This window comes from Caulobacter vibrioides OR37, assembly GCF_000372645.1.
In the GTDB taxonomy this organism is placed as follows: Bacteria; Pseudomonadota; Alphaproteobacteria; order Caulobacterales; family Caulobacteraceae; genus Caulobacter; species Caulobacter vibrioides_E.
Map to the genome: position 1 here is coordinate 1 of NZ_APMP01000004.1, position 56,152 is coordinate 56,152.

The 56,152-nt window shown below is 68.3% G+C and carries 54 protein-coding genes and 1 pseudogene (1 of these 55 cut by a window edge); 20 read left to right on the forward strand and 35 right to left on the reverse strand.

The annotated features are described in order from the left end of the window. Positions 1-323: DUF736 domain-containing protein (locus OR37_RS05085; protein ID WP_004616617.1), on the reverse strand; the 323-nt coding region annotated here is incomplete at its 3' end. 464 nt (positions 324-787) lie between these two features. Between OR37_RS05085 and OR37_RS22395 the strand changes: the two are divergent. Together OR37_RS22395 and OR37_RS05090 are read left to right on the forward strand one after the other, a co-directional pair. Further along, positions 788-946 (forward strand): annotated as a pseudogene (locus tag OR37_RS22395) (DUF736 family protein); the annotation flags it as partial. Between the two features lie 125 nt (positions 947-1,071). Beyond that, positions 1,072-1,491 (forward strand): thermonuclease family protein, encoded by a 420-nt coding sequence (locus tag OR37_RS05090; RefSeq protein ID WP_004616619.1) that lies wholly within the window; start codon positions 1,072-1,074, stop codon positions 1,489-1,491. On the opposite strand, the gene OR37_RS05095 is transcribed toward OR37_RS05090, so the two are convergent. Both OR37_RS05095 and OR37_RS05100 read right to left on the reverse strand, forming a co-directional pair. After that, the gene (locus OR37_RS05095) at positions 1,488-1,847 is read right to left on the reverse strand and encodes a hypothetical protein (protein WP_004616620.1); all 360 of its coding nucleotides are present in this window, start codon (positions 1,845-1,847) and stop codon (positions 1,488-1,490) included. The two genes, OR37_RS05090 and OR37_RS05095, sit on opposite strands and share 4 nt — an antisense overlap. 217 nt (positions 1,848-2,064) lie before the next feature. Beyond that, positions 2,065-4,311 carry a ParB/RepB/Spo0J family partition protein gene (locus tag OR37_RS05100; RefSeq protein WP_004616621.1) on the reverse strand — a complete coding sequence of 749 codons (2,247 nt, stop codon included), beginning with the start codon at positions 4,309-4,311 and terminating at the stop codon, positions 2,065-2,067. Positions 4,312-4,737: 426 nt separating this feature from the next. Here OR37_RS05100 and OR37_RS05105 point away from each other — a divergent pair, with 426 nt between their 5' ends. Beyond that, complete coding sequence (locus OR37_RS05105) at positions 4,738-8,478, forward strand: hypothetical protein (protein ID WP_004616622.1); 3,741 nt, start codon at positions 4,738-4,740, stop codon at positions 8,476-8,478. A 24-nt stretch (positions 8,479-8,502) separates the two neighbouring features. Here OR37_RS05105 and OR37_RS20650 read toward each other — a convergent pair whose 3' ends face one another. The 3 genes from OR37_RS20650 to OR37_RS05120 all read right to left on the reverse strand — a co-directional run bounded on the left by OR37_RS20650 (position 8,503) and on the right by OR37_RS05120 (position 11,155). After that, on the reverse strand, positions 8,503-9,771 hold the full coding sequence (locus OR37_RS20650; RefSeq protein WP_131368812.1) for a HEPN/Toprim-associated domain-containing protein: 1,269 nt from the start codon (positions 9,769-9,771) through the stop codon (positions 8,503-8,505). An 83-nt stretch (positions 9,772-9,854) separates the two neighbouring features. Beyond that, positions 9,855-10,286 carry a helix-turn-helix domain-containing protein gene (locus tag OR37_RS05115; RefSeq protein ID WP_004616626.1) on the reverse strand — a complete coding sequence of 144 codons (432 nt, stop codon included), beginning with the start codon at positions 10,284-10,286 and terminating at the stop codon, positions 9,855-9,857. 194 nt (positions 10,287-10,480) lie between these two features. Continuing rightward, entirely contained in the window at positions 10,481-11,155 is a 675-nt protein-coding gene (locus OR37_RS05120; protein WP_004616628.1) for a GntR family transcriptional regulator, read from the reverse strand. Between the two features lie 144 nt (positions 11,156-11,299). On the opposite strand from OR37_RS05120, the gene ribD reads away from it, so the two are divergent. From ribD to ribH, 4 genes are read left to right on the forward strand one after another with little or no spacing between them, the layout of a single operon-like run. Further along, complete coding sequence (gene ribD / locus OR37_RS05125) at positions 11,300-12,298, forward strand: bifunctional diaminohydroxyphosphoribosylaminopyrimidine deaminase/5-amino-6-(5-phosphoribosylamino)uracil reductase RibD (protein WP_004616629.1); 999 nt, start codon at positions 11,300-11,302, stop codon at positions 12,296-12,298. Further along, positions 12,298-12,924 (forward strand): riboflavin synthase, encoded by a 627-nt coding sequence (locus OR37_RS05130; RefSeq protein ID WP_004616630.1) that lies wholly within the window; start codon positions 12,298-12,300, stop codon positions 12,922-12,924. Before ribD ends, OR37_RS05130 begins: the two co-directional genes overlap by 1 nt. Beyond that, positions 12,891-14,069: a bifunctional 3,4-dihydroxy-2-butanone-4-phosphate synthase/GTP cyclohydrolase II gene (locus OR37_RS05135; RefSeq protein WP_004616631.1), complete on the forward strand. Its 1,179-nt coding sequence runs from the start codon at positions 12,891-12,893 to the stop codon at positions 14,067-14,069. The genes OR37_RS05130 and OR37_RS05135 overlap by 34 nt, the downstream gene beginning before the upstream one ends. Positions 14,070-14,079: 10 nt before the next feature. After that, a complete protein-coding gene (ribH, locus tag OR37_RS05140) occupies positions 14,080-14,535 on the forward strand; it encodes a 6,7-dimethyl-8-ribityllumazine synthase (RefSeq protein ID WP_004616632.1) in 456 nt (151 codons plus the stop codon). Positions 14,536-14,762: 227 nt separating this feature from the next. Here ribH and OR37_RS05145 read toward each other — a convergent pair whose 3' ends face one another. Further along, positions 14,763-15,095, reverse strand: coding sequence for a DUF3768 domain-containing protein (locus OR37_RS05145; RefSeq protein WP_004616635.1), 333 nt, complete (start codon positions 15,093-15,095; stop codon positions 14,763-14,765). 889 nt (positions 15,096-15,984) lie between these two features. Here OR37_RS05145 and OR37_RS05150 point away from each other — a divergent pair. Continuing rightward, positions 15,985-17,094: a HEPN domain-containing protein gene (locus OR37_RS05150; RefSeq protein ID WP_004616639.1), complete on the forward strand. Its 1,110-nt coding sequence runs from the start codon at positions 15,985-15,987 to the stop codon at positions 17,092-17,094. A gap of 116 nt (positions 17,095-17,210) precedes the next feature. Then, on the forward strand, positions 17,211-17,603 hold the full coding sequence (locus OR37_RS05155; protein ID WP_035016989.1) for a hypothetical protein: 393 nt from the start codon (positions 17,211-17,213) through the stop codon (positions 17,601-17,603). Here OR37_RS05155 and OR37_RS20655 read toward each other — a convergent pair. The 24 genes from OR37_RS20655 to OR37_RS05265 all read right to left on the reverse strand — a co-directional run bounded on the left by OR37_RS20655 (position 17,600) and on the right by OR37_RS05265 (position 41,673). Beyond that, positions 17,600-19,387, reverse strand: a complete 1,788-nt coding sequence (locus OR37_RS20655; protein ID WP_004616641.1) for an acyltransferase family protein — start codon at positions 19,385-19,387, stop codon at positions 17,600-17,602. The two genes, OR37_RS05155 and OR37_RS20655, sit on opposite strands and share 4 nt — an antisense overlap. A 26-nt stretch (positions 19,388-19,413) precedes the next feature. Further along, positions 19,414-19,605 (reverse strand): hypothetical protein, encoded by a 192-nt coding sequence (locus tag OR37_RS05165; RefSeq protein ID WP_004616642.1) that lies wholly within the window; start codon positions 19,603-19,605, stop codon positions 19,414-19,416. A gap of 54 nt (positions 19,606-19,659) precedes the next feature. After that, a complete protein-coding gene (locus OR37_RS05170; RefSeq protein ID WP_004616644.1) occupies positions 19,660-20,013 on the reverse strand; it encodes a DUF190 domain-containing protein in 354 nt (117 codons plus the stop codon). Between the two features lie 71 nt (positions 20,014-20,084). Then, positions 20,085-20,975: a cation diffusion facilitator family transporter gene (locus OR37_RS05175; protein WP_004616646.1), complete on the reverse strand. Its 891-nt coding sequence runs from the start codon at positions 20,973-20,975 to the stop codon at positions 20,085-20,087. Between the two features lie 102 nt (positions 20,976-21,077). Then, positions 21,078-21,494, reverse strand: a complete 417-nt coding sequence (gene flgC / locus OR37_RS05180) for a flagellar basal body rod protein FlgC (RefSeq protein ID WP_004616649.1) — start codon at positions 21,492-21,494, stop codon at positions 21,078-21,080. A 70-nt stretch (positions 21,495-21,564) separates the two neighbouring features. Next, complete coding sequence (locus OR37_RS05185) at positions 21,565-24,780, reverse strand: efflux RND transporter permease subunit (RefSeq protein WP_004616651.1); 3,216 nt, start codon at positions 24,778-24,780, stop codon at positions 21,565-21,567. Further along, positions 24,777-25,196, reverse strand: a complete 420-nt coding sequence (locus OR37_RS05190) for a hypothetical protein (RefSeq protein WP_004616653.1) — start codon at positions 25,194-25,196, stop codon at positions 24,777-24,779. Before OR37_RS05190 ends, OR37_RS05185 begins: the two co-directional genes overlap by 4 nt. Continuing rightward, positions 25,186-26,364, reverse strand: a complete 1,179-nt coding sequence (locus OR37_RS05195) for an efflux RND transporter periplasmic adaptor subunit (protein WP_004616656.1) — start codon at positions 26,362-26,364, stop codon at positions 25,186-25,188. Before OR37_RS05195 ends, OR37_RS05190 begins: the two co-directional genes overlap by 11 nt. Before the next feature lie 11 nt (positions 26,365-26,375). Then, positions 26,376-27,608, reverse strand: coding sequence for a TolC family protein (locus OR37_RS05200; RefSeq protein WP_004616658.1), 1,233 nt, complete (start codon positions 27,606-27,608; stop codon positions 26,376-26,378). A 59-nt stretch (positions 27,609-27,667) separates the two neighbouring features. Continuing rightward, the gene (locus OR37_RS05205; RefSeq protein WP_004616661.1) at positions 27,668-28,036 is read right to left on the reverse strand and encodes a hypothetical protein; all 369 of its coding nucleotides are present in this window, start codon (positions 28,034-28,036) and stop codon (positions 27,668-27,670) included. Positions 28,037-28,120: 84 nt separating this feature from the next. After that, positions 28,121-28,585 carry an SRPBCC family protein gene (locus OR37_RS20660; protein ID WP_004616663.1) on the reverse strand — a complete coding sequence of 155 codons (465 nt, stop codon included), beginning with the start codon at positions 28,583-28,585 and terminating at the stop codon, positions 28,121-28,123. Then, entirely contained in the window at positions 28,582-29,034 is a 453-nt protein-coding gene (locus tag OR37_RS05215) for a hypothetical protein (protein ID WP_004616665.1), read from the reverse strand. Before OR37_RS05215 ends, OR37_RS20660 begins: the two co-directional genes overlap by 4 nt. Next, positions 29,031-29,174: a hypothetical protein gene (locus OR37_RS21775; RefSeq protein WP_004616667.1), complete on the reverse strand. Its 144-nt coding sequence runs from the start codon at positions 29,172-29,174 to the stop codon at positions 29,031-29,033. Before OR37_RS21775 ends, OR37_RS05215 begins: the two co-directional genes overlap by 4 nt. Continuing rightward, entirely contained in the window at positions 29,171-31,189 is a 2,019-nt protein-coding gene (locus OR37_RS05220; protein ID WP_004616669.1) for a heavy metal translocating P-type ATPase, read from the reverse strand. The genes OR37_RS21775 and OR37_RS05220 overlap by 4 nt, the downstream gene beginning before the upstream one ends. 11 nt (positions 31,190-31,200) lie before the next feature. Continuing rightward, the gene (locus OR37_RS05225) at positions 31,201-31,551 is read right to left on the reverse strand and encodes a DUF190 domain-containing protein (protein WP_004616671.1); all 351 of its coding nucleotides are present in this window, start codon (positions 31,549-31,551) and stop codon (positions 31,201-31,203) included. Between the two features lie 108 nt (positions 31,552-31,659). Continuing rightward, complete coding sequence (locus OR37_RS05230; protein WP_004616673.1) at positions 31,660-34,905, reverse strand: efflux RND transporter permease subunit; 3,246 nt, start codon at positions 34,903-34,905, stop codon at positions 31,660-31,662. A 31-nt stretch (positions 34,906-34,936) separates the two neighbouring features. After that, positions 34,937-36,100, reverse strand: a complete 1,164-nt coding sequence (locus OR37_RS05235) for an efflux RND transporter periplasmic adaptor subunit (protein ID WP_004616675.1) — start codon at positions 36,098-36,100, stop codon at positions 34,937-34,939. Further along, positions 36,100-37,362 (reverse strand): TolC family protein, encoded by a 1,263-nt coding sequence (locus OR37_RS05240; protein ID WP_004616677.1) that lies wholly within the window; start codon positions 37,360-37,362, stop codon positions 36,100-36,102. The genes OR37_RS05235 and OR37_RS05240 overlap by 1 nt, the downstream gene beginning before the upstream one ends. 61 nt (positions 37,363-37,423) lie before the next feature. After that, positions 37,424-37,762, reverse strand: a complete 339-nt coding sequence (locus OR37_RS05245; RefSeq protein ID WP_004616678.1) for a hypothetical protein — start codon at positions 37,760-37,762, stop codon at positions 37,424-37,426. A 301-nt stretch (positions 37,763-38,063) separates the two neighbouring features. Then, on the reverse strand, positions 38,064-39,083 hold the full coding sequence (locus OR37_RS05250; protein WP_004616680.1) for a hypothetical protein: 1,020 nt from the start codon (positions 39,081-39,083) through the stop codon (positions 38,064-38,066). A 425-nt stretch (positions 39,084-39,508) separates the two neighbouring features. Then, positions 39,509-39,784: a helix-turn-helix transcriptional regulator gene (locus OR37_RS22075; protein ID WP_081612877.1), complete on the reverse strand. Its 276-nt coding sequence runs from the start codon at positions 39,782-39,784 to the stop codon at positions 39,509-39,511. Between the two features lie 203 nt (positions 39,785-39,987). Further along, the gene (locus tag OR37_RS05255) at positions 39,988-40,623 is read right to left on the reverse strand and encodes a hypothetical protein (protein WP_004616682.1); all 636 of its coding nucleotides are present in this window, start codon (positions 40,621-40,623) and stop codon (positions 39,988-39,990) included. Further along, positions 40,623-41,306 (reverse strand): HupE/UreJ family protein, encoded by a 684-nt coding sequence (locus OR37_RS05260; RefSeq protein WP_004616684.1) that lies wholly within the window; start codon positions 41,304-41,306, stop codon positions 40,623-40,625. The genes OR37_RS05255 and OR37_RS05260 overlap by 1 nt, the downstream gene beginning before the upstream one ends. A 55-nt stretch (positions 41,307-41,361) precedes the next feature. Next, a complete protein-coding gene (locus OR37_RS05265) occupies positions 41,362-41,673 on the reverse strand; it encodes a DUF5666 domain-containing protein (RefSeq protein ID WP_004616686.1) in 312 nt (103 codons plus the stop codon). A gap of 261 nt (positions 41,674-41,934) precedes the next feature. Between OR37_RS05265 and OR37_RS05270 the strand changes: the two genes are divergently transcribed. From OR37_RS05270 to OR37_RS05305, 8 genes are all read left to right on the forward strand, one after another. Next, positions 41,935-42,120 (forward strand): DUF1289 domain-containing protein, encoded by a 186-nt coding sequence (locus OR37_RS05270; RefSeq protein ID WP_004616688.1) that lies wholly within the window; start codon positions 41,935-41,937, stop codon positions 42,118-42,120. A gap of 106 nt (positions 42,121-42,226) precedes the next feature. Next, the gene (locus OR37_RS05275) at positions 42,227-42,835 is read left to right on the forward strand and encodes a hypothetical protein (RefSeq protein ID WP_004616690.1); all 609 of its coding nucleotides are present in this window, start codon (positions 42,227-42,229) and stop codon (positions 42,833-42,835) included. Positions 42,836-43,015: 180 nt separating this feature from the next. Then, entirely contained in the window at positions 43,016-43,315 is a 300-nt protein-coding gene (locus OR37_RS05280) for a CnrY/NccY family anti-sigma factor (protein ID WP_004616692.1), read from the forward strand. Then, positions 43,312-43,758, forward strand: coding sequence for a periplasmic heavy metal sensor (locus tag OR37_RS05285; protein WP_004616694.1), 447 nt, complete (start codon positions 43,312-43,314; stop codon positions 43,756-43,758). Before OR37_RS05280 ends, OR37_RS05285 begins: the two co-directional genes overlap by 4 nt. After that, positions 43,755-44,315, forward strand: a complete 561-nt coding sequence (locus OR37_RS05290) for an RNA polymerase sigma factor (protein ID WP_004616696.1) — start codon at positions 43,755-43,757, stop codon at positions 44,313-44,315. Before OR37_RS05285 ends, OR37_RS05290 begins: the two co-directional genes overlap by 4 nt. 201 nt (positions 44,316-44,516) lie before the next feature. Then, complete coding sequence (locus OR37_RS05295) at positions 44,517-45,674, forward strand: TolC family protein (RefSeq protein ID WP_255409022.1); 1,158 nt, start codon at positions 44,517-44,519, stop codon at positions 45,672-45,674. A gap of 3 nt (positions 45,675-45,677) precedes the next feature. Beyond that, positions 45,678-46,829, forward strand: a complete 1,152-nt coding sequence (locus tag OR37_RS05300) for an efflux RND transporter periplasmic adaptor subunit (RefSeq protein WP_004616699.1) — start codon at positions 45,678-45,680, stop codon at positions 46,827-46,829. Next, on the forward strand, positions 46,826-50,038 hold the full coding sequence (locus tag OR37_RS05305; protein ID WP_004616700.1) for a CusA/CzcA family heavy metal efflux RND transporter: 3,213 nt from the start codon (positions 46,826-46,828) through the stop codon (positions 50,036-50,038). The genes OR37_RS05300 and OR37_RS05305 overlap by 4 nt, the downstream gene beginning before the upstream one ends. 122 nt (positions 50,039-50,160) lie before the next feature. On the opposite strand, the gene OR37_RS05310 is transcribed toward OR37_RS05305, so the two are convergent. From OR37_RS05310 to OR37_RS20940, 3 genes are read right to left on the reverse strand one after another with little or no spacing between them, the layout of a single operon-like run. After that, entirely contained in the window at positions 50,161-51,141 is a 981-nt protein-coding gene (locus OR37_RS05310) for a YncE family protein (RefSeq protein ID WP_200864120.1), read from the reverse strand. Positions 51,142-51,155: 14 nt separating this feature from the next. Then, positions 51,156-51,854 (reverse strand): superoxide dismutase, encoded by a 699-nt coding sequence (locus tag OR37_RS05315; protein ID WP_004616703.1) that lies wholly within the window; start codon positions 51,852-51,854, stop codon positions 51,156-51,158. A gap of 13 nt (positions 51,855-51,867) precedes the next feature. After that, entirely contained in the window at positions 51,868-52,440 is a 573-nt protein-coding gene (locus OR37_RS20940; RefSeq protein WP_004616705.1) for an arsenate-mycothiol transferase ArsC, read from the reverse strand. A 146-nt stretch (positions 52,441-52,586) separates the two neighbouring features. Here OR37_RS20940 and OR37_RS05325 point away from each other — a divergent pair, with 146 nt between their 5' ends. Genes OR37_RS05325 through chrA form a run of 3 tightly spaced genes read left to right on the forward strand, consistent with a single transcriptional unit; the run spans position 52,587 to position 55,889 of the window. Further along, positions 52,587-53,261, forward strand: coding sequence for a response regulator (locus OR37_RS05325; protein WP_004616706.1), 675 nt, complete (start codon positions 52,587-52,589; stop codon positions 53,259-53,261). After that, positions 53,258-54,505 carry a sensor histidine kinase gene (locus OR37_RS05330; RefSeq protein WP_004616708.1) on the forward strand — a complete coding sequence of 416 codons (1,248 nt, stop codon included), beginning with the start codon at positions 53,258-53,260 and terminating at the stop codon, positions 54,503-54,505. Before OR37_RS05325 ends, OR37_RS05330 begins: the two co-directional genes overlap by 4 nt. Continuing rightward, positions 54,495-55,889, forward strand: coding sequence for a chromate efflux transporter (chrA, locus tag OR37_RS05335; RefSeq protein ID WP_004616709.1), 1,395 nt, complete (start codon positions 54,495-54,497; stop codon positions 55,887-55,889). Before OR37_RS05330 ends, chrA begins: the two co-directional genes overlap by 11 nt. A 2-nt stretch (positions 55,890-55,891) precedes the next feature. On the opposite strand, the gene OR37_RS05340 is transcribed toward chrA, so the two are convergent. Beyond that, positions 55,892-56,152, reverse strand: partial view of an MFS transporter gene (locus OR37_RS05340; protein ID WP_004616711.1) — the 3' end only. The gene runs 1,050 nt beyond the window's last position; the window shows 261 of its 1,311 coding nt (coding positions 1,051-1,311); its start codon lies beyond the right edge, outside the window — the gene reads right to left on this strand; the stop codon is at positions 55,892-55,894.

Here is a 56,152-nt window from a genome sequence, read left to right on the forward strand (position 1 = left end):
GTACAGTCTTCCCTGGAGCCGTTGCTGCGCGACCAGATCATCGTCTCGACCTTGTCCATCTCGATCAGGATGGCGTCGATCGGGCGGCCGAACGAGGGATCGTCCAGGCGGACCGAGCGATAGACCTTGCCTTCCTTGCTGGTCTTGAGCCAGGCCGCGCCCAGATTGGCCTTGCCGCAGGTGATGCGGTAGTCCGGGTGATTGTCGCTGGCCTTGTCGGCGACCGGGCGGATTTGGACCTTCTTGAGCTTGAGGGCCAGGGTGTCGATGTCGCCCGTGAACGAGCCGTCAGCATTGGCGGTGAAGATGCCGATGGTGGACATGGTGGTCTCTCCGATCTTGTCCGGGCCGCGCCGATCGCGGCCTCGATGGCGATCGCTGGACCGGGGTCGAAGTCCGCCCCGCAGGGCGCGCCCTGCCCGTTCATGGCAGGTTTGTGGGCGCGCTCCCGGAGCCTCGGCGGAGGACCAAAGGCGTCGAAGTTTCTTGCCTCGCGAGGAATGGGGCGCGCGGCCCCAGGGGAAGAAAAGCCAGAGCCAAGGTTGCGGGGACGGACCGATCCCCGGTCAGATCAGGCCAGAAGAGAACGCGCTCGACGCGCCCGGCGAAGATCTTTTGGAGAGACCTTCATGTCCGCCGACGGCGTGTTCACCGTCCGATCTGAAGGCTTGGTGACGGGCGGCTTCGACACCCTAGGCCTCAACAAGAAGGTCCCGATCCGCCCGGTCGTCGACTAGGCGAGCGACAGCCCCCCGGACTTCCACACACGTGCGGCGGGGCCGACCCGGGCGCGGCCTGGCTCAAGCCCAGCGAGGAAGGCCCGGTCTACCGCTCGGTCGATCCGGACAATCCTTCGTTCGGCCGCGTGGTCGACGTGACCCTAGTCGAGATGGACAAGGTCGAGACGATGATCTGGTCGCCGAGCAATGGCTCCAGGGAAGACTAAGGCGGCCGGCCCTGCCCCGCGGATTCGGCGGGGCGGGCGCGGCGGGCCATTAACTTGACGACGAGGTTACCGGACGGCCTGGCAGGCGCCTGGAGCGAACGGGCGACGCAGGTTAGACGGCCAGCATGACCATGCTCGCCATCTTGTCCGCCGGGATCATCGCCTGCACCGCGCCCAATGTGCATGACGGCGACACCCTGCGCTGTGGCAAGACCTCCATCCGACTGTTCGGTGTCGACGCCCCGGAGGTCCGGCGCGGCAAGACGCCGGCGGAACCGCTGGCCTACGACGCGCGGGACCTCCTCGTCAGCCTCACGCGCGAACGCGTGGGGTGTCGCGTGGTCGACCAGGACCGCTATGGCCGACAGGTGGCGCGCTGCTGGTCGAGCGCCTCGCCCGATCTCAACGCCGCCATGATCCGGTCGGGCCTGGCCACAGAGTGGCGCGCCTACAGCAAGGGCGCCTATACGGAGGCCCAGGCCGAAGCCAAGGCGGCCGGGCGCGGCGCCTGGGCGCCGGGCGCCGCGCCACGCAAGGCGCGCTAGACCTTGGCGTCCGCGATGCTCTTGAGGTCTTCGAACGACTCCGCGATCTCGCCGAGGGCCAGGGCCTCGGCCCGCGTCCAGACCCGCGTCTCGCGCTCCTTGCTGACCTTGATCTGGATGCCGCGATAACGGATCCCGCGTGCTGGCGAGGTGCAGCAGGTCGGCAGCGCCATCCCAACCCAGTCGTCTCGCTGGAAGGAGATCAGTCCGGGCCGATCCCCATCGTCGCCCGTCTTGTCGAACTCGGCCTGCATGGCCGCCAGGAGCGCGTCGATCTCGGCTTGGGTGATCATCGGGCCGGGATAGGACGATTCCAACCAGGGGGCGCCGAGCGATCCGGCCCGCGCCAACGACATCCACAGCTTTGTCTTTTCAGTCTCCTGGCCAGCGTGGCTGCGGCGTCATCGTCGCTGACAGGATGCTCCCCGCGAACCGGGCCGTCGCAGAGATGGACCCTCGCCCCCCTCCTCCGCCCCTGATCCATTGTCCCGTTGGAACCAGAGCGGCCGATCCCGAAGGATCGGCCGCCCCCGTCCATACAGGATGATGGGCGGCCTTTCGGCCGCCCATCCCCTACTCCGCCGCCGTCAGCAGGGCCTCCACCCTGGCCTCGTCGTCGTCGGGCAGGACCACCGCGTCCGACAACACCGCGTCAAGATCGCAGAGCGGCGGCTCGCCCTCGCCATGCGGCTCAGACCCGGTCGAAGGCGCGGCGGTGTCCTCCTCGCCGGTCATGGTCGCCTCGGCTTGCGAAGGCGGCTCGACCTCTCCGCCGGGTTCGGCGCCGACCTCGGCAGGCTGTGCGCTGGTCGTGCGCAGCAGGACCGGCAGCCAGCCTGCTTCGACCAGCAGCGGTTCGGCCGTCTCGACCATGGCGGGCTTCTTCATGCCGGAGAGGCGCTCGGCCGCCTCGCCCGACACGCCGTCCGCGACGGCGGCGGTGATCTGGGCCTTGGTCACCCGGTCGAGATAGCGGACGGCGGTCGGCTTCCAGTACGCGCGCATGTCGAGATCGAGCGCCGTGGCCAGGGTTTCGACATGGCCCAGGACGGTCCGGTCCTTGCGCTCCCACGACCGCACGCCATCCACCGTCAGGCTCACGCAGTGGGCCAGAAGGCCCGCGCGACTGTCGCCGTCGAGGCCGACGATGAACGTCCAGATGTCCTCGGGCGCGCGCGGGACCTGCCGCGCCCAAAGCTGGTGGCGCTCGGCGATGGCCAGTCCCGCCGGGCTGTCCTCGATCCCCTCGCCGAAGTCGTTGAGGTTGCGCGAGCCCCACCGAATGTCGAGGCAGGTCGCCGGGGCGCCCAGGGCGAACACCCGGCTGACCAGCGCGTGGACCATCGCCAGCTGCGCCAGATCGGGGCTCTGGGCCAAGGCGTCGCGCAGGGCGGCGGTGCGATGGGCGGTCAGTTCGGCGATCACCCGTTCGGGCAGGGGCGCGGCCGGGTCCCCGGCGGGCTCCTCGGCCTCGGCCTCGACCTCGCCGTCGCCTTCCTGGTCCTGGTCCTGGTCGTCGTCCAGGAAGCGATCCTGCTCGGGGGTAAGATGGGCGGCCTCTTCGTCCGCGTCCTCCTCGGCCGTCTCTTCCTCAGGCGCGGGCTCGTCTTCGGGGCGCACGAAGCCTCGGTCGATCCGCGCCTCGCCGGACGGCGTCAGCACCACCATCACCCCGGCCCGCGCCTTCTCTTCGGGCGTATGGCCGTAGACGTCGGTGAAGCTTTCCAGGGCGTCGGCGATCGCCTCGAAGCGGGCGACGACTTCCGGCGGCAGGGGTTCGACATCGGCCCATTCGTCGGTCAGCGCCGCTTCTTCGGCCTGCAGTGCGGCCATGGTCGCGCTGTCCTTGCCGACGATGGTCAGCAGGTGCTCCCAGATGCGCCCGAACCCGTGGCCGTGCGGGACTTCCAGATGAGCGCTGGCCCACTTCCAGCCCTCGCGGTCGCGGATGTCCTGCGCCAGGGCCGCGAGCTTTTCAGCGACCAGCCGATCGAGGAGAACGACGTCCTCGATCCATCCGGCGTTGTTCTCGGTGAAGAGGTCGCGCAGCACCGGCCCGCCCGCCGCGACATAGGCGTCCAGCCCCAGGAACACCACGCGCCGGTCGTCGGCCGAAACCTTCATTTCGGTCATGCTGCGACGGATCGCGTAGGGCTGAAGGCCGTGCGGCGACATTTGCTTGTAGACCTGAAGCTGACGCTCGGTGTCCGGGTTCACCGCGAAGGCCGTCACCTGCTCCAGCGTCAGGACTTCCTCGCGGTAGAGGTCCAGCAGTTCGGGCGCGACCGCGCCCAGGCGAAGGCGCTGACGCACGATGTCGGGCTTGATGCCGTAGCGCGCGGCGATCTCCTCGGCGCTGTAACCCTTGCGGTCGGCCTGATCCTTGAATGCTTCGTACTGGTCGGCCGGGTGCAGCATCTCGCGGCTGAAGTTCTCATCCAGCGACACCTCGGCCGGGTCGTTGGTCGTATCGACCACGCACCGCACCGGCGCGCCCTTGGCCACGGCCTTGCGCTGGGCCAGCAGGCGCAGGGCCTGACGGCGGCTCTCCCCGGCGCTGACGAGATAGTAGCCGGTTTCGCGGCCGTCCTTGATCTCGGGCTCGACCACCAGGGGCTGGAGAACGCCCTTGTAGGAGATCGAGGCGGCGCGGGACTCGATGGCGGTCGGGGTGTGACTGACCTTGCGGACGTTCTTGGGCGAGGCCTTCAGGCGATTGAGCGGGATATCCCGCACCTCGCCGAACTGGACGACGAGACCGCCGATCTTGGGCGCCGGGGTCGGCTCTTGCGGGGCCGCTGGGCTGTGAGGGGTAGTCATGATCTGCCTCCTTGGGACAGGGGTGCAGGCGCAAAGCGCGCCTGAAACCCTGCCCACCGGCGAGGTCGGGGGTGAAGCGGAGGGGCGCCTTCGCGGGGACCCGGCTGCAGGTCGTCGCTGCCAGCGAGGCGATCCTTGCCATCGCGACCGAAGCTGGGCGGAAGGCGATCCGAAGCGCGCTGGGGGCGGAGCCCTAAGCCCACGGGCGCGGAGCGCCCGAAAAAACCCTTCCGGTGGGTCCGGCCGGGCTCGGTCAAGGCGACGGTGCGGCTCGCGCAGGTGCACGATCATCCGTCGTCGCCCTAACACGCGCCTGTTCGACCGCGCTCTATCGCCAGCGTCAGTCTACCTTCATCGCTTACGCTGCCCTCGACCGACGAGCGACAGGCCTGCTATTGCCACGCTCAGATTGTGGAGAAGCGTCCGATGAAATGGATCACCGCGCGGCATCTGGAAACCTGGGCCGGGACCACGCAGGGACCGTCCAGCCTACCTGGCCTCGTCGGGGCGCTGATCCGCGCTACGGTGTCCGATATCAGCCACTACCGGTTCCCCGAAGGCGACAAGGGCCGGGTCCGTGGTTTCGACGGCGTGGTCGAGACAGCGGTGACCAGCCCGTTCGTGCCCGACGGGCGTTCGATCTGGGAATTCGGCGCCGAGAAGGCGATCTCAACCAAGGCCCGCAAGGATTTCGAGACACGCTCCAAGGAGATCGACGAGGACAAGCGCAAGACGATGACCTTCGTCTTCGTTACTCCGCAGACCTGGGACACCCCGACCGTAAAGCTGCACGATTTCGTCGACGCGCTGAAGGCCGAGTACGTGTGGAAGGACGTGCGGCTCATCGACGGCGTCCAGCTGGAAACCTGGCTCGAAGAGCGCCCGGCCGTGGCGTCGAAATGGGCGCGCCAGGTCATCGGCAACTACCCCAAGGACGGGGCGCTGAGCACGGACGAATACTGGGAGTTCTATTCACGCCGGTTCGATCCCCCGCTGACCGAGGACGTGATCCTCGCCGGGCGTGAGCGCGCGGCCGAAACCCTGATCCAGGCGCTTCTGGGTGATCCTAGCCGCTACCCCCTGATCGCCGATTCCCCGAGCGAAGTGATCGCCTTCGCTGTCGCAGCCATCCGTCGCGCCCCCGACGACAAGCGCCAGCACCTGGAAGCGCGCACCTTGGTGCCGCGCACCGATGACGCCGCCCGCCAGCTCCTCGCCTACAAGGATCTCGTCTTCCTCCCGACGGAGGCGGCCATGCCCATGAGCGGCGCCCTGGCCAGCGCCGGTCCGACGGTGATCGCGCTGGGCCAGGACCAGCCCGGTCGTCGTGAAGCGGTCCTGCCCAGACCCACGGTCCAGGAGATGGCCACGGCCCTTAAGACAATGGGTTTCGAAGGCCAGCAAGGTCGAGACCTGGCACGCACGATCAGCCGCAGCGTGACGATCCTGGCGCGGCGCAAACCGGCGGAGAACATCGAGCCCCCGCGCTGGGCCCAGAAGGGGCGCGAGTTGTTGCCGGCCATGCTGGCCGGCAGCTGGAACACCGACCAGGAGTCGGACCGGGATCGGCTCGGCGACCTCAATGAGCCGGGAAGCTACATCGACCTGATGCGGACGCTGCAGCCGCTTCTGGCCGAACAGGACCCGTTCATTGAGCGCGAGCATCCAATCTGGCTGACGCGCGCGCCCGTCGATGCGTTCGTCCAGCTTGGAAAGTGGCTCACCCAGGACGATCTCGAACGGTTCGAGAAGGTCGCCACCGCGGTCTTCTCAGAGGTGGCCGCGCCGTCCGACGATGCCTTTGCGCCGGTCGAGGACAGCTACAGCCACAGTCGGTTTCTCCGTAAGGGGATGGCCCAGACTCTCCTGCAAATCGCCCTGCTCCACGAGGAAGCCCACCTCGACGTCCCGCACAAGACACCGCAGGCCTATGTCGACGATCTGATCTCCAACCTCCCCGGCCTGAAGGCTGACGCCAGCCTGATGGCCAGCTTGCGCGACGAGCTGATCGTCCTGGCGGAGGCCGCACCCGACCCTTTCCTGGAAGCCCTCGAGCATTTGCTCGAGGGGGAACAGCCTAAGGCCCTGGCCCTGTTTGCCGAAAGCGGAGACACCTTCGGCCGATCGGGCGCTTACACGAATGTCCTCTGGGCGCTGGAAGCCCTGGCCTGGTCGCCCGACCTGTTCGGGCGGGTGGCCTTGGCCCTGACGCGCCTGGCCGAGATCGATCCGGGCGGCCGCTACGCCAACAGGCCCAAGAGCACGTTGCGATCGATCTTCCTGCTCTGGAACCCCGGGACTAACGCATCCTGGGAAGACCGCCGCGATGTGCTCGAGGATTTGTTGGCGACCTCTCCGAACGTTGGATGGCAACTGCTCCTGGATATCCTGCCCGGCCGTCAGGACACCTCCCTCGCCACGGTCCGGCCCAGGCTGCGCGACGGGGGCGGTGATCGCGAGACCATGACGCACGGCCTGCTGGCGCAATGCACCCGGTATGTCACGGCCACGCTGATCGACCAGGCCGGCGCGAGCGCCGAACGCTGGGTCGCCCTGATCCGGCGACTGGTCGATTTGCCGCCGGACCATCGCGCGCTCGCCTTCGAGCGGCTGGATATGGTCCGCGCGGCGATGTCGACCGAGGACCGGACCGAGGTCTGGCACGCCCTGCGCAAGGAGCTGAAGCGCCACGAAGCGTTCGCATCCACCGCGTGGGCGATCCAGGCTGACGAATTGCGGGCCTACCAGGCCGTGACCAGCCGGTTCGGAACGGAAGACCTGGTGGTGACCACCCGCACGCTGTTCACCGACATGCCGATGGCGATGCGCGACTACGAGCAGGCGATGGCCGATCTCAAGGCGCAGCGGCAAAAGGCCTTGGCGGCCTTGTACGAGGCCCTAGGCCCAGCGGGTGTGCTCAGTGTCGTTCGCGGCGCTCCGGAGACGGGCTATGACGTCGCCATCGCCATTACCGACATTTTGAAAGATCCGCAGGATGTCTTCGCCCTCTTCCAGACAGCGCTGAAGGATCCCGGCCTGCTCACGTTCGCGCGGATGCTGAGCGGGGTGAGCTATCATCAGTTTCGGGACCAACCGCAAAGCCAGGCCGCCTGGAAGGAGGTCATCCTCCAGGTCCAGGGCAGTGGCGCCACGCCTGAGGCGGTCGCTGATCTTTGCCTACACTGGCCGGACACGCCGGAGACCTGGGCCTTCGTCGGCGAGCTGGGTGACGATGTCGCCATCGCCTATTGGCGCAACAAGCCCGGGATGCGTCTGGCCGCCGGCGACGTCCTGGAAGGCGCCCTTTTCTATCTGGTGGTCGGCCGGGCCAGCGCCGCTCTTCGCGCCGCCTATGATCAATGGGACGAGTTTCCGACGAGCGTGATCCTGCGGATGCTCGACGCTCTCGTCTCCGAGGTCAATGACGGGCGGGTCCAGGCCGACACTATGACGGCGTTCTACGTCGAAGGCGCCCTGGGGGCGCTGGACCCACGGCCCGACGCTTCGGTGGACGTGGTGGCCGCGCGCGAGTTCGCGCTGCTGCCCTTGATCGAGCACGGCGAGCGAAGCCTGACGATCTACCGCTACATGGCCGAGAGCCCAGAGTTCTTCTTCCAACTGATCAAGACGGTGTTCAGGGCCGAGGGAGAGGCCCCTTCCGAGAATGCGTCGGAAGCGGAAATCTCGTCGGCGACCCAGTCGTTCCGCCTGTTGATGAACTTCGACACCCTGCCCGGCGCAACGGACGAAGGAGTCGACAGCGACGTCCTTTCGGCCTGGGTCGACACCGTCCGCGCTCTGGGGCGCGAGAACGGCCGCGCGCCGATCACCGACCAATATGTCGGCCACGCCCTGGCCCACTCGACCCAGGTAGAGCCATTCTGGCCGGGACCGGTCGTCGCCGCCGAAATCGAGCGGGCGAAATCGGAGGACGTGGAGACCGGGGTTCGGATCGAGCGCTTCAACAAGCGCGGCGTCACCACACGCGGTATGGATGATGGCGGCCAGCAGGAGCGCGATCTGGCCGACCAGTATGCTGCCTGGGCGGCGGCGGCCAAGTCATGGCCTCGGACGCAAAGGCTGCTGAAAGCCATGGAGGCGACCTGGCGCCATGACGCCGAGCGAGAAGACCGAGAGGTGCGCCTGCGCAATGCGCGTGACGTCTAGTCCGCCCGGTCATTGCTCAGGCTGTCAGGCGTCGAAGCGCTCGGCGGCCAACACGGCCTTGGCCTCTTGCTCCGTGATCGCGATGCATTCAGCCGTCAACATGGCCAAGATCGCTTCCAGGCCAGAGTAGTCGTAGTCGGGATCGACCTGCTTCTGGGCCAGAAAGGCCTTCTGAAGTTCTTCCTTGCCCACGATCACGCCCTGGTAGCGCTCGCGCTTGTGGTCATAGCTTGTCCAGCGGATCGTCGGCGCGGGCCCCACATCGAGGTAGCACTCTATCGCGGCGGCCGTGCCGTTGATGTCGCCGACATGCTCGCCGGAAGGCCCCAGGGTCCGGAACGCCTTGAAGCGCTCGAGATCGGGCAGCTTGACGATGCGCATGTTCGGCGGCGCGTTCAGGCGCGACGATCGCTCCCAGTTGAACACGCCTTCGTTGTCGTTGTCGAAGACGACCACGATGTTGTTCTGGATCTTGATGCTGATCAGGCCACGGATGAAATTGTAGAGATTGCCGGTGCCGGAGAACGGGTAGCCCTCCTGCATGTCGACGAAATCGAAGAAGTCGGCCAAGTCCGGATAGAGCAGGTTCAGGCCGTGCCTGAGGATGTTCACGTCGGATGACCCCTCGGTCACCACCAGGAACCGGCGGCTTTGCTTCAAGGGGGCGTCAAACGACGCGCGCGGCGCCCAGCCCCCTTCGGCGACATCGGCGAACTGCCACGTCACGGGTAGTTGCTGAGCCGTCGGGTTGGCGGCTAGCAGCCGGATGATCGTGTAGGGCGTCAAGCCGTCGATATCGCTGTCTCGACGGCTTTGAGAGAACATCCGACCGGCGCCATCAGGCCCCGCGATCGGCAGGACATGGTCGAAAAAGAACTCGGTGAACTCTTCCGAACCCTTATCGGGCGCGAAGGCCGCCGTGCTGAAGTCCGCTGTCGAGAGCATCGCCGTCAGCTCGTCGAACGTGAAGTCGTGGCGACAGGACACCATTTCGCCCAGCGCCTCGAACTCGTCGCGACAGAAGGCGTCCGTATGGCCTAGGAGAAGCAGGCGTCGGGCCACGACGCTCAGCGGGGCCGAGTAGCCCTCCTGCATCTTCGTGATCAGCCGGTAGCTGAAGTCGTCCGAGGTCGTGACGAGCGGCAGGTGCGTGCGTTTCGGATCGTCCTCATCGGCCGCGTAGTAGTAGGGCACCTGGGTCAGGTCGCCTGGCCGGAACAGGGCGCTATGGTTTGTGAACCCCTCGTTCTTGCCCCAATCCAGGGTGATCCGGCCAAGGGTGAGGTGAATCATCGAGCCCATGGCGTCATGGAGCGGCGCCTGGGCGGAGGGTTCAAGTCGCCCGTGAGCGTATTGGCGACGGTCATCGACCCGGACTAGGCGGCGGCGTCCTCGCCCGCATCGTCCACCTCGGCCATCGCCCGGATCAGCCCCAGGATCTGACGGCGCGCAGGTCCGCGCAGGGTCGGCCATTGCTGGGCCAGTTCGAGGCCTTCCGACGACATCAGGAACGCCTGGACCACGCGCGAGGCCCGCTGCCCCTCTTCGTTCAGCGCGCTGTCGGGAGTCACCGGGTCAGGCAAGCCGTCGAAGAACCAGCTCACCGACGTCGTCAGCACGTGGGCCAGGGCGTGAAGCTTCGAGGCGCTGATCCGATTGGCGCCGCGCTCGTACTTCTGCAGCTGCTGGAAGGTCAGGCCGACGGCGTCGGCGACGGCGGACTGGCTGAGACCCATCGCCTTACGGCGCAGGCGCAGACGCGCGCCGACGTGCAGGTCGACATAGTGGGGCGATGGTTCGGATGTCACGGCGACGCTCCGTAGTGGAAATCTGCTCGAAGGACAAATTGGGTTGAGCGGTGTTCGCGCGGTCTGGCCAGCAGCCGGCGGTCGCGCGGGGCTCGATTTCAGCCCAGACGCGAAAGGCTGGCCCGATTAAGTTGCAGCTGAAGCCCGTCCCGAGGACGGCTCGAAGCCATCAGGACAACGATCCGCCCGGCGGGTCAGCTCGACTCGCCGCTGGGCGGATTGCCGATCAGCTGCTCGCACAGGCGCTCGGCCAGGGCCGCATCGCCCTCGGCGATCGCCTGGCCAAGCCCGCGATGCAGGGCGACGTCTTCGAGCTGGCTTTCGGGCGACTGCTTTTCCATCTGCCAGATCCAGAACCGGGTCGCCACGTTCTGCAGCGCGATCACGAACCGCGCCAGGGTCGGGTTCTGGGCGGCGACGGCGACGGCGCGGTGGAAGGCCAGGTCCATGGCCAGCATGGCGCGAAAGTCCCCCGCCGCGATCGCCGCCTCGGCGCCGTCGAACGCGTCGACGATGGCCAGGATGTCGGCGGGACGGCGATTGCGCGCCGCCAGGGCGGCCGTCCGGCCTTCCAGCATGCGCCGGACCTGGAAGGCGTGCTCGATCTCGGCGACGTCGAGCGGGGCGACGATGGTGCCGACGCGCGGCCGGCGCACGACCAGGCCCTCGATGGCGAGGCGGCCGAGCGCGTCGCGGATCCCCGCCACCCCGCCGGCATAGCGCGCGGCCAGGGCCTTCTCCTCCAGGACCTGCATGGGCGGCAGGTCACCCAGGATGATGTCCTGCAGGAGGAGGTCGTAGAGCCGGGTCTTCTGGAGACCGGGCGACCAGGCGCCGTGCGGCGCGACGCTATTGAGGGGCCCCTTCATGGGCGGGGCGCGATCGACGACTTCATGGCCAAGTTCCTAGGGACAAAACGCGGCGGCGTCATTTGTGATGGGCTCTAAAATGTAAGGTTTTCAATCGGCGACGAGCGCTTGGCCCGGCGCCACGCGACGCCCTAAGTCGCCGCCATGTCGTTGTCCCTCCCCTTCCCCGGTGCCGTCGCCGCCGCCTTCGACCAGGCCCTCCTGGCCGGCGCGGCCCTGGCCGGCGCCACCGCGCCCAATCCGCCCGTCGGGTGCGCCGCGCTGGCCGCCGATGGCGAGATCCTGGCGGTCGGGGCCCATCACGGCGCGGGCCTGGCCCACGCCGAGGCCGCCGTGCTGGACGTGTGCCGCCAGGCCGGCCGCCTGGACGCGATCGCGGCGCTGGTGGTCACGCTGGAGCCCTGCAACCACCAGGGCCGCACCCCGCCCTGCGTCGCGGCGATCCTGGCCAGCCCGGTTCGCGCGGTGTGGATCGGCGCGCGCGACCCCAACCCCGCTGTCGCCGGCGGCGGCGCCCAGGCGCTGGGCGATGCTGGCCTCATCATCGGCTTCGCAGCCGACCTTCCCCATCCCGACGCATCGGCCCTGGCCCGGCGCTGCGCCCGACTGATCGCCCCGTTTTCCCGCCGGGTGCGAACCGGACGCCCCTGGGTAACGGTCAAGCAGGCGCTGCGCGCCGACGGCGCGATGATCCCGCCGGCCGGGTCCAAGACCTTCACCAGCGAGGCCTCGCTGGATCTAGCGCACAGCCTGCGCCGCCGGGCCGACGCGATCGTCACGGGCTCGGGCACGATCCTGGCCGACAATCCCTGGTTCACCGTCCGGCGGGTGGCCGACCCCCGCACGACCCGGCGCCGCCTGGCCATTCTCGATCGGCGCGGCCGGGTGCCGGCGTCCTATCTCGTCCAGGCCCGCGAACGGGGCCTTGTCCCATCGGTCCACCCCGACTGGCCGGGCCTGCTGACCGAGCTGGCTGCAGACGGCGCGCTGGAGGTGCTGGTCGAGGCCGGCCCGACCCTGAGCGGCGCGGTGCTGGCCAGCGGCCTCTGGGACGAACACGTGCTGATCCGGGCCGCTGACCCGAGCGGCGGCGTGGATCGGGTCGAGACCCTGCTGGCCCAAGACCTGGAGATCGCCGCCTGATGTTTTCCGGAATCATCGAAACCGTCGGCGAGACCCGCTGGGTGCGGCCCGAGGCCGACGGCGCCTTGCGGATCGGCCTCGCCACCGGCTTTGCCGATCTCGACCTTGGCGAAAGCGTCGCGGTCAATGGCGTCTGCCTGACCGTGACCGACCGGGACGCCAGCGGTGAGGCGAGCTTCTTCCTGAGCGCCGAAACCCTTTCGCGCAGCACCTTCCCGCACCTGAGCGTCGGGGCCGCCGTCAATCTCGAGCGGGCCTTGCGGCTTTCGATGCGGCTGTCGGGCCATCTGGTGCAGGGCCATGTCGACGGCCTGGCGCGGATCGTGGCCATCACCGGCGGCGACGACGACCGGCGCATGCGCCTTGCCCTGCCCGGCGCGCTTTGGCCCTACTGCGTCGAGAAGGGCTCGATCGCGCTGAACGGCGTTAGCATGACCCTGACCGATGTCGCCGCGGCCGAGCCCGGCGCCCCCTTCACCGTCGGTGTGGCGCTCATTCCCCACACCTGGACCCACACCACCCTGCAGCACGCGCGCCTCGGCGATCTCGTCAATGTCGAAGTCGACGTGCTGGCCAAATATGCGGAGCGGCTATGTCACGCCTATCTGAAGCGCTCGAACGCCTGAAGGCGGGCGGCATGATCATCGTGGTCGACGACATCGACCGGGAGAACGAAGGCGACCTGGTCATGGCCGCCGAGCATGTCGACGCCGCCGCCATCGCCTTCATGGCCAAGGAAGGCAGCGGCCTCATCTGCCTGTCGCTGGAGGCCCAGGCCGTCGAGCGGCTGAACCTGGCGCCGATGGTCGCCGACAACCGCACCCGGCGCGGCACGGCCTTCACCGTGTCGATCGAGGCGGCGGTCGGCATCGACACCGGCATCTCGGCCCACGACCGGGCCATGACCATCGCGGCGGCCACGGCGCCGGACGCGACGGCCGCCGACCTGGTCTCGCCGGGACATGTCTTCCCGCTGCGCGCGGCCCCCGGCGGCGTCCTGGTCCGGCGCGGCCACACCGAGGCCTCGATCGACCTGGTGACGCTGGCCGGCCTGCGCCCGGCGGCGGTGATCTGCGAGATCATGAACCCCGACGGGGCGATGGCGCGAGGGCCCTCGCTCGACGCCTTCGCCGCCCGTCATGGCCTGCCGGTGGTCTCGATCGCCGAGCTGGTGGAACACCGGCGCGCGGTGACCGAGGTGGCGCGCGCCAACCTGCCCACCGAACACGGGACCTTCGAGGTCGTGGCGTTCCGCACGCAGGACGCCGAGCATCTGGCCCTGATCGCCGCCCCCCGTGATGGCGCCGCGCCGCTAGTGCGGGTCCATTCCGAGTGCCTGACCGGCGACGCCCTGGGCTCGCGGCGTTGCGATTGCGGCGAGCAGTTGCGGGCGTCGCTGGACCGGATCGGACAGGATGGCGGCGTGCTGGTCTATGTCGGCGGCCATGAAGGTCGCGGCCTGGGCCTGGCCAACAAGATCGCCGCCTACGCCCTGCAGGACCAGGGGCTGGACACGGTGTCGGCCAACCACGCCTTGGGCTTCGTGGACGACGCCCGCGACTATGGGGCCGCCGGCCAGATTCTGCAGGCCCTGGGCGTGGGGCGTGTCCGGCTGATGACCAACAACCCGCGCAAGGTCGAGGCGATGACCGCTGCTGGCCTGGAGGTCGTCGAGCGCGTGCCGGTCCTGGTCCGGCAGACCGACGACAACGCCGCCTATCTCACCACCAAGCGCGACCGCTTGGGCCACGACCTTGGCCACGCCGCCTGAAAGGCCCCCTATGTCAACCGACCTTCCCCGCATCGCCCTGGTCGTCAGCCGCTTCAATCGCGAGATCGTCGATGGCCTGATGGAGGGCGCCCGCGCGGTCCTCGACGCCGAGGGCGTCGTGCTGCCCCCCGAGGCCATCGTCGAAGCGCCTGGCGCCTATGAACTCCCGCTGATCGCCCAGACCCTGGCCCAAACCGGACGGTTCGACGGGGTGATCTGTCTGGGCTGCGTCATCAAGGGTGACACCGCCCACTTCGAATACATCAGCCAGGCCGTCGCCCATGGCCTGATGACGGCGGGGCTGAACGCCCAGCGCCCGATCACCTTCGGCGTCCTGACCACCTATGACGAGGAACAGGCCCAGGCGCGCAGCCGTGAGGATGAGGAGAACAAGGGCCGTGAAGCCGCCAAGGCCTGCCTGGACGCCTGTCGGGCCTTGAAGGCGATCACCCAGCAGGCCGCCTGATCTCCGCCTCGGACGCTGGCGCACGTCAGACAGCGCTCGATAAGACGCCCTTGACCACGCGCCGAAGGTCTGGCCGCCGCAGGGATGGTCCCTCGCCTGCCCTGCGGCCTTGATGGAGACGCTGACCCGGCGACACGAAAACGGCCGATCCCGAAGGATCGGCCGCACGGGCAATTGCGTCGCCGACACCAGCCCCCGCCGCCCGAGGGCGGCGGGGGCCTTCAGCGTCAGTATTCCTCGGCCAACATCAGGGTCAGGATGCGCTTGGTGACGGCGGGGTCGGCCGGGTCCGGCGATCCCTTGTCCAGGTCGAGGTCGTAGTAGTCGATCTTCCAGAGGAGCTTGGCGCTGGCGATCTCGAAGGCGCCGAAGTCGCGTTCGCCGTGCGGGTCGTTGTCTTCGGAGAAGTCCGAGAACGCGGTCACGGCCGCGAAGGCCTTGAGCCTGTCGGCCTCGGGCAGCGCCCAGACGCCCTGGGTCATCACCCAGCCCGCGCCGGGCTCGGCGCGGCAGGCGTCGTTCAGGACCGCGATCGCGGCGGAATGGTCTTGCTCGGTCATAGGAATATTCTCCTCGGTGCTCGGGGTCAGGGCGCAAGGCGCGCCTGACCCCGACGCCCGTCGGCGAGACCGGGTGTGCAAGCAGAGGGGCGTCTTCGCGGGGACCCGGCTGCAGGACGGCAAGGCCGTCCGAAGCTGGGCGGAAGACGATCCGGCGCGCGCCGAGGGCGGAGCCCTAAGCCCGCGCGCCCGCGTCAGCGGGCGCTCATGACAATGAAGCCTGCACAGGAGCCCGCCCGAAGGGCGTGGCGGGAGGCGGCGTCGAGCGTCCGGCGGCAAGCCAAAGCTTGCCTGCAAGGTCGCGCCCGAGGGAGCGGCGAAAGCCGCGGGACCGAGCGTGACCGCCGGACGGTCTCGATCTTGGGGCAAAGCCTGGCGCGGAAGCGCCGGGCGGCGCCCGCCTGGCCGATGTCCACGCCCTATCGCTCAGCGAACAGCGTTAACCAAGCTTGACAACGGGCAAGTTTTGTGGTAGTATAGAAGTAGGATTGGAATTCTTCCAACCCGTTTTCAGCGCCACTTAAAACCGACGACTGAGAAAGAAACAAAATGAACTGAAAGCAATAAGGTCTATATACAGTGATAAATCCATTTATTCAACGCATTTTCCAATCCCGCCAAGCTCGCAACGGCGGGCTCGTTCGCCGCAATATCGGCTGGGTCAACTTCCTCGCGTCCATGGAGCAGCTCGAAGCCGAGGTGCGCCGTCGCGGCTTCCACATGTTCGTCGTCGGCGACCAGGTGCTCATCCTCTGTAACAGCGGCGGCCTCCAGGTCGTCTGCTAAGGCGTCATCGGTGTCCTGGGCCTGGCCCGGGACACCACCACGCTTTGCCTGCGTGATCCTGCGGTGGCGCGAAAGGCTTCATCCCGAACCGCGCGAGGACGATGTGACGGACAGCAAAGTCGCCGAGGGCCTTCGGCCATCCAACCGCGTCCAGCGGGTCCTGATCTCATCGACCAGCTGGTTCATCGGCGAGTTCGCCGGCGATGATCTCCTGATCACCCATGCCTGGCCCAGCCTTGGAAACCGGGCGGCGCGCCAGAGGATGCTGGCCGATCGCAATGCGCGCGGCGCCTTCGTGGCCGCGTTTCTGACCGACGACTACGAGAAGGCCCCAGGCGTCGTGGTCCCGCAATATGCCGGCTACGGCGAGATGTTCGCGGCGGGTATGAGCGTACTGTTCGGCAAGCGCTTCGACGCCCATGGCTCGCTGCAGAACGATGGCATCTTCAACCTGCCCGATCTCAGCGCGTTCTCGACCTTCACCGATCCGGAGCTGCCGCAGAACAACCACCGTCCGCGCAAGACCCTGCCCGTCCTGCTGAACCTGGAAGAGGTCACCCGTCTCTATCCCGTCTGGACCGGCACGCGCGACATCCCGGCCCTGCACGCCTTCGACGCCGCGTGCCGCTTCTACATGCGCGCGCTACAGAGCAGCGAGCACGATCCCGAACAGGCCTATCTGCACCTGATCACGGCCGGCGAGATCATCTCCGAAGCTCAATACCCGGCCGGCGGGCGGCTGCTAGACCCGGACCTTGAAGACCTTCTTCAGCGGATCGAGAAGGACCTGCCGGACGGCAAGGCGGCCGGCAGTGCATTGCGAAAGCGACTGTTCGAAATCAAGCGACGGTTCGTGACCACCTTCATGGACTATATCGATCAGCCCTTCTTCGAAGGGGGCGAGGCCGAGGCGGCATTCTGGTGCTTCCAGCCTGATCGCTTCAAGGCGTCCATCGGCGCGGCCTACGACCTGCGAAGCCGCTTCGTCCATACCGGCCAGTCTTTCGCTGGCTGGGTCGAGCCCAGCCATCGGCTCAACGACGTCCAAGGCGGCCAGCCCATCGTCAACGACAAAGACCTCCGCAAGATCCTGGAACGCGCCCCGACCCTCCTGGGTCTCGAGCGCGCAACCCGCTATCTGATCCTGCGCTTTGGCCAAGCCCGCCTTGGTCTCGACCTGACGCCGCCCCCGCCACCCGAAACCACAGCCTAGCGGCCCCAGACCGAGCATCCAGCATTGAAGAACCGAGCCGAAAGCGCGACAATGCGCCGGTTCATTCACCTGGGGGAACCGTGGGCCTCACTGCGTTCAAAACCGTCCGACAGGCAATGGTGGCTTTCGCCGCCCTGCTGATGGCGGTGCTGTCCGTGCAGGCGCCAGCCGAGCAGGCCCATCTCGACGCAGACGTCGTTCAGGCCACCAGCGCGCTGAACCAAGCGGCAGAACCTCCGGGCGCCGCGGCCCAGGACGCCTCAACTTCCCTGAGGCAGAGCGCGGTCCAGCCTCCGACCGATCCTCACGCATCCGAGGCGCCCGCCTCGGGCGCGCACCATCACCATGCCGACGGCCCGCCCCTTCACGATCAGGCCGCAGACGCCGACGCTCCGGCCGTCGCGACCACCGCAGCGGCTCGATTCCGGCTGGACAACGACCACCGCGCCGGCCTGACCGGCAACCCACAAGACCGCCCACCTAGATCCGACCTCGAACCTATCGCCTAGACCGCGCGGCCCTGGCCGCGTCCTTCGTGTTCGAGGATTCCCATGTTTCTGAAGTCTTCAGGCCGCACGTCGCGGCTCCATGCGCCCGCGCGCGCCTCCACTCTGCTGTCGTCGATCGATAACCGGAGCGTCGCTCCGTGAGCCCGATCCATGACTTGACCCTCTATGCCGCCGCCCATCCCTGGGCCATGACGGCCGCCGTGCTGCTGGTCCTGATCGTCCTGATCGCCAGCCTGGTCTGGCTCTGGCAACGGCAGGCCGAGGAAATCCTCAGCCTCTATAAACAGCCCGACGACGACCCCCACCGGATCGATCTTGAGAACGGACGCTTTCGGCTCGACATCGTGCGCCGCCACGCCGGCTGGCGGTTCGTCGTGACCTGCCGTGACCACGACCTCAAACCCGGCGACGTGGTTGTGACCACGATCCGTCCGGATGGCCTGGGCCAGCGGTTCGACTTCGCTCGCCGTGGTCGGCGCCTGCAATCGATCGTCAAGGTGCGCGAACCGCTGATCTTCGTGGCCCACGTGTCGATCAGCTGGGGCGGCACGGACTCCACCTTCGTCATCGGCTTTGGTGGTGCGGTAGAACCGATCCGCGCGCACGGCGAAGTGCTCCGGCGCCCGGAGACTACCGCCGACAAAGGCTAGAGCGCCGTCTTGGCGCGCCCGCCGGGTTTGCCCGGCGGGCCCTGGAACTCGGTTCGTCCTACTCTGCGGGTCCGCGGAACGGATCGTTCTCCCGCAGCCAGCGCCGGCCGGTCGCTCGACCGCGTGATAGACCGCCACAGATACAAAGAGGCACACCGCCAGGACCCCGAGCCAGGCGGCCCAGGCCCAGACCCCGGCCGGCGGCGCCGGCAGGCGGTCCAGGGCTTCGAAATAGGCAATGTCGACCGGCAAGTGGGTCATGTAGACCGCGTAGGACACCTCACCGAGATAAACCGCCAGCGGCGCGGCCAGGACGCTGGCGCGCCCAGCCTTGTCCGTTTCCGCCAGGCAGAAGATCAGCGCCGCCAAGCCCGGCCAGATCCAGCGATCGGCCAGGCCCACGGAGGTGGACAGGACGATCCAGCCCACGGCGAGACCCGTACCCAGCAGCGCCAGCCCTGGCGACATCGACCGTGTCGCGCCCAGCCGATGCAGGGCCACGCCCATGGCGAAGGACGGCACGATCCGCAACGCCCCGCCCTGGGCGGTCAGCCGGGTCAGCGATCCGCCGAAGGTCTGCACGATCCCGTCGAGCGCGAAGAGCAGGACGATCGCCAGCGCCACGGCCAGGACGGGACGCGCGCGCAAGGCGATGGATGTGACGGCCGCCGCCGGGAACAGCAGATAGGCGAACCATTCGGCCGAGATCGACCAGGATGGGAAATTCCACTGCACGGTTGGCGTCGACCACCAGGCGTGGATCAGCATCAGATGCTGGGGGATGGCGGCGGGATCGAAGGCCTGTGTCTCGAAGCTGGCGCCGGTCCAGCGGCCCATTGCCCAGAGGACGATGGTCGCGTCCAGGGTCAGCAGATGCACAGGATAGAGCCGCGCCAGGCGGGCCCACAGGAAGGAACCGTATCGGAAGCGCCCCTCGGACCAAGCCTTCAGATAGACATGGGAGAGGATGAAGCCCGACAGGATGAAGAAGAGATCGATCCCGAGATAGCCCTTGGCGATCAGGCCGAACCGTTCGAGGTCGAGACCGAGGCGATTGCGGAAGTGATAGACGAGCACCCAGGCGGCCGCGACGATGCGCAAGCCGGTCAGGGATCGAAGATCGGCTGGATACATGGTCCCCCCCCCGGGATGTTGATGGCCTAGCCCTCGCCGAGCATGCCGCCATCGCGGCGCGTTTCGGTTTCGCTCTCGACGCCCTCGACATTGCCGCCGGTCGGGCCGCCCTCGTCGATCATGCCGCCTTCCTTGCGGGGCGCGGGCTCCGGGGACGATGACGGCTTGCTATCGGTGCTGCTCGCCGCGTCGGGCTTGGGGGGATTGGGATTGGTCATGTGCTGCTCCTGAAAACTTGCCGTGGGACGGGTCGGGACGGGCCTTGCTCCGCGCTAGGCGGGCGCGGCCCCGGTGCGGTGGCGATGGCCGCCATAGGCGACGACCTGGATCTTGCCGATGGTCGCCAACCCCACATCGGCGGCCACTTCCAAGGTCGCGGCCAATGCGTCGAGCTTGGCGCGGCTGTCGACCATCTCGACGATCAAATGCTGTTCGGGAGCCAGATCCCGGGCCTTGGCGCCGTGCAGCACCGCCTCGCCAAAGGCCTCCTCGATACGCAGCACCGCCGCGCCGGCGATGTCCATTTCGCGGGCGCGCGCCATCAGCACCGCGTCATATGCGACCCCGTTTAGGGTCGCGCCGGCGTCCAGGTAGATCCGCAGGATGTGCAGGTCGTCTTCGTTCACGCGTCACCTCACGCTCTGAAGTCTGGCGCGCCCCAAGGTCTGGGGCGGCCAGCAGATTGAGGAGCGGCCGCCTAAGCGTGCCGCCCCTCCTCCCCGCACTCGGTCACTTCGGTCTGGATCGTGACGTGGTGCAGGTCGAAGTCGGTCTCTAGTCGGGTGGCGATCGCGGTGCGCACGGCCTCGCCCTGCGCCCCCTCCGCCAGCACGACATGGACGGTGCAGACCGCCTTGTCCGCGCCCGTGGTCCACAGATGCAGTTCGTGGACACTGGCCACCCCAGGGGTCTCGGTAATGGCCTTGCGTACGCCGGCCAGGGCCATTCCAGGAGGCGCGCCTTCGAGGAGGATTCGGGTGGTGTCCTTCAAAAGGATCCAGGTGCGCGGCAACACCCATAGGCCGATGCCGATGGCCACGATCGGGTCGACGAACCGCCAGCCGGTGATCTTGATGACGACGGCCCCGACGACCACGCCCAGCGAGCCGAGCATATCGGCCCAGACCTCGAGATAGGCGCCCTTGACGTTGAGGCTCTTGTCCTTGTGGCTGGCCAGAAGACGCATGGAGACTAGGTTGATGACGAGGCCCAGCGCCGCGACGATGAACATCCCCACCGAGCCGACGGGCTCGGGGTTGAGGATGCGCTTGACGCCTTCGACCAGGACATAGATGGCGACGCCGAACAGCAGGATGGCGTTGAAGGCCGCCGCGAGGATCTCAAAGCGCCGATAGCCGAAGGTGAAGTCCTCGGTGGGCTTACGCTGGCCGACACGGATCGCCGCCAGGGCGATGGCCAGGGCGGCGGCGTCGGTGAACATGTGCGCGGCGTCCGACAGCAGCGCCAGGCTGTTGAAGGCGATGCCGGCGACGACCTCGGCGATCAGGAATGTCGAGGTCAGCGCCAGAGCCATGGCCAGCCGCTTGCCGTTGGCCTGGCTCGCGCCGTGATCGTGTCCAGCTCCCATTGAAAACCTCTCCTCTTCCCGTGCGCCGAAAAGCGCCTGCCAAGTTTGGGGGATCAACGCACGAAACCCGCCAAATGCGAGCCTCGCGCGCGACCCTGACGTCTATTTCTTGTCGAGGATGGAAAGGGTGGCCTTCTCCATCGCGTCCTGGGTGTCGAGGACGTTGAGATTGGCCTCGTAGGCTTTCATGGCCTGCTTGAGATCGAGGCTCTCGGCCAGGCTGTTGACGTTGGGCAGCAGCACATAGCCAGCGGCGTTGGCCGCCGGATGGCCAGGATCATAGGCTTGCGGGAAGGGCTTGGGATCGGCCTTAACGCCGCTCAGCACCACCCCCTCGTCCCCGCCCATCTGCTCGACCTTGAAGACCGGAATCTGGCGGCGGTAGGGCTCTCCGCCGGCGGTTCGAGCCGTCGAGTTGGCGTTGGCGATGTTCTCGGCGAGGATCTGAATACGCTTCTTCTGGGCTTGTAGTCCCGACACGGCGATCGCCGTGCTTCCCCCTTCAATCGGCTTACTCATTCAAGTGCTCCGCAGGTGGATGTGAAGAACGAGCGGCGCGCCGAGACCAGCTCGACGCGCCGCCCCAGGCTCAGGCTTGTTCAGGACTCCCGGTTTCGGCCTTGCGCAGGACGAAGCGACAGATGGCCGGCAGGACGAAGAGCGTCAGGGCCGTGGCGGTGATCAGGCCGCCGATGACGACCGTGGCTAGCGGACGCTGGACTTCAGCGCCGGTGCCGGTCGCCAGGGCCATGGGCACGAAGCCCAGGGAGGCGACGAGACCGGTCATCATCACCGGCCGCAGGCGCTCCATGGCCCCGTCGATGATCGCTTTCTCAAGTGGCATGCCCGTGGCCAGGCGCTGGCGGATGGCGGTCATCATCACCAGGCCGTTCAGCACCGCCACGCCCGAGAGCGCGATGAAGCCGACGGCGGCCGACACCGAGAACGGGATGCCGCGCAGGGCCAGGCCGAAGACACCGCCGGCCAAAGCCAGCGGAATGGCCGAGAACACCGCCGCGGCCGGTGCGATGCCGCCCAGGGCCATGTAGAGCAGGCCGAAGATCAGCAGGAAGCAGAGCGGCACGACGAGGGCCAGGCGCGCCTGGGCGGCCTTGAGGTTCTCAAACTGCCCGCCCCAGACCAGCCAAGAGCCGGCCGGCAGTTTGACCTGCGTATCGACCTTCTGCTGGGCTTCGCCCACGAAGGAGCCGAGATCCGCGCCACGGACGTTGGCCTGGACCACGACGCGGCGCTTGCCGTTCTCGCGGCTGACCTGGTTGAGGCCTTCCGAATAGGAGAACTTGGCGACGTCGCGCAGCGGCACCGAGGCGCGAGCGCCGCCGGCCCGTTCGGGTAGCATCACCGGCAGGGCGCCGACCGCGTCGAGATCGTTGCGGCTGGCGTCCGGCAGGCGGACCACGACGTCAAAGCGACGGTCGCCCTGGAAGACCAGACCGGCCTCGCGGCCGCCCATGGCCACGGCCAGGGTGTCGGCGACCTCTTCGACCGTTAGGCCCAGGCGGCCGATGGCGTCGCGGTCGAGTTGGACGTCCAGGGTCGGGAAGCCCGAGGTCTGCTCGACCTTGACGTCGGCCGCCCCCTTCACCGTCCGCAGGACCGTAGCGATCTCCTCGGCCGTGCGGCTCATGGCGTCGAGATCGTCGCCATAGACCTTGATGGCCACGTCACCGCGCACGCCGGCGATCAGTTCGTTGAAGCGCATCTGGATCGGCTGGCTGAACTCGTAGGCGTTGCCTGTCAGGCCTTCCAGCTTGTGCTCGATGCGGCTGATCAGCTCGGCCTTGGTCTCGTTCTTGTTGGGCCACTCGTCCTTGGGCTTGAGGATGATGAAGGCGTCCGAGGCGTTGGGCGGCATGGGGTCGCTGGCGACTTCGGCCGTGCCGGTCTTGGAGTAGACGAACGCCACCTCCGGGAAGGTCGCCACCACCCGCTCGATCCGCCGCTGCATGCGCAGCGACTGCTCCAGCGAGGTCGACGGGATGCGCAGGGCCTGGACGGCCATGTCCTTCTCGTCGAGCTGCGGCGTGAACTCCCGGCCCAGGAACCCGAAGGTCACGGCCGCGACGACAAACAGCGCCACCGCCCCGCCGATCACCGGCCAGGGCTTGGCCACGACCTTGTGCAGCAGCGGCTCATAGCGGGACTTGGTCCAGCGGACCGGCGCGACTTCCTTCTCGGCCACCTTGCCGTTGATCAAGAGGGCGATCATGGCCGGGATGAAGGTCAGCGACAGGACGAAGGCGCCGGCCAGGGCCAGCATCACGGTGATGGCCATGGGCGAGAAGGTCTTGCCCTCGACGCCGGTGAAGGTCAGCAGCGGCGCATAGACCAGGAGGATGATCGCCTGGCCGTAGACGGTCGGCGCGATCATCTCGCGGGCGGCCTCACGGGTTTCGCCCAGGCGCTCCGACAGCGTCAGGAGACGGCCCTCGTGGTGCTGGCGCTCGGCCAGGCGCCGCAAGGCGTTCTCGACGATGATGACGGCCCCATCGACGATGAGGCCAAAGTCCAGCGCCCCCAGGCTCATCAGATTGCCAGAGACGCCCAGCTTGTTCATGCCGATGGCGGTCATCAGCATCGAGAGCGGGATAACCAGGGCGGTGATCAAGGCGGCGCGGAAGTTCCCGAGCAGCAGGAAGAGCACCACGATGACCAGCAGCGCGCCTTCGGTCAGGTTCTTCTCGACGGTCTTGATGGTCGCGCCGACCAGCTTGGAGCGGTCGTAGACCACCTGGACCTTCACGCCGACCGGCAGGCTCTTGGCCACCTCGATCAGCTTCTCGGCCGAAGCGCCGGCGACGGTGCGGCTATTCTCGCCGGTCAGCATCAGCACGGTGCCGACCACGACCTCTTCGCCGTTCTCCGAGGCCGCGCCGGTGCGCAGGGCGCCGCCCAGCTTGACGGTGGCGACGTCGCGGACGCGGATCGAGACGCCTTCACGCGCCGCGACCGTGGCGTTGGCGATCTCGTCGACGGTGCGCACGCGAGCGTCGGCGCGGACGAGGAAGGCTTCCCCGCCCTTCTCGACGAAGTTGGCGCCGACGGCGAGGTTGGCCGCTTCCAGAGCCTTGGCCAGGTCGTTGAACGAGACGCCCACCGAGGCCATGCGGGTCGGATCGGGCTGAACGACGAACTGCTTTTCGAAGCCGCCGATGGAGTCGACGCCGGCCACGCCTGCGACCGAGCGCATCTGGGGCCGGACGATCCAATCCTGCACTTCGCGCAGGAACGCCGCCTGGGCGGTGGGATCGGATAGCCGCTCCCCGGTCGAGGTCAGGTAGGACCCGTCGCTTTGCCAGCCTGGCGAACCTTCGGTGACCTTGGCGCCCTTGCCGCCCGGATGCTCGAAGGCCACGGTCCACATCAGGACCTCGCCCAGACCCGAGGAGATCGGGCCCATGGCGGGCTCGGCCCCGGCCGGCAGGCTTTGGCGCACCTGGGTCAGGCGCTCGGCCACCTGCTGGCGGGCAAAGTAGATGTCGGTCTTTTCCTTGAAGACGATGGTCACTTGGGAAAAGCCGTTGCGCGAAATCGAGCGCGTGGACTCCAGGCCGGGGATGCCGGCCATGGCCGTCTCCACCGGGAAGGTGACGAGCTTCTCGACCTCGGCCGGGGCCAGGGTCCCCGAGACGGTGTTGATCTGCACCTGCTTGTTGGTGATGTCGGGCACCGCGTCGATCGGCAGGCGCACCAGGTTGTAGACGCCCAGGGCCGCGACCAGCGTGACCAGGGCAATGACGGCCCAGCGGAAGCGGACCGAAAGGTCGAGGATACGGCCGATCATCGGGCCACCTCGCCGGTTTCCATGGCGTGAGGCTTGTCCTGATAGCGGACTTCCAGCTTGGTCACCGAGGCCAGCTGCAGCAGCGGGAAAGTCGCCTCAAAGCGGGCCGGCTCACGGTCGGTGCGCTGGGGGCTCAGGGCCGCCAGGCGCGTGGGGACGGTGATGGCCCAGTGCCCGTCTGGATCGAAGGCGCTGACATCGAGGTGAGCGGCCACCGGCGGCAGGCTGCGCCCCGGCGCGCGTCGGACCAGACCCGACACGCGCAGGCCGTTGCCGGTGTCGCGCGCCGAGGCGGTGATGATCTCGACGGCGCGGCCGCCGATGCGATCGATGGTCACCGCGTCCTTGGCCTGGACGGCCGAAGTGGTGAGCGAGGCGGCCAGAGCTGCCAGAGACAGGGTGAGCTTAGTCCTCATGGCTCGCCTCCCCCTTGCCGAGTTCGGCCTTCAGCAGGAAGGCGCCCTTGCCGGCGATCTGCTCGCCGGTGCGCACGCCCGAGAGGATCTCAACCTGGCCGCCGCCACGACGACCGACCCGGACGGGACGCGGCTCGAAGCCGTCCTTGGTGCGGACGAAGACGACCTCGGCGCCATTGACGGTCTGGACCGCCTCGTCCGGCGCGGAGATGCGGCCGCTGACGCTGGCGGCGGCGCCGCGCGGGGTGATGCGCGCGCGCAAGGCCTGACCGGGGGTCAGCATCGGGGCCTCGCCGCTCACCGCCAGCACGGCGGTAGCCGAGCGGTTCTCGGCGTCCAGCGCCGGGGTGATGCTGCGCACGGTGGCGTTCACCGACCCGCTGGCGGTCTCGACCACGGCCGCGTCGCCGGGCTTGACCCGCTGGGCGTCGGCGACCGGCAAGGCGGCCTGGATCTCGATGCGCCCCGGATCGGCGACCCGGAAGAGTTCGGAACCGGCCGCGACATAGGCGCCGAGGGTGGCGGTGGCGGCGGTGATCCGGCCCGAAATCGGGCTGGTCACGGCCAGGGTGCGGCCGTTGCCACTGACGCCAGCGGCGGCGCTGGCGCCACTGGCGCGCCGCAGTTCGGACTCGGCGATGGCCGCCTCGCGCTGGGCCGCTTCGAGGTCCTGGCGAGCGGTGATCTTGGCGTCGAACAGGCGCTGCTCACGGACCAGGGCCTGACGGGCGGCCGCGGCCTTGGCGGCCGCCGCGCTGCGGTCGGCGCTGATGGCAGCGGCGTCGCGGCTTTCGATGGCGGCGATCACCTCGCCAGCGGCGACGGGGTCGCCCAGGCGCTTGTTGATGCGGACGATGGCGCCGTCAGCGCGGGCCGCCAGGATCGCCGCGCCGTTGGGCGTGGCCACCACCGTGGCCTGGGCCGGTACGGCGGCGTCGAGCCCGCCGCCGGCCAGGGTCACCAGCTGGATGCCGTCGGCGGTGATGCGCTCGGCGGTCATGGCGACATGGGGCTTTTCGCCGGCGTGATCTTCCTTGGCCTCGGCGGCTGGAGCTTCCTTGGCCGGCGAGGACAGCATGGTCTTGCCGACCAGCGCGCCAGCGCCGGCGGCCAGCACGGCGCTGACCGCCACGGCCGTCAGCAGGGTCTTTCTATCGTTGGACTTCATGGTGAGCTTTCCTATTGGGCGGCGGCGCGTTCGAGCGCGGCCAGCGCCTTGGCGCGCTCAAGGCGCGCGGCGATGAGTTCGGTGCGGGCGGTCGTCAGGGCGCCTTGCGCGTCGAGGACTTCGAGCAGCGAGAACTTGCCGGCCTCAAAGCCACCGCGCGCCAGATCGACGGCGGTCTGGGCTTGCGGGACGATCTTGCTGTCGAGGACCTCCAGCCGGGCATTGGCCGCGCGAAGCGAAGCCTCGCCGTCGCGCACCGCCCGGACCGAGCGGGCCAGCGCCAGGCGCTCACGCGCCTCGGCGGCGGTCGCGTCGGCGCGCGCGGCCGCAACCGTGCCCTGGTTGCGGTTGGAGATCGGGATCGGCGCGGTGAAGCCGACGATCATCGCCGAGTCCCCGGTCTGCTCGAACCGCCGCACGCCAGCCTGGACCGTCAGGTCCGGGCGGCCGGCGGCGCGCTCGCGATCGATGACGGCCCGGGCCGTTTGTAGGTCCGCGCGCGCCTGGCGCACGTCCAGGGTCTCGCTAGGATCGATCGTGGTCTGGGTAGGCGCGGCGGCCTCCGGACCGCGCACCAGCTCGATCGTCTCGCCCGGCTCGCCCCAGAGGGTGACCAGCGCGCGCCGAGCGGCCAGCGCCTCGGCTTCGGCGGCGATCACCGCAGCGGCCGCTTCACGGCTGGCGGCCTCGGCCCGCAAGGCCCGAAGCGGTGGTTCGCGTCCGGCCTCGACCAGGGTGCTAGCGACTTTCGAGAGGCCCTCGGCGCGGGCGGCTGTTTCTTGGGCCAGGACCAGGCGATCCTGGGCGGCCAGCGCTTCGGCGTACCGGACCCGGACTTCCTGTGTCAGGTCGGCCTTGGCGATCGTGAAGCCGATGCGGGCGGCGTCGACCTCGGCATTGGCGGCGACGGCGCGGGTGCGGCGCTTGCCGCCCAGCTCCAGGCGTTGGCTGATCGTGGCGGTGGTCTCGGCGGCGCCGAAACGGCCGTAAGGCCCCGACCCGGCGAAGTTCTCCGACTGGAGACCTGCTTCGGGGTTGGGCATCAGGCCAGCCTGGCGAGCGCGGCCTTCGGCCGCCTTCACCGAAGCTTCGGCGGCCGTGACAAGCGGTGACTGGGTCTGGGCGCGCGAAAGGGCGGCGTCCAGGGTGAGCGGCTCGGCAGCGGCGCGCGAAAACGCGCCGGCACCGGCGAGCGCCAGGACCGCGCCGAGAACGGCAGCGGGCCGGGCATAACGGGAATGCATGGGAGGTGCCTGTGTGAGAACTGACGATGGCGATTACGCGCGCGAGGGCGCGGCCAGGGTCAGGCTCGAGGGGGCTCGTTGGGGCCGTCAGGCATGCGCGAGGCCGGCATGTCGAGGGCCGAGGCGACCAACCGAATACGGTCGGCGGACACGACGTGCTGCGCCCCAACGACCGGGTTCAGCAGCTGGGGAACATGGTGGCAGTGACCGCCCTGTTCGCCGCCTTTGGCGTCCGAGACGTCCGACGCATCCTGGTCGTCGATCTGGGCGAAGCTCGCAGCTTCAGCCGCAGCGCCATGCTCGGCGGTCACCGACGTCTCGGGCGGACAGAAGTCCAATCGCAACGACGGCGCGGCGACGGCGAGCACCAGCAGGCACGCCAAAAGCGCCCCCGTCCAGGTCTTCAGCCATGTCGTCACGTCGAACATAAAAGGGCCTATAGCGTCCGTATTGCCTCGAGGAAATACGTTACAAGATACACTCGGCGTGGCGCATCAGCGCAGCCGTAAGGGTTAGATCCGCGTGCGCGGCCGCGACCGCGCCACGGCCTTCAGGGGCGTGCTGGTGGTGACGTATTTCGCGAGAGCTTCCAGCCGGAAGTCATAGATTCTAACTAGCTTTTCGTACTCCTCCTTAAATTTGAACTGCAACGCCGCCAGACCGGTGATCTCGTTGGTGTGACGTAGCAGCGTGCCGCGTTTACTGGGCTCCAAGCGGAAGTATTCGTACGACCGCGCGAAGAACGGACCGGAGCGGAACGCCACCTCCTCGCCGGGCGCCATGCCGATGACGCGGGCCCTGACGCGCATCCGCTTTTCCGGGTTTGACCCGATGCGGATGTAGAGCCGGGCGCCCTGCACCGGCACGCCTTCGATCTCCCAGTGAGGATGCCAGCGCGGATAGGCGCCAAACTCCGACAAGGTCCGCCAGACCTTGGTCGGGGGCGCGGCGATATCGATTTCTGTCTCTAGGATCATGGGCGGCCTTTCGTCGCCTTGTCGCTCGCGCCCGACGGGGCCGAGGGCGGCTCCGGGCACGGGCGGTTCGTGGAAAGTAAGCAGACACGGAACTGCTCCCCGTCTATCGGCGGACTGGCCGTGGGCAGGTCGAAGAACGTGCAGTGGCGCTCGCGCCCGCGCAGGTCCCAGAGGACTTTCGACGCGGTGCTCAGGACCTGGCCGTCGCGATCGAGGCGATCGGCCCGCACGAAGCGCGGCGCGGGGCCGGCGGCGCGTCGGCAGACGGCGCCGTGGAAGCGCACGCCCGGGCCCTCGGCGACGGCGCGGACTCCGTCCAGCACAAAGCCTCGCGGCGTCGACAGGGCGATCGGCCTGTCGATCGTGTCGGCCAGCGCCGAGCCGGCGATCGAGGCGCCGATCATGGCCAGGGCAAGCGCCACGGCCGGGACGGAACGACGCCCGATCATGGCCGATGCCCCATGCCGACCACCGCCACGGCGATGGTGGCAGCGAGGAACACCATCGCCGCCACCAGGGCGATCAGGGCGCGGCGGGCCGAGCGGCGCGCCCAAGCCGCGGCCTCGTCGTGAGATTCAGGGCCGCTCATGCCTGACGGTCCTTGTAGGCCAGGAGGCGCAAGGCGTTGGCCACGACCAGCAGGGTCGAGCCTTCGTGGAAGATCACCGCCTCACCGATCTTCAACCCGAACAGGGTGGCCGGGATCAGCACCGCGACCATGCCCAGACTGACGAAGAGGTTCTGGCGGATGATGCCGCTGGTCTTGCGGCTGAGGCCCACCGCGAACGGCAGATGGTTGAGGTCATCGGCCATCAGCGCGACGTCGGCGGTCTCCAGAGCCACGTCCGAACCTGCCGCGCCCATGGCGATACCGACCGTGGCGTTGGCCATGGCCGGGGCGTCGTTGACCCCGTCGCCGACCATCGCGGCCTTGCCGTACTGCTCGCGCAGGGCCTTGATCGTGGCGACCTTGTCTTCGGGCATCAGGCCGCCACGGGCCTCGTCGAGACCCAGGTCGCGGGCGATGGCGTCGGAGACCGACTGGTTGTCGCCCGACAGCATGATCATCCGGGTGATCCCGAGCGATCGCAGGCGCTTGATGACGTCGCGGGCCGCCGGACGGGCCGTATCCATCAGACCGAGCACGCCGAGATACCGGTCGCCATGGCGCACCATGACGACGGTGCGGCCGCTGGCCTCCAGCTTCTGGGCCTCGCTCCAGACGTCCTCTGGCGGTCGATCGCCTTCGGCTTCGAAGAGGCCTGGCTTGCCGATGACGGCGGCCTTGCCGTCGACCTGTGCCTGGATCCCCTGCCCGGTCAGGCTCTTGATGTTGGTGGCTTCCCGGCGGGCCTGACCGTTCAGCTTGGCCTCCCCATCGCGCACGACGGCGGCTGCCAGCGGATGGTCGCTCAGCGCCTCGACCGCCACGGCGATGGCCAGCAGTTCAGAAGCCTCGACGCCTTGGGCCGGCACGATGTCGGTGAGCTTGGGCTTGCCCTCGGTTAGGGTGCCGGTCTTGTCGAAGGCCAAGGCCGTCAGGGTGCCCAGGTTCTCCAAGGGCCCGCCGCCCTTGACCAGCACCCCGCCGCGGCCGGCCCGGGCGACGCCGCTCAGCACCGCGCTGGGCACGGAAATGGCCAAGGCACAGGGACTGGCGGCCACCAGCACGGCCATGGCCCGGTAGAAGCTGCGGCTGAAGGGCTCGTCCAGCACCAGGAAGGCCAACATCAGCACGCCGACCAGCACCAGTACGGCCGGCACGAACACCTTCTCGAAGCGGTCGGTGAAGCGCTGGGTCGGTGAGCGCTGGGCCTCGGCCTCGGCGACCATGCGCACGACGCGGGCCAGGGTGCTTTCACCGGCCTTGCGGGCCACGCGGATGTCGAGCGCGCCCGCGCCGTTGATGGTGCCGGCGAAGACGCGATGCTCTGCGCTGGCCTTGGCGAAGTCGAAGTCGCGATCGGCGGCGGCGCGCTTGTCGACTGGCACGCTTTCGCCCGTGACCGGGGCCTGGTTGACGCTACTCTCGCCGGTCACGACCACGCCATCGGCGGCGATGCGTTCATTGGGCCGGACGAGAACGATGTCGCCGACCTCCAAGGCCTCGACGCCGATCTCCTCGGTCTTGCCGTCTCGGCGGACGGTGGCGCGTTCGGGCGCGAGCTTGGCCAGGGCCTCAATCGCCCGGCGGGCGCGCCCCATGGCATAGTGCTCCAGCGCATGGCCCATGCTGAAGAGGAAGAGCAGCAGCGCGCCTTCCGCCCATTGGCCCAGGGCCGCCGCGCCGGCGGCCGCCACCAGCATCAGGGTGTCGATCTCGAACTTGCGCTTGCGCAGGTTCTCGATCGCCTCGGTCAGGGTGAACCAGCCGCCGAACAGATAGGCCGCCAGGTAGAAGGCCAGCGGTATCCAGCCATCGGCCTTCAGGCTGATCAGCCACCCGACCAGCAGCGTCGCGCCGCACAGCAGGGCGAAGATGAGTTCGGTTTGCTCGCCAAACAGCCCACCATGGGCGTGGCCGCCCTCCCCGTCCCCGTGCTTGTGGTCGCCATCAGAGCCATGGTCGTGGCCCTTATGATCGTGCGCAGACTTGCTGGTCATCCTGGCCGCTCCTACCGGTGCGGTTCGACGTGATGGCCGCCGTAGCGCAGCACCTCGACCTTTTCGAAGGTGACCAGGCCGATGTCCTTGAGATCGTCGAGCTTGGTCAGGAACTCGCGCAGGCGGGCTTCCTCGTCGACGAACTCGATGACCACCGGCAGATTGTCGTTGAAGTCCAGCGGCCGGGGCTCGTGCATGCGGGCGGACTCGCCAAAGCCCTTGCGGCCGCGCAGGACCGTGGCGCCGGCCAGGCGCGCGGTCTGGGCGCGCTGGACGATGACGTCCATCAGGGAGCGGTCGCCGACCAGGGCGTTTTCGTCGGTGTAGATGCGGAGAAGGACAGCTTGTCCGGGGGTCTGCATGGGGTTTCCTTTTCGGTTGCCTCGATCGAAGGCCGGAGCCTTCGCTGGGTGGAGGTGATGCGCCGGCGCGGCGCTGTGGGGGCTGAGGGGCCGCGCCGGCGCCCCGGCCTAGTGCGTCGTGCTCAGGGGCGACGCGGCCGGTCCCTCGTCCGGGGCCTTCCGACCAGACCCCAGTTGGAGGATGAGTTTGGCGATGGCAGGCAGGACCAGCAGGGTCACGGCGGTGGCCGTGACCAGGCCGCCGATGACCACCATGGCCAGGGGCTTTTGGACTTCGGCGCCGGTGCCGCTGGCCAGGGCCATCGGGATGAAGCCGATGGCCGGGACGAGACCCGTCATCAGGACCGGACGGAAGCGTTCGACCGAGCCCTCATAGATGGCCTGGACCACGGGCACGCCGGCCTCGAGCCGCTCTCGAACGCTGGTCATGACGACCAGGCCGTTGAGGACGGCGACGCCGGCCAGCACGATGAAGCCCACCGCCGCCGAAATCGAGAAGGTGATCCCGGTCAGCGCCAGGGCGAACACCCCGCCCGAGAGTCCGAGCGGAATGGCCGCGAACACGGATGCGGCTGGCCCGAACCCGCCCAGCGCCATGTAGAGCACCAGGAAGATCAGGACGAAGCAGAGCGGCACGACAATCGAAAGGCGCTGGGTGGCGGCCTTCAGGTTCTCGAACTGGCCGCCCCAGGTCAGCCAGTAGCCGGTCGGAAGCTCGACGGCCTCGACCTTGCTGCGGGCTTCGTTGACGAACGAGCCGATGTCGCGGCCACGCACGTTGACCTGGATCACGACCCGGCGCTTGCCGTCCTCGCGGCTGATCTGGTTCAGGCCATCTGCGAAGCGGAACTGCACCAGCTCGCGCAGCGGGACCGAGCGTTGAACACCGCCTTCGCCGGCCGGCAGCATGACCGGCAGAGCGCCCAGGGCGTCTAGGTCATCGCGTTGAGCCATCGGCACCCGGACGGTGATGTCGAAGCGGCGATCGCCTTCGAAGACGTCACCCGCCTGGCGCCCGCCCATGGCCGTGGCCACGGTGTCGGCGACCTGGTCAATGCTGAGACCGAAGCGCGCGATGGCGGCCCGGTCGAACTTCACATCCAGGGTGGGCGCGCCGCCGACCTGCTCGACACGAACACCTTCGGCGCCGGGGATCGATTCCAGGACGGAACCGATCTTGGCGGCGGTGGCGCTCATCTTCTCCAGATCATCGCCATAGAGCTTGATGGCGACGTCGCCGCGGACGCCGGCGATCAACTCGTTGAAGCGCATCTGGATCGGCTGGGTGACCTCGAAGCTGTTGCCCAGCAGCGGGGCGACCTTGGCCTCGATGCGCTCGACGACCTTAGCCTTGTTGGCGACCTCCTTGGGCCACTCCTTCTGGGGCTTGAGGATGATGAAGCCGTCCGAGGCGTTGGGCGGCATCGGGTCGGTGGCGACCTCGGCCGTACCGGTCTTGGAGAACATCATCTCCACTTCGGGCAGGGACGAGACGTTCTTTTCGACCTGTCGCTGCATGGTCAGCGACTGCTCCAGGGCTGTCGACGGGATCTTCAGCGACCCCATGGCGACGTTCTTTTCGTCGAGCTGCGGGATGAACTCCTGGCCCAGCGTCGTGTAGACGACACCGGCCACCAAGAAGAGCGCCAGAGCGCCGCCGATGAACGGCCAGGGACGTTCGATCGAGCGCTTGAGGAGCGGCTCGTAGCGGGCCTTGGAGACGGCGATCACCTTGACCTCCTTCTCCGAGACCTTGCCGCGCATCAGGATGGCGACGAGGGCCGGAACGAAGGTCAGCGACAGGATGAACGCCGCGCCCAGGGCCAGCATGATGGTGATGGCCATCGGCGAGAAGGTCTTGCCCTCCACGCCGGTGAAGGTCAGCAGCGGCGCGAAGACCAGGAAGATGATCGCCTGGCCAAAGACGGTCGGGCGGATCATTTCCTGGGCCGCGCGCAGTACGGTCTCCAGGCGCTCCTTGAGGCTCAGCAGACGCCCTTCGTGGTGCTGACGCTCGGCCAGCCTCAAGAGACAGTTCTCGATGATGATGACGGTGCCGTCGACGATCAGGCCAAAGTCCAGCGCCCCCAGGCTCATCAGGTTGCCGGGCACCTTCAGGCCGTTCATGCCGATGGCCATCATCAGGAACGAGAGCGGGATGATCAGCACGGCGATGAAGGCCGCGCGGACGTTGCCCAGCAGCAGGAACAGGGTGGCGGCGACCAGGATGGCGCCTTCGGTCAGGTTGCGTTCGACGGTCTTGACGGTGGCGTTGACGAGGACCGAGCGGTCCAGGGTGGTGGTGATCACCACGCCGGGCGGCAGGCCCTTGCGGACTTCGGTCAGCTTCTCGCCGACCGACTTGGCCACCGAGCGGCTGTTCTCGCCGATCAGCATCAGGGCGGTGCCGACGACGACTTCCTCACCGTTCTTGCTGGCCGCGCCGGTGCGCAGATCGCCGCCGACGCGCACGTTGGCGACGTCCTTGACCGCGACCGGAACGGTGCGGCGCGTGGCGATGATGGCGTTCTGGATCTCGTCCAGGGTGCGCACCCGCGCATCGGCCCGCACCAGATAGGCCTCGCCGGCCCGCTGGATGAAGTTGGCGCCGACCGAGAGGTTGGCCCCTTCCAGGGCCTTGGCCAGGTCGGTGTAGGAGACGCCGTACGCCACCAGCTTGGCCGGGTCAGGCTCGACGACGTACTGCTTCTGGAAGCCGCCGATGGAGTCGACCCCGGCCACGCCCTTGACCGTGCGCAGCTGCGGTCGAACCGTCCAGTCTTGGATGGTCCGCAGGTACGCGCCCTGCGCGGTGGCGTCGACGAGACGCTCGCCCTCGGCCGTCAGATAGGCGCCATCGCTCTGCCAGCCGGGCTGGCCATCGACGACTTTGGCGCCCTTGCCGCGCGGGTTCGCGTACTCGACCGAGTACATGTAGACCTCGCCCAGACCCGTGGTGACGGGGCCGATCTGCGGCTGGATACCGGCGGGCAGGCTGTCGCCGGCCTGGGTCAGACGCTCGGCCACCTGCTGGCGGGCGAAGTAGAGGTTGGTCTTCTCCGAGAAGATCGCGGTGACCTGCGAGAAGCCGTTGCGCGAGATCGAGCGAGTGGTCTCCAGGCCCGGGATCCCGGCCAGGGCCGTCTCCACGGGGAAGGTCACGCGCTTTTCGATCTCGACCGGCGAAAGCGCGCCGGCCACGGTGTTGATCTGCACCTGGTTGTTGGTGATGTCGGGAACGGCGTCGATGGGCAGCTTGGTCAGCTGCCACGTGCCGAGGGCGGCGATGATGGCGGTGAGAAGCAGGACGTACCAACGCCCCTTCACCGACATCGAGAGTATGCGACCGATCATTTCGGCGTGTCTCCAGAATAGCGGTTAGGGGTCAGTCTTCTTCCGAGCTCTTGCCGAGTTCGGCCTTGAGCAAGAAGGCGTTCTTGACCGCCAGGGTCTCCCCGCCCTTCAGGCCGTCGACGATGACCACACGGCCGCCGCTGCGCTGGCCGGCCAGCACGTGCTGGACGCGGAAGCCTTCCTTGGTGCGCACGAAGACCACGTCGTTGCCGTTGACGGTCTGCACCGCCTCTTCGGACACGACGATCCCGGAGGAGGTAGACTGGCGCGACGTGATGCGGGCGCGGACAAGCTGGCCCGGCTGCAGGGCCCCTGCCCCGTTCGCCAGGGTCAGGACGACCGTTGCGCTGCGGGTCTCCTCGTTGACACCCGGGGTCACCGAGCGGACGACCGCGTCACGGGTCTCGCCGCTGGTGGTCTCGACCACAGCCTTGTCGCCGGGCTGGACCCGCCGGGCGTCGGCGGCCGTCACTGCCGCATTGACCTGGATCTTGGCCGGGTCGGAGATGCGGAAGAGTTCCGTCTCCGGCGCGACGAAGGCGCCCAGGCTCGCGGTCGTGGCGGTCACGCGGCCGCTGATCGGGCTGATGACGGCGACATAGCCGCCCGACACCGCCGATACGCCGGCGGCCGTGGCCGCGCGACGGGCCTCGGCCTCGGCCACGGCCAGTTCGGCCTGAGCGGTCTCGTAGTCCTGACGCGGGCTGACCTTCTGTTCGAAGAGACGCTTTTCGCGGGCCAGGTTCTTGCGGGCCAGGTCGGCCTTGGCCGAGGCGACGCTACGGTCGGCCGAGATCTGGGCGGCCTCGCGGCTGGAGACCAGGGCGAGGGTTTCGCCCGCGCGGACGGGGTCGCCGAGGCGCTTGGTGATGCGGGTGATCGAGCCCGCGGCGCGGGCGGTCAGGGCCGCTTCACCGCCGGGTTCAGCTTCGACCGTGGCTTGGGCGACGACCTCGGCGGCCAGGCCACCGGGGTTGACCGTCTGGAGCTGGACGCCCGAAGCGGTGATGCGCTCGGGGCCCATGGTCAGGGTCAGCGGGCCGGCTGGCGCCGCCGCTGCCGGCTTCTCCGGGGCCGCGGTCTCGGCGGGCTTGCCGCCAGACATCTTGCCGAACGAGAAAGCCGCGATCGCCACGACCACGATGGCCGCGCCGGCCATCAGCAATTGCCGGTTCGAGGAGTTGGACTTGGGCATTAGCGATCTCCGAAGAGGCGGCCTTGCAGGCGCGCCAGGTCGGCCTCGGCGCGGACGCGCGCCAGCTGGGCCTGGATTGTGAGGTCGCGCGCTTCGGCCAGGGACCGGCGCGCATTGATCAGTTCGACCAGCGGGGCCTTGCCGGACTCGTAGGCGATCCGGGTCAGGCGGTAGGCTTCGACGGCGCTGGTCTCGCCTTCGCCGGCAGCCGTTGCCCGCGACTGGGCCGCGCCGAGCTGGAACCGCGCGGTGCGGATGTCGGCTTCGGCGTCCAGGCGCGCGGCGTTCAACCGAGCCTCGGCGGCCTGCAACTCGCCCTGGGCGGCGGTGATATTGCCGCGGTTCTGGTCGAACACCGGGATCGGGATCGAGACCCCGGCCACCAGGGCCGTGGAGTCGTCGCCGCTGAACCGACGAACCCCGGCCGAGACGGTGACGTCCGGCACGGCGCGGGTCTTTTCGATCCGCACGCGGCGGGCGGCCGCTTCCCGATCGGCTTCAGCCGCCAGCACCGCTGGCGTCGCCAGCACGTCGATATCGCCCGGCTGGACCGGAGCCGCCGTGCTGACCAGCAGACTGTCGGTGAGTTCGGTGAAGGGCGTGGGCGAGCCGGCCAGGGCCGTCAGGCGCGCGAAAGCCCCGGTCCGTTCGGCCCGGGCCTCTTCGAGCGTGGCCCGCGCGGCGGTCAGAGCCGCCTGCGCCTGCAGGGTGCGCAGTTCGGCCTCCTTGCCAGCATCGACCAGCGCCCGCGAAGCGCGCAGGGTCTCGTCAGACAAGGTCACGGCCTCTTCAGCGAGCGTGACGCGACGCTCACCAGCTTCAGCCTGGGCATAGGCGTCAGCCAGGGCAAAAGCGAAGTCTGCCTTGGACTGCGAAAGGCGCGCCCGGGCCGCGTCGAGAGCGGCGCGGCCGGCGGCGACGCGCGCCCCCCGCTTGCCGCCGACTTCCAGCGGTTGGCTCAGCTGGAAGGTCGTCTCGGCGTTGTTCGTGCCGCTGTAGACGCCGCCGCCGCTGAAGTTCTCGATGGTGACGCCAGCCGTCGGGTTCGGACGAGCGCCGGCCTGACGGGCGAGACCTTCGGCCTGACGGACACCGGCCGCCGCTTCGGCCAACCGGGGTGCGCTACCTTGCGCCTGAGCGAGCAGGGCCTTGAAAGGCGGGGCCGGATCGGCCGCCGCGCCGCGAGCGGACGCCAACGCGCCCAAGATCGCGACCGCGCTTACGGCCGCGAAACGCAGCCGCCCACGCATGATGAGAGTCATGAAGATGTAATCCTAGAGATTGAAACGCAGACGGTCCGCCGCTCGGGGCGGAAGGGTCGCGTCAGGCTCTAGGCGGACGGTCCAGTAGAACGGCGCGGTCGCCGAGCAGGCGCTGGTCCTGCTGGGGCTGCCAGACGGCGCGATTAGCGAAGGCGACGGTTTCGGGCGCGAACGACACGGGCAGGCTCACGCCGTGAGCGGCGCAATGCCCGGTGCAGGCCGAGAGGGCCTTCTTGACGGGAGCCTTGTGGTCACCGGCGACCTTGATCACGGCCGGGGCCTCGACGGTCGACGCCACCACCTGAGCGGCGGACGGCGTTTCGGTCTCAAGGGCGGCGTGTTCGGCGGGACCGCAGACGACAATGCCGATCAGGAACGCGATGGTGACGACCAGGGCCATCACCTTGCCGAAGCTGAAACGCGCGGACGGACCGCGGCGCGAGCGCCACGTTTCGGCATTCCTGCCGACTTGCCGACCATGGAGTGCGAGTCCAACCATAGGATTCTGGCATACATGCGCAAAGTCGAGATTGAAATGCGTTATATGATTACATGTTATACTATTACATCGTTAGGAGACTTGACGAACATATCCGAACATTGAGGAAAGCTACGCCACACCTGACGAATACTCAGAACAGATAGAGCGCTGCGCCACCCTGTCGCACCAACCGAGACAGGCTGGCGCGCCTCAAACCCAGCTATCCATCCTCCGGCTCAATCTCGACCACCGGCCCTAGCTTGAAGTGTGGCGTGCTCAGCGAGGCAGGAAGCCCCTCGATGGTGAGGTCGGTCCACGTGTAGCCTTTAGACCTCATGCCACCGGCGATCTCGGGATAGTTCTTGAACAAGACCGAATTGTACTCGGGCTGGAAGCGGTGGATGAGCTGCGCTTCAACCTCCCGGGTCATTGCCTCATCCCCCAAGGGCGCCAAAGGCTCACTCATGAAACGGACAAAGGCCTCGGTGTCGGTCAGGTCAACCTCATGCACGATCGTCTGAACGCCAGGCATGTCGCTGACCCCGACGTAGGGCAATTCCGCGACGTCGGTCAGGCCGACGACTGACAACAAGATCAATGAAACTTCGAACGGCGCTCTCGCCGCCGGGGCAGCCCCGACCGGGTTTTGTACGGTGAGGATCTTCTGCATCTTCTCGTGCCCAGTCAGTCGGTCCCAAACCTTCTGATCAAATGCCTTGCCCACATAGAGGACTGAGAAGTCGAGAAACGACAGCGGATCGCCCCCATCCGCCACGGCCACTTCCAGGCCCCTGACGAGCATCTCGTAGAGGATCTTCTGGGGGCTCCACCAGACGATCATGCTCTTATCCTTCCGGAAGAGCTTGATCGCGCCGACGTCACGGAACGGCTGCTTGGCCCCAGGCGTCTTGGTGAAATATTGTGTCTCGACGCAGATTTCCTCGCCGGGACCGCAGATGCCGGCATGGACGAGATCTAGTTTGCAAGCCAGGGGCGTTGCCTCGCCGTCCGCGATCTCGAAATAGATGACGCCGTCGTCAAGCACGACGTTGTCGAAATAGGTCAGCGGCCGCTGGACCAAAAGATACAAGGTGCACTTGTCGAGGCGCTCGCGAACGACATCCTCTTCCTTGAGGAATTCGAACTCGTAAGCAGAGACAATCGGGTAGCTCACCGCGACCTGAATGTTCGCGACTTTCGCCCCCTCGACAATGTCGCTCTCTGCGTCCGCAGCTTCCATGTGCAAGCCCCCCAGTCGTTGCCCAATTTGAGCCAAACTGCGGAGCTGCGCCACTAGCCAGGTGTTCACGACCCGCCGGCGACGCACCCACCGATAGAATTCCTGTGCATCCAATCCATCAATTCAAAATACGCCGCTCCGCGCGAACAGACGCCATGGCACGACGACCGAGTGTACACGATGAGTTCACGACACCCCGTAAGCTTTTGATATTTATAATTACTTCTTACAGTCCATCATGGGCGCTATGGAAAATTTCGTCATAAGTCTTTGATTTTATTCAATAATTTTTACACCAATTGCTCCATTGGAGAATTGGACCGACAGAAACCAGACTGAAGGATTTCAATAAGTTAGCTGAATTCGAAGTGCGAGAACACACCCAAAACCACGCTCATTGTACACGCGTTGTACACGCCGAGCGCCTAATTGCGAGCAGGATGCGGACGCTTGCTCGTCGAGCTTAGCGGCGCTGGATGACCACCGAGTGGATCGGCCGTATGCCGCTTTGTTCCCGCGTCGGCCCAAGCCTGCAGATCTGCAAGGGCATAGACGACTCTACCGCCCAACTTGCGATAGAGCGGCCCTCCTCCCGTCGTGCGAAGCTTCTCCATAGTCCTAGGGGAGAGATTTAGAAAAGCTCCGGCTTCGTGCGTGCGAAGGAACTTGCTCGGAAACGTACCGTCACCACGATCTGCCATGATAATGCTCCGCTCGACGAAAGTGTTATATTGTAACAACAATAGCGGAACAACCGACCAGTTTTACGCTAACGAAGACCGCCGCACGCTCCCCCCGCCTCAAATCACGAGGCATCTCCACCGGGATCGCGCTTCCGCGCTACGCCAGTTGCTGCCGTTGGCCTGCCTCCAGGAAGAGGACGTTCCTCGCCAATCGCGGACGACTATTGAAGCTGCGGCTGGACCCCCGCTAGATTCCCCTCCTGCCCCGCCGGCACCAGCTCATAAAACCCCGACAGCTTCAGCCGCACCTTGATCGGCTTGTCGGACCGATTGCGGAAGTACCAGCCGTGGATGCCCTCGACCGGGGCCACCAGGGAGCCGTTGGCCTCGGCGCCGCTGCTGCGCTCGTAGTCGGCGACGCTGACGGCGCCGTCGCCGGCGCCTTTCACGGTGTGGCCGTGGAAGTCGAACATCAGGTCTTCGGGGACGGTCAGGCCCTCGGCCTTCCAGCTGTAGAGAAGGCTCGCGCCCTTGGGCATGCGGACCTTGAACTCCAGGGCGTTGCGGCGGGCTTCGTCGCCGCTGGCGGCCAGCGGGATTTCGAAGGTGTCGGTGCGGAACGGCACGGGCTCGCGCCGGGCGGCGGGGCCGCCGGCGGCGCTGGCGTCGACCGTCACCTCCTTCGGCGCCCAGAGGCGCGAGAGGCCAGTGGCGCGACCCAGGCCCAGCGGGTCCTTGTTGTACTCGGCCGGCAGGACGGCGGCGAAGGTGATGACCACGGCGGTGATCGCCGCGCCGCCGATCGACAGCAGCAGGGTGCGCTTGGACGGCGCGGGCGGCGTGTTGGTGTCCGACATCAGGCCGGTGCTCCGTAGGCCAGGCCTCCGAGCTGGAAGCCGATGAGGATGAAGCCCAGCGTCATCAGGACGACGTTGGCGGCGACGGACATGCGGCGGTAGCCCGGCAAGGTGCGCCAGACCATGATGAAGGCCAGCATGAAGGTCAGGGCGATCAGCTGGCCGATCTCCACGCCGACGTTGAACGACAGCATGTTGATCAGGAGGCCGTTCTTCGGCAGCTCCAGGGCCTGCAGCTTGGTGGCTAGGCCGAAGCCGTGGATCAGGCCGAAGCCGAACACGGCCGCCTTGGGGTTGGGTTGGACGCCGAACAGGGTGCGGAAGCCGCCCAGATTGTCGAAGGCCTTGTAGGCCACCGACAGGCCGATGACCGCGTCGACCAGGTAGGAGTTGACCTCGATGCCGCCCAGCACCCCGGCCAGCAGGGTCAGGGAGTGGCCGACCGAGAACAGGGTCACGTAGAGCCCCACGTCCCGCATCCGGTAGAGGAAAAAGATCACCCCCAGGATGAAGAGCAGGTGGTCGTAGCCCGTGACCATGTGTTTGGCCCCGAGATACAGGAACGGGATCGGATCGGGGCCTTGGGTCGCGGCCACGAACGCGGCGTCCTTGCCGCCCAGGCCGTGGGCCGCCGCCGAGCCGGCGACGACGACGGCCAGCAGCAGGCCAAGGCCGAGCGCCATGCGGCTCGTGCCTGGCGATGCGGAGCGGGACAGGGTCACGGGAGACCGGGCGGGATCAGCGGGCCTTGTCCGCCAGGATCGTGATGTCGAGCGCGGTCAGGTCGTTCATGCCATCGCCGAAGCCGACGACGTCCACCGACTGGCCGACCTTGATCTCCTTCAGGGTGACGCGCTTGCCGCCCTGCATCACGCGGGTGCTGTTGTCGATGTCCAAGGTGACGGTGTCGCCTTCCTTGGCCTTGATCTGGATGGTCTTGGCGGTGACGGCCGTGATCTTGCCGGCGACGGGATATTCTTCGTGGGCGGCGGCCGGCATGGCGGTCAGGACGGCCGAGGCGACGACCAGCGAGGCTAGGAACTTGCGCATCTGAAACTCCGATTGGGTGAGCGGAAACTGGGATCGGCCAACGCCCCTAGCTGAGAACGAATTGCAATTTCAAGCCAAGACCCGCGCCTGAAAAAATATAGTTCCAATAGCGGGGGCGGCTCGATCGGGCTGCGTAACCTCTCTCATGAGGTCCAGCCCGTGGCGGCCTGATCATGGTGATTGCCTCGTTCCACGCCATGCCGCACTAACCGTTTCGGCGGACTGGACGCCGACTCTCCAGCCCCGCTCCCAGTGAACCAAATGGCCGTTCCTTCCCCCTGCCTCGACATCTGCCAATTCGACCGGCGCTCCGACATGTGCGTCGGCTGCTTTCGAACGACCGAGGAAGTCCGGCAGTGGAAGAAGATGAGCGATCACCGCCGCCACCAGATCATCGCCGAGCGCCGCCGGCGCGAAGCCAAGCTGGCCCAGAAGAAGAAGGCCTGATCGGCGCGCAAGATTTCGAGGGGGACGCGCGCGGGCTGCGTAAGGCTTAGGGCCGGGACCTTCACCGTCACGCCCGGCGCTCTCACCTCCGAGCGGATGGGTCCCGATGAGTTTCGTCGCAGCGCCAAGGTTTCAGCTGGGCCTGGCCCTGGTCCTTTTGGCCGGCGCCGCGTGGATCGCCAGGATCGCCTGGCGGAAGATGCGCGACGCCCGGATCGTTCATAGCCCGATCTTCGGCAAGCTGTGGATCGTGCCGACGCAGCCCCAGCCGCTGCTTCTGAGCCTTTGCCAGAGCGATGACGGCGTCCGGTTCCAGGTTCGCGCCGCGCTCGGCAAGCCGCCCCGTCCGGACAATGTCACCCTGCTCACGCTGCGGGCCGATGGCCTGGGGCAGCGGTTCGAGCTGGTCGATCGGCGCACGTATCTGGAGTCCAAGACCACCGTGCCCGAGCCGCACGTCTTCATCGCCCGCCTGTCGTGCCTGCCCGATCCGCGCGACCACGACATAGAGATCGAGGCCCTCGACGTCCACCACGCCCTCGACGTCGCCCTACCGCAGCCTCCACGCGCGGAACGAACGGCGCGCGGGCTCGGCGCATGGCGCCCAGACCTCGACGCCTTGAAGGCTGGCGTCGTGCTTGCCGTCAGCACACTCGCCGGCATGCTGAGCCTGGCCCTGGCGACGGCGTCTCTCCAGGCGATGCTAAGCGACTAGCTGGACGCCGCGACGATTTCAAAAAATGGCGCCGGCGCCGGGGGCGGCGCGATCGGGCTGCGTAACGTCTCTTACGAGGTCCAGCCTGTCGTGGGCTCCAACGAGGCGCTAAACCCTTGGGAATAGTCGAAGTGGTGCGTGTTCCGGCGAACCTTCGCCAGGGCCGCATGGAGGTTTCCGATGAGTGATTTCGACACCTGGCTGGACGGCGCGGCCAAGGCGCGCGTCGACTTGTCGGCGGACGCGGCCGACGCCCTGGCCCTGCGTCTGGCCGGCGAGCCCGCGCCCAGCACGATCGAGTCCCGCCGCGAGTGGCGCCAGCTGACGGCCTGCCTGATGATCGCCACCGTGTTCGGCGCGGCGACGACGGGCGGCATCGGCATGCTCAAGCGGCCGTCGAACGAGGTCGTCGCCCGCTGGCCGGCCGCCGCCTTCACCGTCTCGCCGTCCAACCTGCTGGTCCCGCGAGCCGCCGGATGAGCCGCGCGAACTGGACCCGGATGACGGTCGGCGCGGCCATCGCCGGGGCGGTCGGCGCGGTCGTGGTCTCGGGCGCGCACTGGCTGCTGCAGTCGGCGCACCCCAAGCCGATGGACCTGCACCAGGAACTGCACGAGCTGGTCCCGCTGAGCCCGCAGGAGCAAGCCCGCCTCCAGCAGCGCGAGGACGCCTATCAGGCGCGCCGCCGGGCGATCGAGCAGAGGGTCAAGGCCGCCAATGGCCGCCTGGCGCGCGCCATTGCCTTGCAGCCCGGCTGGACCCCCGAGGTCGAGGCCGCCAGCAAGGAGGTGGAGTCCGCCGCCGCCGAACTGGAGCGCGCCACCCTGCAGCACGTGGTGGAGATGCGCGAGGGCTTGGACGCCCAGCACCGACCGGCCTACGACGCGGCCCTGGTCAAGGCTCTGTCCGACGGAGCCAAGTGACCGCCGCGCCGGACGACGCCGAACTCGTCGCCCGCGCCATGGCGGGCGACCGGTCCGCGTTCGTCGACCTCTTCCGCCATCATGGTCCTTCGGTCGCCAAGCTGACCCGCGCCTACGGAGCCCCCGCCTCCGAGGTCGAGGATGTCGTGCAGGAAGTCTTCCTCTCGGCCTGGCGACGCCTGGCCGACTATGACCGCCAGCGCCCGTTCCGCGCCTGGCTGTTCGCCATCGCCCTGAACCGCGTGCGCGACATGGCCCGCCGCCGTCGCGTGCGGGCGTTCTTCTTCGGCGCCTCCGAACTGGACGATGGCGCGACCCGCATCGAGGCCGAGGCGCCTGATCCCGAGACCCAGGCCCATCACCGCCTGGCCCTCGAAGAGGTGTCCCGGCGCATCGCAAACCTGCCGGAAGACCAACGCACGGCGCTGGTCTTGACGGCCGTCTCCGGCCTCAGCCAGCAGGACGCTGCCGCCGCCCTGAAGATCACGGTGAAGGCCCTGGAAGGCCGCATCGCCCGCGCGCGCCAGCGCCTGCGCGCCGCCGAAACATCCGCCTGAAAAATCCACTCCCCCAGCGGGGGCGCCGCCGAGGGCCTGCGTAATCGCAGGTAGGCGGCCCGCGCGGTTGTTACGCGCCGGCCCAAGCTCAGGGGACGTATCCTGTCTAGACTCTCACACCTCGCCCTCGCGTGCGCCGCGTGGGGCGCCATCGCGGCGGGTCCCGCGTGGGCGCAGCCCGCGCCGGCCTTCGCCGACCTGCTGCGCCAAGCCACGCAGACCGCGCCGCGCCTGAAGGAAGCCCAAGCCGGCGTCCGCGAAGCCCAGGGCCTGGCCCTGCAAGCCCAGGCGCGTCCCAACCCGGTCGTCGGTCTCGAAGCCGAGAACTTCGGCGGCAAGGCGCCCTACAACGGGACCAACCAGGCCGAGACCACGCTGTCGGTGGCCCAGGCTCTGGAGCTGGGCGGCAAGCGCTCGGCGCGGGTCTCGGCCGCTAACGCCGAGGTGACCGCCGCTGAAGCCCGTAACCGCCAGGCTTCGGCCGACTTCGCCTATGAGCTGGCGGTCGCCTATGCCGCCGCCGAGGCCGCCCAGGCTCGCGCCGATCTGGCCGCCCAGGCGCTGAAGCGCTCGCAAGACGACCTGGGCGTCTCGCGCGCCCTGGTCGACGCCGGCCGCGAAGCCAATCTGCGGCTGGTCACGGCGCAGGCCGCCGAGGCCTCGGCCCGCGCCGACGCCGAAGCCGCCCGCGCCGATGCGGTTGAGGCCCTGGCGCGACTGTCGGCCCTGGCCGGCGTCGCCGAGCCCTATACCAGCCTGGCCGGCGGGCTTCTCTCCGCCCCGGCCTCGCCGTCGACCGCCGATGGCGTGCCGCCCGCCGACATGCCCGCCCTGCAGGTGGCGCGCGCCGAGCGGGAAGCCGCCGGCAAGCAGGTCACGGTCGAACGCCGCCGGGCTATCCCGGACCTGACCGCCTCGGTCGGCGTGCGCCGCCTGAACGGGCAAGGCCTGACCGGCAATGACTCCACGGCCCTGGTCGCTGGCGTCTCCGTTCCCTTCCCGCTGTTCGACCAGAACCGGGGCAATGTCGCCGCTGCCTCGGCCCGCGCCAACGCCGCCGACGCCCGGTTCGAGGAGGCCCGCCTGCGCGCCGAGGCCGACTGGCGCTCGGCCCGCGTCCAGGCCGACGCCGCCGTCAGCCGGGTCTCGGCCTCCCAGCAATCGGAAGCCGCCGCCGACGAGGCCTATCGCCTGGCCCGTGTCGGCTACGAGTCCGGCAAGACGCCCCTGGTCGAAGTCCTCAACGCCCAGCGCGCCCTGACCGACGCGCGCCGGACCACCCTCGATGCGCGTGTGGCGCGGGTTCGCGCCCAGGCCACCCTGGCCCGCCTGGCTGGCCGCGCCCCCTTCGGAGAATAAGACATGGCTACCCGCAACGCGGCCGGACCGCGCACCCTGATGCTGGGCGTCGCCGCCATCGCCCTCCTGGGCGCCGGCTACGGCCTGGCCAAGCTGACCACCAAGCCCGCCCCGCCGCCCGAAGCCGCCGCCGCCCCCGAGGCCGCGCCAACCGAGGTCAAGGTCGAGGCCTCGTACCTGAAGGTCTCCAACATCGCCCTGCAGACCGTCACCGCCGGCGACTTCGGCGGCCAAGTCCAGGGCTCGGGCAGCGTCGTGGCCACGCCCGGCGGCGAGGCGGTGCTGACCGCCCACGCCGGCGGCACGGTCGTGCGCATCTTCAAGCGCCTGGGCGAACCGGTTCGCGCCGGCGAGACCATCGCCCTGGTCGAGAGCCGCGATGCGGCCCTGGTCGCTGGCCAGCGCGGCGCAGCCGACGCCCGCGCTGTCCTGGCGACCTCCAACCTCGCCCGCGAGAAGAAGCTGTTCGAGCAAGGCGTGACCTCCCGCCAGGACTACGAGACCGCCAAGGCGCAGGCCGACGCGGCTCGGGCCGAAGCCGCCGGGGCCCGCGCCGCCGCCGGGGCCTCGCGCGTCTCGGCCGACGGTCGCAGCGTCGCCGTGGTCAGCCCGATCAGCGGCCGGATCACCGCCGCCCCCGCCACCCTGGGGGCCTTCGTCCAGTCGGAGAGTGAGCTGTTCCGCGTCGCCGACGCCCGCGACGTCCAGGTCGAGGTGGCGGTCAGCCCGCAGGACGCGGCCCGCATCGTCCCCGGCGCGACGGCCTCGGTGCGCAACGCCGCCGGCCAGACGATCGCCGCCACGGTGCGCTCGGTGACCCCGACCCTGAACCCCGAGACCCGCACCGCCACGGTGGTGCTGTCGGTGTCGGGCGGCGGCCTCGTCCCCGGCGAGGCCATCCAGGCCACGATCACCGCACGCGGCACCGGTCAGCCGGGCTTCATCCTGCCCGAAGAGGCCGTGCAGTCGATGGAAGGCCGCGACGTGGTCTTCGTGCGCACCGCCACGGGCTTCTCGGTCCGTCCGGTCGTGGTCGCCACCCGCAGCGGCGGTCAGGCGCTGATCGTCTCGGGCCTGAAGGCCGGCGAGACCGTCGCGGCCCGTAATGCCTTCCTGCTGAAGGCCGAGATCGTCAAAGGCGCTGACGCAGAATGATCGACCGCATCCTAGCCTTCTCGGTCAGAGCACGATGGATGGTCCTCGTGCTGGTGGCCATCGTCTCGGCGTTCGGGACCTGGCAGCTCTTCAAGTTGCCGATCGACGTCACGCCCGACATCACCAACAAGCAGGTGCAGATCAACACCGTCGTCTCGACCCTGGGACCGGTCGAGGTCGAAAAGCGCGTCACCTTCCCGATCGAGACCGCCCTGGCGGGTCTGGCCGGCGTGGAGAGCACCCGGTCGTTCTCGCGCAATGGCTTCTCGCAGGTGACGGCCGTCTTCAAGGAAGACGCCAACCTCTACTTCATGCGCCAGCAGGTGACCGAACGTCTGGCCCAGGCGCGACCCAGCCTGCCCGCCGGCGCCGAGCCGCAGATGGGTCCGGTGTCCACGGGCCTGGGCGAGATCGTCCACTACGCCGTCGACTTCAAGAACCCGAATGGCAAGGGTGCGAAAGTCCAGGACGGCAAGCCCGGCTGGCAGAGCGACGGGTCATTCATCACCGATGACGGCGAGCGCCTGGCCGACGAGACCGCGCGCCTGGCCTATCTGCGCACCGTGCAGGACTGGATCGTCCGTCCGCAGCTGCGCGCGGTGCCGGGCGTGGCCGACGTCGACTCCCTGGGCGGCTACGTGAAGCAGTACGTCGTCGAGCCCGATCCGGCCAAGCTGACCGCCTACGGCATTTCCTACAGCGAGCTGGGCGACGCCCTGGAGAAGGCCAACCTGTCGGTCGGCGCCAACTTCATCCAGCGTTCGGGCGAGAGCTACATGGTGCGCGGCGACGCCCGCATCCAATCAGCCGACGAGATCGCCCGCGCGGTGGTCGCCACGCGCGGCGGCGTGCCGGTGCTGCTGCGCGACGTCGCCACGGTCAATATCGGCGGCGAGCTGCGTCGCGGCGCGGCCAGCCGCGACGGCCACGAGATGGTGGTCGGCAGCGTGCTGATGCTGGTCGGCGAGAACAGCCGCACGGTCGCCCACGCGGCGGCCGAGAAGCTGAAGGCCATCAACCCGAACCTGCCAGCGGGCGTCACCTCGGAAGTGATGCTGAACCGCTCGCAGCTGGTCGAGGCGACCATCGCCACCGTGGCCCGCAACCTCACCGAGGGCGCGCTGCTGGTCGTGGCCATCCTGTTCTTCATGCTGGGCAACTGGCGGGCGGCCCTGATCGCCACGCTGGTGATCCCGCTGTCGCTGCTCTTCAGCGCCATCGGCATGAACGGGATGAAGATTTCCGGCAACCTGATGAGCCTGGGCGCGCTGGACTTCGGCCTGATCATCGACGGCGCGGTCATCATCGTCGAGAACACCCTGCGCCGCATGGCCGAGCGCCAGCACCACGAGGGTCGCATCCTGAACCTGCAGGAGCGGCTGGAGGTGGCGCTGAGTTCGACCCGCGAGATGGTCCGCCCGACCGTCTACGGCCAGATCGTCATCTTCCTGGTCTTCCTGCCCTGCCTCACCTTCCAGGGCGTCGAGGGCAAGATGTTCTCGCCGATGGTCATCACCCTGATGCTGGCCCTGGCCTCGGCGTTCGTGCTGTCGCTGACCTTCGTGCCGGCCATGACCGCCCTCCTGATCCGGGGCCACATCTCGGAGAAGGAAGTCCCCGCCGTCGCCAAGACCAAGGACGCCTATGCGCCGTGGCTGCACCGCGCGGTGGCCCAGCCCTGGCCGTTCATCGGGGCTGCGGTCGGCGTCTTCGCCCTGGCCATGGTGGCGTTCGCCTTCGTGGGCCGCGAGTTCATGCCGACCCTGGACGAGCAGAACCTGAACCTGTCCTCGGTCCGCATCCCCTCGACCTCGATCGACAAGTCCGTCGAGCTCGATTTGCCGATCGAGCGGGCGATCATGGCCCTGCCCGAGGTAGTGACGGTCTATTCCAAGGCCGGCACCGCCAGTCTGGCGGCCGACCCGATGCCGCCCAACGCCTCGGACAACTACGTCATCCTCAAGCCCAAGAAGGACTGGCCCGCCGGCGTGAAGACCAAGGAGCAGGTGATCGAGCGCATCCGCAAGGCCACCGCCCCGATCGTCGGCAACTTCTATGACGCCACCCAGCCCATCGAGATGCGCTTCAACGAACTGATCGGCGGGGTCCGCTCCGACGTGGCCGTGAAGCTCTATGGCGAGGACCTGGGCAAGATGACCGCAACGGCCGACCAGATCGTCAAGGTCCTGCGCACCGTGCCGGGCGCCTCCGACGCCCGCGTGGCCCAGACCGAGGGCTTCCCGACCTTCGACATCAAGTTCGACCGGGACGCCATCGGCCGCTATGGCCTCACCGTGCAGGACGTCGCCGACACCGTCTCGGCCGCCCTGGGCGGACGCGAAGCCGGCCAGGTCTTCGAAGGCGACAAGCGCTTCGACATCGTCGTGCGCCTGCCCAACGCCAAGCGCAACGACCTGGACGCCCTGGGCGCCATCCCGGTGATGCTGCCGCAGACCGGAACCGGCCCCCGCGCCTCGGTGCCGCTGCGCCAGCTGGCCAGCTTCCAGTTCACCGAGGGCCTCAATGAGGTCAGCCGCGACAACGGCAAGCGCCGCATCTATGTCGAGACCAACGTCGTCGGCCGCGACCTCGGCTCATTCGTCGACGAGGCCCAGAAGAAGATCGACCAGCAGGTTCGCCTGCCGGCCGGCTCGTACATCGAGTGGGGCGGCCAGTTCCAGAACCTGCAGGCAGCCAGCAAGCGCCTCAGCCTGATCGTGCCGATCTGCTTCCTGATGATCTTCGGCGTGCTCTACATGGCCCTGCGTAGCGCCGCCTTGGCCGGCACGGTGTTCACCGCCGTGCCGCTGGCCCTGGCGGGCGGGATCTTCGCGATCTTCCTGCGCGGCATCCCGTTCTCGGTCTCGGCCGCCGTCGGCTTTATCGCCGTCTCGGGCGTGGCGGTGCTGAACGGCCTCGTCCTGATCGCCGCCATCCGCCGCAATATCGAGGACGGTATGGCGGTCGACGAGGCGGTGACCCACGGGGCTCTGGAACGCTTCCGGCCGGTGCTGATGACCGCCCTGGTCGCCTCCCTTGGCTTCGTACCCATGGCCATCGGCACGGGCACGGGCGCGGAGGTGCAGCGTCCGTTGGCCACGGTCGTCATCGGCGGCCTGATCACCTCGACCGCCCTGACCCTGTTCGTGCTGCCCGCCATCTGCGGCCTCGTCCTTCGCCGGACGCGCCGCGCGGCCGAGGTCGCCTGACGGTTCGCCGGAGATGCTCAGCCCCCAAGACATCTCCGGCGCTCGCGGCCGGCGGTTCCCCCCCCCCGCCGTCGGCCGCACCTCACCAGCGCCAAGGCTTCGGAAAGTCCGGGGCCCGGCCTCTAGTCGATGGGCTTGAAGACGAGGATCGCCGCTTCCGCCGAGCCCGCCGCCCTGGCCGCCACGAACAGCCGATCCTGCTCGGGCACGAAGAGCCCCGTACGCGCGCCGCTCCGCGTCTTCGCCCGTCCCAGGGATGCATAAGGCGGCGTCGATGACCGCACCTCCACATCGCCCGAACCGCAGACGACGTAGAACCTTTGGCGTCGGCCATCGACGAAGACATCGTCAGCGTCGCCGCAGGTGGAGACGTCGCCGCGCACAGCGCCGTCCGCCATCACCGCCAGGCGCGCGGGCAGTCTGTAGACCGTGACCAGCGCACCGTTCCCGTCCAGCGCCATCGGGAAGTTCCAGCGATGGTCCGCCTTCCAGGTCGCCGTCACCCTGCCCTGGTCGATATCCCCTGCCACGATCGCGCCAGCGTCGGGCACATTGACGAAAGCCTTGGGGCCGTCCAGCCGGAAGCCTTCGGGATGGCCGGGAAGCTTCAGCTCGCTCACCACCTTCCGCGAAGCCGGGTCGATCGTCGCCAGGGCGCCGTCGCCGTAGCCCACCACCAGACGCCCCGATCGCGTATCGATGCGCAGATTGTCGGCATCGTCGCCAACGCGGACCATGCCCGCCGGCGCGAGGTCGGCGGCCTTGTAGAAGCGCACCGTCCCGTCCCCGCCGTTGGCCACAGCCAGTTCGTCACGGTCGGCCAGATAGGCCAGGCCCTGCGGTTCCGCGAGACCGGTGATCCGCCCCAGCGACTTGCCCGAGCGCAGGTCGATCGCCTCGACCGAGCCGTTGCCCAGTTCGGCGACGAATAAGCGCTGGCCGGCGACATCCACCGCCAGATGGTCGATGCGTCCCTTGACCCCGGCGAGCGGGATCGTTCGGTCCAGGGCCAGCGGCGCCTGGGCGCCCGCGCTGGCGCAGGCCGCGACACCGCATAGGGCCGATAAGGCGACCGCCGCCCATCTCCAAGGATCGGGTCTCACGGTCGCCTTCCCCGTCACGCGGCCATGCCCTTGAACAGGCCGTCCGCGTGGCTCCAGTTGATGGTCGCCATGAAGGCGTCGACATAGGCGCCCGCCTTGGCGCCGTAGTCCATCGCGTAGGCGTGTTCGTACATGTCGAGCGCCAGCAGCGGCGTTCCACCAGCCAGGGTCATGGTGTGATCGGCGGCCCAGGTGTTGACCAGGCGCTTGTCGCGCGCGCTCCAGGTCAGCAGCACCCAGCCCGATCCGCCGCCCAGCGCCTTGCCCATGGCCGCGAACTCGGCGCGCCAGCGGGCGTCGCTCCCAAAGTCCCGCTCGATGGCGGCGGCCAGCGCCGCGCCCGGCTTGGACGGCGCGCCCAGGCCGGCGAAGTACAGCTCGTGCAGGATCATCGAATTCCAGGCGATCAGCTCCTCGCGCTTGAGGCCGTTCAGCAGGAACGTCGGCGCGGCGGCGGGGTCGAGTCCGGCGAGCTGTGCGTCGATGGCCCCCAAGCGCTTCACGGCGCCGACGTAGTTGTTGTCGTGGTGGCTGGTGAGCAGCTTTTCCGACAGGCCGGTGATCGTCTTGGGATCGAACGGCAGGGCTTGAGGCGCGAAGCCGGGCGTGGCCTTGGTCTGGGCCAAAGCCGGCGCTGCGGGAGCGGCGGCGAGCGCGCCGACCAGAGCCGCTCCCGCCAGGACCTGGCGACGATCAGCACGAAACTCGGTCATGGGTGGTTTCCTGTTAGCGAGGGATGGAAGACGTGGAACGGCAGGAACTCTCGGCCAGCTCGTTCAGCAGTTCGCCGAGACGCTGGTCGAGATCGGCTTTGGCGCGATCATAGTCCGTGACCCAGGACGGCGTGCGCCAGGCGCGGGCTTCCGAAAGCCCCGGCGCCGCGGCGGCCTCGTCGAAGGCGATGACGATGTCGGCCCAGGCCGCATCCGCCAGCGCGAAAGTCCGCGCGGGCTCTGAAGTCGGCTCGATCCCGTCGGCGTGCAGTCGCTCGGCAAGCTCGGGATAGAGATGATCCTCGATCTTGAGCCCGCGCGATCGCACCTCGATGGGGACTTGCCAGGCCGGCGCCTTCCTCCTCAGAACCTCACGTGCGATGGCGCTCTTCACCGTCCCCGCCGGGCAGACGAAGAGCACGCGGTAAGGGGCGCAAGCTCTGGGATTGGCGCTGGCGCTGACACTCGTGCTGTCGCCGGCGCTGGCCACGCCAGGCAGCAACAAGAGTCCGAAGACCAGCGCGCTTCGGCGACTCAAGCCGGAGCGATGGCCGCCCATGCTCGAGGATTTCAGAACTTGACGCATGATCGCTCGATCGCCGTCTGGGGAAATGTCCTCCCAGTCTGCCCGCGAAGTTTAAGGCAGTTTTAGAGGCCGGCCGCTCTTCGGCGCCCCTTAAAACAGCCGTAAAAGAACCCGCGCCCTATCGCGTTGAGAGGAAGCGAGGAGCCATGCGCCTGCTGGTGATCGAGGATGAGCGGCGGATCGCCGAACTGGTCGCCGAGGGACTGCGCCAGGCCAGCTTCGTGGTCGATACGGTGGCGACGGTGGCCGACGCGCAGGCCGCGCTGGAACTGACAAGCTACGACGCGGCGGTGCTCGATCTGGGCCTGCCCGACGGCGACGGTCTTCGCCTGCTCACGGCGCTGCGGCGCAAACCCGACACGCCTCCGATCCTCGTCCTGACCGCACGCGACACCGTAGAGGATCGCGTCGCGGGGCTAGACGCCGGCGCGGACGACTATCTCATCAAGCCCTTCGCCATGGTCGAGGTGGTCGCCCGCGTGAAGGCGCTCTTACGGCGTCCCGGCGGGCCGCTCGGCGTTCGCCTGGAGGCCGGCAATCTGGTGCTCGACACCGTGGGGCGCGATGTCGAAGTCGACGGCCAGGTCGTGCCGCTCGCCCGGCAGGAGATCGCCATCCTGGAGCACCTGATCCGCCGTCTCGGAAGGGTCGTGCCCAAGGCCGTACTGGAAGAGAAGCTCTACGGCATGGGCGACGAGCTGGGCTCCAACGCCATTCCGGTCCACGTCCATCACCTGCGGCGCAAGCTGATCGAGGCCAAGGCCGTCTGCGCCATCCATACGGTGCGCGGCGTCGGCTACTTCCTGGAGGAGCAGGCATGAAGCGCGCGTCCTGGCCTCGCTCTCTGGAAGGCCGGCTGCTGCTCCGGCTGGGCGTGCTGCTGGGCGTCACCTTGATCGGGGGCTTGGCCTCGGGCATCGGCGCGGCCCTTCATGCGGCCAAGACGCTCGCGGACGACGGCATGGCCGACAAGTTCGTCGCCGAGTTCATGGGCGACGTCGGTTGGATGTTCCCGGTCCTGACCCTCGCCGTCCTGGTCATCGCCGCCTGGACCCTCCGAGCCAGCCTGAAGCCGTTGCGCGCGGTCTCGACCCAGGCGGCGGCGATAACGCCCGGCGCCATCGCCGTCCGCCTCCCGATCGAGGACCTTCCGCTGGAACTGCAGCCGGTCGTCATGGCCGTGAACGAGGCCCTGGACCGTCTGGCCAAGGGCTTCGAGACCCAGCGTCAGTTCACGGCCGACGCCGCCCACGAACTGCGCACGCCCTTGGCCATTCTCACGGCGGGCTTGGAAAACCTGCCGACCACCGGCGAGATCGAGCGCTTGCGGCTCGACGCCGAGCGTATGAACCGCCTCGTCGCCCAGCTGCTGGGCGTGGCCAGGCTCGATGGGCAGCCTCTCGACGTCAGCCAGACGGTCGATCTGGGCGAGGTGGCGGCGCGGGTCGTCGAGCGCTTCGCGCCCTTGGCGGCCAAGACCGGGTGCAGCCTGGCGTTCGAGCCAGCCGCCAGCCCGGTGCTGGTGACAGGCAATACCGACGCCCTGGGCGATGCGATCCGCAATCTGGTGGAGAACGCCATCGCCCATAGCCCGCCGGGACAGGAGGTCACCGTCGGCGTCGACACGGCCGGCGCCGTCTGGGTCGTCGACCAAGGTCCGGGCGTGCCGCTGGAGGACCGGGACCGCATCTTCGAGCGCTTCTGGCGCAGCCGGGAGCGACGCGGCTCCAGCGCCGGCGCGGGCCTCGGCTTGTCCATCGTCGCCGAAATCGCCCGCGCGCACGGCGGGACGATCGCGGTGATGGACACCCCCCGAAGGCGGCGCGCGCTTCGTGCTGGATGTGCCGCTCGCCCCATCCGTCGTCGGATCGAGGGACACCGATCTATGAGCGGCGGAGGCGCCAGGGCGAACGCCCGATCGCGCATTGCCTCCCACCCATTCCCCAAGTATGCGGTGACGCACCGGGCTCTCGCGGGTCGCCCGGACACAGACGGTCCGCCGTCCAAGAACCCGCTCTGGAGGACGCGCGTCACGCGCGGCCAATGGAGCGTGTGTGTTGGATAGTCAGATCGAGACCCCGATCCCCTCGAAGTCGATATCGTTCGGCGAAGCACTGAAGGTGTGGGCGCGCGTAGCGGCGCTGAGCTTCGGCGGCCCTGCCGGCCAGATCGCGGTGATGCACCGCATCTTGGTGGAAGAGAAACGCTGGCTGGGCGAGCGCCGGTTCCTGCACGCGCTGAACTATTGCATGCTGCTGCCCGGTCCGGAGGCCCAGCAACTGGCCATCTATATCGGCTGGCTGATGCACAGGACGATCGGCGGTTTCGCCGCCGGTATCCTGTTCGTGGCGCCCGGCTTCCTGGCGATCATGGCGCTCAGCGTCCTGTACGCCCTGTTCGGCCAGGTCGGTCCGGTGGCGGCGCTGTTCTTCGGCCTGAAGGCGGCGGTGCTCGTCGTGGTGGTCGAGGCGGTGCTGCGGGTCGGTCGACGGTCGCTGAAGAGCCGCGCGATGATCGCCATCGCCGCCGTCGCTTTCCTGGCGCTGTTTGTCTTCAAGGTCCCATTCCCCATCGTCATCGTCACCGCCGGCCTCATTGGCTTCGTGGGCGCGCGACTGGGCGTGGCGGCCTTCCTGAAGGCTTCCGGTCACGGTCCGGCCAGTGGTCATGAAGTCGCCGACGCCGACACCATCCTAGGCGAGGACACGCCCGAGCACGCCAGGCCAAACCTGCGCTGGTCGCTTTCGATCAGCGCGGCGCTGCTGCTGGCCTGGTGGGCGCCCGTGGGTATTTCGGCGCTGGTCCTGGGTCCGAACGCCACGCTCACCCACATCGGCCTGTTCTTCAGCAAGATGGCCATGGTGACCTTCGGCGGAGCCTACGCCGTGCTGGCATACGTCGCCCAGGAAGCCGTTGGGACCTACCACTGGCTTCGCCCCGGCGAGATGCTGGACGGCCTGGGCATGGCCGAGACGACGCCCGGCCCGCTGATCATCGTCACCCAGTTCGTCGGCTTCATGGGGGCCTATCGCAACGCTGGAAGCCTCTCGCCGCTGACAGCCGCGATCCTGGGCGGCGTCCTGACCACCTGGGTGACGTTCGTGCCGTGCTTCCTCTGGATCTTCCTGGGCGCGCCATTCATCGAGGCCCTGCGCGGCGCCCGCGCGCTCAACGGCGCGCTGTCGGCGATCAGCGCGGCCGTCGTGGGCGTCATCATGAACCTGGCCCTGTGGTTCGCGCTGCATGTGCTGTTCGCGCGGATGACGGTGCTCGATGCCCTGGGTGCGCGCCTTGAGGTTCCGGACCTTTCCAGTCTGAACCTGCCGAGCGCACTCCTGGCCCTGGCGGCCGCCATCGCCGCCTTCCGCTTCAAGGTCCCGATGATCCCGCTAGTGGCGGGCTGTTCGGCAGCCGGCGTCCTGTTTTTCCTGCTGGTCGCCCACAGCTAGGATCACGCCTTCGGCCAGCGCTTGTGCTGACCGTCGATCACCACCGGATGGGCGTGGGCTCCATCCTGGCCGTTGGCCAGGTGCGGATGCTCCGCCGGCAGGTCGTCGTGCGTGTGCGGCAGGTTCTCGGGATCGTTGGCCGGCCAGATCACCAGCCCCAGGATAGCGCCCAGACCACAAAGCCCCGCCAGCACCAGGAACGCGGCGCTGGGATTGGCCTGGGCCGAGACCAGGCCCGCCACCGGATAGGCGATCAGCCAGCA

Bases quoted from the DNA above. Each gene is read 5' to 3' on its own strand.
- OR37_RS05090 (WP_004616619.1), top strand. From the start codon at position 1,072: ATGACCATGCTCGCCATCTTGTCCGCCGGGATCATCGCCTGCACCGCG.
- OR37_RS05095 (WP_004616620.1), bottom strand. From the start codon at position 1,847: ATGTCGTTGGCGCGGGCCGGATCGCTCGGCGCCCCCTGGTTGGAATCG.
- OR37_RS05100 (WP_004616621.1), bottom strand. From the start codon at position 4,311: ATGACTACCCCTCACAGCCCAGCGGCCCCGCAAGAGCCGACCCCGGCG.
- OR37_RS05105 (WP_004616622.1), top strand. From the start codon at position 4,738: ATGAAATGGATCACCGCGCGGCATCTGGAAACCTGGGCCGGGACCACG.
- OR37_RS20650 (WP_131368812.1), bottom strand. From the start codon at position 9,771: ATGATTCACCTCACCCTTGGCCGGATCACCCTGGATTGGGGCAAGAAC.
- OR37_RS05120 (WP_004616628.1), bottom strand. From the start codon at position 11,155: ATGAAGGGGCCCCTCAATAGCGTCGCGCCGCACGGCGCCTGGTCGCCC.
- ribD (WP_004616629.1), top strand. From the start codon at position 11,300: ATGTCGTTGTCCCTCCCCTTCCCCGGTGCCGTCGCCGCCGCCTTCGAC.
- OR37_RS05130 (WP_004616630.1), top strand. From the start codon at position 12,298: ATGTTTTCCGGAATCATCGAAACCGTCGGCGAGACCCGCTGGGTGCGG.
- OR37_RS05135 (WP_004616631.1), top strand. From the start codon at position 12,891: ATGTCACGCCTATCTGAAGCGCTCGAACGCCTGAAGGCGGGCGGCATG.
- ribH (WP_004616632.1), top strand. From the start codon at position 14,080: ATGTCAACCGACCTTCCCCGCATCGCCCTGGTCGTCAGCCGCTTCAAT.
- OR37_RS05145 (WP_004616635.1), bottom strand. From the start codon at position 15,095: ATGACCGAGCAAGACCATTCCGCCGCGATCGCGGTCCTGAACGACGCC.
- OR37_RS05155 (WP_035016989.1), top strand. From the start codon at position 17,211: ATGGTGGCTTTCGCCGCCCTGCTGATGGCGGTGCTGTCCGTGCAGGCG.
- OR37_RS20655 (WP_004616641.1), bottom strand. From the start codon at position 19,387: ATGTATCCAGCCGATCTTCGATCCCTGACCGGCTTGCGCATCGTCGCG.
- OR37_RS05165 (WP_004616642.1), bottom strand. From the start codon at position 19,605: ATGACCAATCCCAATCCCCCCAAGCCCGACGCGGCGAGCAGCACCGAT.
- OR37_RS05175 (WP_004616646.1), bottom strand. From the start codon at position 20,975: ATGGGAGCTGGACACGATCACGGCGCGAGCCAGGCCAACGGCAAGCGG.
- flgC (WP_004616649.1), bottom strand. From the start codon at position 21,494: ATGAGTAAGCCGATTGAAGGGGGAAGCACGGCGATCGCCGTGTCGGGA.
- OR37_RS05185 (WP_004616651.1), bottom strand. From the start codon at position 24,780: ATGATCGGCCGTATCCTCGACCTTTCGGTCCGCTTCCGCTGGGCCGTC.
- OR37_RS05190 (WP_004616653.1), bottom strand. From the start codon at position 25,196: ATGAGGACTAAGCTCACCCTGTCTCTGGCAGCTCTGGCCGCCTCGCTC.
- OR37_RS05195 (WP_004616656.1), bottom strand. From the start codon at position 26,364: ATGAAGTCCAACGATAGAAAGACCCTGCTGACGGCCGTGGCGGTCAGC.
- OR37_RS05200 (WP_004616658.1), bottom strand. From the start codon at position 27,608: ATGCATTCCCGTTATGCCCGGCCCGCTGCCGTTCTCGGCGCGGTCCTG.
- OR37_RS05205 (WP_004616661.1), bottom strand. From the start codon at position 28,036: ATGTTCGACGTGACGACATGGCTGAAGACCTGGACGGGGGCGCTTTTG.
- OR37_RS20660 (WP_004616663.1), bottom strand. From the start codon at position 28,585: ATGATCCTAGAGACAGAAATCGATATCGCCGCGCCCCCGACCAAGGTC.
- OR37_RS05215 (WP_004616665.1), bottom strand. From the start codon at position 29,034: ATGATCGGGCGTCGTTCCGTCCCGGCCGTGGCGCTTGCCCTGGCCATG.
- OR37_RS21775 (WP_004616667.1), bottom strand. From the start codon at position 29,174: ATGAGCGGCCCTGAATCTCACGACGAGGCCGCGGCTTGGGCGCGCCGC.
- OR37_RS05220 (WP_004616669.1), bottom strand. From the start codon at position 31,189: ATGACCAGCAAGTCTGCGCACGATCATAAGGGCCACGACCATGGCTCT.
- OR37_RS05225 (WP_004616671.1), bottom strand. From the start codon at position 31,551: ATGCAGACCCCCGGACAAGCTGTCCTTCTCCGCATCTACACCGACGAA.
- OR37_RS05230 (WP_004616673.1), bottom strand. From the start codon at position 34,905: ATGATCGGTCGCATACTCTCGATGTCGGTGAAGGGGCGTTGGTACGTC.
- OR37_RS05235 (WP_004616675.1), bottom strand. From the start codon at position 36,100: ATGCCCAAGTCCAACTCCTCGAACCGGCAATTGCTGATGGCCGGCGCG.
- OR37_RS05240 (WP_004616677.1), bottom strand. From the start codon at position 37,362: ATGACTCTCATCATGCGTGGGCGGCTGCGTTTCGCGGCCGTAAGCGCG.
- OR37_RS05245 (WP_004616678.1), bottom strand. From the start codon at position 37,762: ATGGCCCTGGTCGTCACCATCGCGTTCCTGATCGGCATTGTCGTCTGC.
- OR37_RS05250 (WP_004616680.1), bottom strand. From the start codon at position 39,083: ATGGAAGCTGCGGACGCAGAGAGCGACATTGTCGAGGGGGCGAAAGTC.
- OR37_RS22075 (WP_081612877.1), bottom strand. From the start codon at position 39,784: ATGGCAGATCGTGGTGACGGTACGTTTCCGAGCAAGTTCCTTCGCACG.
- OR37_RS05255 (WP_004616682.1), bottom strand. From the start codon at position 40,623: ATGTCGGACACCAACACGCCGCCCGCGCCGTCCAAGCGCACCCTGCTG.
- OR37_RS05260 (WP_004616684.1), bottom strand. From the start codon at position 41,306: ATGGCGCTCGGCCTTGGCCTGCTGCTGGCCGTCGTCGTCGCCGGCTCG.
- OR37_RS05265 (WP_004616686.1), bottom strand. From the start codon at position 41,673: ATGCGCAAGTTCCTAGCCTCGCTGGTCGTCGCCTCGGCCGTCCTGACC.
- OR37_RS05270 (WP_004616688.1), top strand. From the start codon at position 41,935: ATGGCCGTTCCTTCCCCCTGCCTCGACATCTGCCAATTCGACCGGCGC.
- OR37_RS05275 (WP_004616690.1), top strand. From the start codon at position 42,227: ATGAGTTTCGTCGCAGCGCCAAGGTTTCAGCTGGGCCTGGCCCTGGTC.
- OR37_RS05280 (WP_004616692.1), top strand. From the start codon at position 43,016: ATGAGTGATTTCGACACCTGGCTGGACGGCGCGGCCAAGGCGCGCGTC.
- OR37_RS05285 (WP_004616694.1), top strand. From the start codon at position 43,312: ATGAGCCGCGCGAACTGGACCCGGATGACGGTCGGCGCGGCCATCGCC.
- OR37_RS05300 (WP_004616699.1), top strand. From the start codon at position 45,678: ATGGCTACCCGCAACGCGGCCGGACCGCGCACCCTGATGCTGGGCGTC.
- OR37_RS05305 (WP_004616700.1), top strand. From the start codon at position 46,826: ATGATCGACCGCATCCTAGCCTTCTCGGTCAGAGCACGATGGATGGTC.
- OR37_RS05315 (WP_004616703.1), bottom strand. From the start codon at position 51,854: ATGACCGAGTTTCGTGCTGATCGTCGCCAGGTCCTGGCGGGAGCGGCT.
- OR37_RS20940 (WP_004616705.1), bottom strand. From the start codon at position 52,440: ATGCGTCAAGTTCTGAAATCCTCGAGCATGGGCGGCCATCGCTCCGGC.
- OR37_RS05325 (WP_004616706.1), top strand. From the start codon at position 52,587: ATGCGCCTGCTGGTGATCGAGGATGAGCGGCGGATCGCCGAACTGGTC.
- OR37_RS05330 (WP_004616708.1), top strand. From the start codon at position 53,258: ATGAAGCGCGCGTCCTGGCCTCGCTCTCTGGAAGGCCGGCTGCTGCTC.